This is a genomic window from Hymenobacter translucens, from assembly GCF_020685205.1.
GTDB lineage: Bacteria > Bacteroidota > Bacteroidia > Cytophagales > Hymenobacteraceae > Hymenobacter > Hymenobacter translucens.
The window spans coordinates 229086-285538 of record NZ_JAJERB010000005.1; the positions used below are offsets into that span (position 1 = coordinate 229086).

General features: G+C 60.2%; 51 protein-coding genes and 1 tRNA gene (1 of these 52 only partly in view). 19 read left to right on the forward strand and 33 right to left on the reverse strand.

What is annotated here, in order from left to right; translation table 11 throughout:
- From LJY25_RS13070 to LJY25_RS13095, 6 genes are all read right to left on the reverse strand, one after another.
- Positions 1-1235 carry the beginning of an RCC1 domain-containing protein gene (locus LJY25_RS13070; protein ID WP_227608793.1) on the reverse strand. The gene continues 1237 nt to the left of window position 1, outside the view, so only the first 1235 of its 2472 coding nucleotides appear in the window; it begins with the start codon at positions 1233-1235; the stop codon falls past the left edge of the window.
- A gap of 360 nt (positions 1236-1595) precedes the next feature.
- Positions 1596-2051 (reverse strand): hypothetical protein, encoded by a 456-nt coding sequence (locus tag LJY25_RS13075; RefSeq protein WP_227608794.1) that lies wholly within the window; start codon positions 2049-2051, stop codon positions 1596-1598.
- Positions 2052-2066: 15 nt separating this feature from the next.
- Positions 2067-3263, reverse strand: coding sequence for a hypothetical protein (locus LJY25_RS13080; RefSeq protein ID WP_227608795.1), 1197 nt, complete (start codon positions 3261-3263; stop codon positions 2067-2069).
- Positions 3264-3405: 142 nt separating this feature from the next.
- Positions 3406-5880 (reverse strand): RCC1 domain-containing protein, encoded by a 2475-nt coding sequence (locus LJY25_RS13085; protein ID WP_227608796.1) that lies wholly within the window; start codon positions 5878-5880, stop codon positions 3406-3408.
- 193 nt (positions 5881-6073) lie between these two features.
- Positions 6074-6493 carry a hypothetical protein gene (locus tag LJY25_RS13090; protein WP_227608797.1) on the reverse strand — a complete coding sequence of 140 codons (420 nt, stop codon included), beginning with the start codon at positions 6491-6493 and terminating at the stop codon, positions 6074-6076.
- Between the two features lie 75 nt (positions 6494-6568).
- Positions 6569-7213: a hypothetical protein gene (locus LJY25_RS13095; protein ID WP_227608798.1), complete on the reverse strand. Its 645-nt coding sequence runs from the start codon at positions 7211-7213 to the stop codon at positions 6569-6571.
- Positions 7214-7273: 60 nt separating this feature from the next.
- Between LJY25_RS13095 and LJY25_RS13100 the strand changes: the two genes are divergently transcribed.
- Both LJY25_RS13100 and LJY25_RS13105 read left to right on the forward strand, forming a co-directional pair.
- The gene (locus LJY25_RS13100) at positions 7274-7501 is read left to right on the forward strand and encodes a hypothetical protein (RefSeq protein ID WP_227608799.1); all 228 of its coding nucleotides are present in this window, start codon (positions 7274-7276) and stop codon (positions 7499-7501) included.
- 168 nt (positions 7502-7669) lie between these two features.
- Positions 7670-8632 (forward strand): hypothetical protein, encoded by a 963-nt coding sequence (locus LJY25_RS13105; protein WP_227608800.1) that lies wholly within the window; start codon positions 7670-7672, stop codon positions 8630-8632.
- A gap of 97 nt (positions 8633-8729) precedes the next feature.
- On the opposite strand, the gene LJY25_RS13110 is transcribed toward LJY25_RS13105, so the two are convergent.
- Entirely contained in the window at positions 8730-9398 is a 669-nt protein-coding gene (locus tag LJY25_RS13110) for a hypothetical protein (protein WP_227608801.1), read from the reverse strand.
- Positions 9399-9740: 342 nt separating this feature from the next.
- Here LJY25_RS13110 and LJY25_RS13115 point away from each other — a divergent pair, with 342 nt between their 5' ends.
- A complete protein-coding gene (locus LJY25_RS13115) occupies positions 9741-10124 on the forward strand; it encodes a DUF805 domain-containing protein (protein ID WP_227608802.1) in 384 nt (127 codons plus the stop codon).
- A gap of 85 nt (positions 10125-10209) precedes the next feature.
- Here the strand turns inward: LJY25_RS13115 and lpdA are convergent, their stop codons facing one another.
- Both lpdA and LJY25_RS13125 read right to left on the reverse strand, forming a co-directional pair.
- Positions 10210-11616 (reverse strand): dihydrolipoyl dehydrogenase, encoded by a 1407-nt coding sequence (gene lpdA / locus LJY25_RS13120; protein WP_227608803.1) that lies wholly within the window; start codon positions 11614-11616, stop codon positions 10210-10212.
- A gap of 590 nt (positions 11617-12206) precedes the next feature.
- On the reverse strand, positions 12207-12995 hold the full coding sequence (locus LJY25_RS13125) for an SDR family oxidoreductase (protein ID WP_227608804.1): 789 nt from the start codon (positions 12993-12995) through the stop codon (positions 12207-12209).
- A 140-nt stretch (positions 12996-13135) separates the two neighbouring features.
- Between LJY25_RS13125 and LJY25_RS13130 the strand changes: the two genes are divergently transcribed.
- Positions 13136-14086 (forward strand): EamA family transporter, encoded by a 951-nt coding sequence (locus LJY25_RS13130; RefSeq protein ID WP_227608805.1) that lies wholly within the window; start codon positions 13136-13138, stop codon positions 14084-14086.
- 1 nt (position 14087) lies between these two features.
- Here LJY25_RS13130 and LJY25_RS13135 read toward each other — a convergent pair whose 3' ends face one another.
- Positions 14088-14585: a DUF4126 family protein gene (locus tag LJY25_RS13135; protein ID WP_227608806.1), complete on the reverse strand. Its 498-nt coding sequence runs from the start codon at positions 14583-14585 to the stop codon at positions 14088-14090.
- Positions 14586-14735: 150 nt separating this feature from the next.
- Here LJY25_RS13135 and LJY25_RS13140 point away from each other — a divergent pair, with 150 nt between their 5' ends.
- Positions 14736-15113 carry a group III truncated hemoglobin gene (locus LJY25_RS13140; protein WP_227608807.1) on the forward strand — a complete coding sequence of 126 codons (378 nt, stop codon included), beginning with the start codon at positions 14736-14738 and terminating at the stop codon, positions 15111-15113.
- Positions 15114-15183: 70 nt separating this feature from the next.
- Here the strand turns inward: LJY25_RS13140 and odhB are convergent, their stop codons facing one another.
- Both odhB and LJY25_RS13150 read right to left on the reverse strand, forming a co-directional pair.
- A complete protein-coding gene (gene odhB, locus LJY25_RS13145) occupies positions 15184-16869 on the reverse strand; it encodes a 2-oxoglutarate dehydrogenase complex dihydrolipoyllysine-residue succinyltransferase (RefSeq protein WP_227608808.1) in 1686 nt (561 codons plus the stop codon).
- An 84-nt stretch (positions 16870-16953) separates the two neighbouring features.
- The gene (locus tag LJY25_RS13150) at positions 16954-19869 is read right to left on the reverse strand and encodes a 2-oxoglutarate dehydrogenase E1 component (RefSeq protein WP_227608809.1); all 2916 of its coding nucleotides are present in this window, start codon (positions 19867-19869) and stop codon (positions 16954-16956) included.
- Positions 19870-20446: 577 nt separating this feature from the next.
- Between LJY25_RS13150 and LJY25_RS13155 the strand changes: the two genes are divergently transcribed.
- Positions 20447-20845, forward strand: a complete 399-nt coding sequence (locus LJY25_RS13155; RefSeq protein WP_227608810.1) for an RlpA-like double-psi beta-barrel domain-containing protein — start codon at positions 20447-20449, stop codon at positions 20843-20845.
- Between the two features lie 17 nt (positions 20846-20862).
- On the opposite strand, the gene LJY25_RS13160 is transcribed toward LJY25_RS13155, so the two are convergent.
- Positions 20863-21861: a hypothetical protein gene (locus tag LJY25_RS13160; protein WP_227608811.1), complete on the reverse strand. Its 999-nt coding sequence runs from the start codon at positions 21859-21861 to the stop codon at positions 20863-20865.
- Between the two features lie 147 nt (positions 21862-22008).
- Positions 22009-22416 carry a hypothetical protein gene (locus tag LJY25_RS13165; protein WP_227608812.1) on the reverse strand — a complete coding sequence of 136 codons (408 nt, stop codon included), beginning with the start codon at positions 22414-22416 and terminating at the stop codon, positions 22009-22011.
- Positions 22417-22743: 327 nt separating this feature from the next.
- Between LJY25_RS13165 and LJY25_RS13170 the strand changes: the two genes are divergently transcribed.
- Complete coding sequence (locus tag LJY25_RS13170; RefSeq protein ID WP_227608813.1) at positions 22744-23013, forward strand: hypothetical protein; 270 nt, start codon at positions 22744-22746, stop codon at positions 23011-23013.
- Between the two features lie 48 nt (positions 23014-23061).
- On the opposite strand, the gene LJY25_RS13175 is transcribed toward LJY25_RS13170, so the two are convergent.
- Positions 23062-24603: a hypothetical protein gene (locus tag LJY25_RS13175; protein WP_227608814.1), complete on the reverse strand. Its 1542-nt coding sequence runs from the start codon at positions 24601-24603 to the stop codon at positions 23062-23064.
- Between the two features lie 197 nt (positions 24604-24800).
- On the opposite strand from LJY25_RS13175, the gene LJY25_RS13180 reads away from it, so the two are divergent.
- The 3 genes from LJY25_RS13180 (at position 24801) to LJY25_RS13190 (ending at position 27384) form a co-directional block, all read left to right on the forward strand.
- A complete protein-coding gene (locus LJY25_RS13180; RefSeq protein ID WP_227608815.1) occupies positions 24801-25625 on the forward strand; it encodes a hypothetical protein in 825 nt (274 codons plus the stop codon).
- Positions 25626-25656: 31 nt separating this feature from the next.
- Positions 25657-26268, forward strand: coding sequence for a hypothetical protein (locus LJY25_RS13185; protein WP_227608816.1), 612 nt, complete (start codon positions 25657-25659; stop codon positions 26266-26268).
- A gap of 285 nt (positions 26269-26553) precedes the next feature.
- Positions 26554-27384 (forward strand): DUF1206 domain-containing protein, encoded by an 831-nt coding sequence (locus tag LJY25_RS13190; protein WP_227608817.1) that lies wholly within the window; start codon positions 26554-26556, stop codon positions 27382-27384.
- On the opposite strand, the gene LJY25_RS13195 is transcribed toward LJY25_RS13190, so the two are convergent.
- Positions 27385-28611, reverse strand: coding sequence for an NAD(P)-dependent oxidoreductase (locus tag LJY25_RS13195; protein WP_227608818.1), 1227 nt, complete (start codon positions 28609-28611; stop codon positions 27385-27387).
- A gap of 205 nt (positions 28612-28816) precedes the next feature.
- Here LJY25_RS13195 and gcvP point away from each other — a divergent pair, with 205 nt between their 5' ends.
- Complete coding sequence (gene gcvP, locus LJY25_RS13200; protein ID WP_227608819.1) at positions 28817-31747, forward strand: aminomethyl-transferring glycine dehydrogenase; 2931 nt, start codon at positions 28817-28819, stop codon at positions 31745-31747.
- 98 nt (positions 31748-31845) lie between these two features.
- Here the strand turns inward: gcvP and LJY25_RS13205 are convergent, their stop codons facing one another.
- Complete coding sequence (locus tag LJY25_RS13205) at positions 31846-32109, reverse strand: hypothetical protein (RefSeq protein ID WP_227608820.1); 264 nt, start codon at positions 32107-32109, stop codon at positions 31846-31848.
- 242 nt (positions 32110-32351) lie between these two features.
- Here LJY25_RS13205 and LJY25_RS13210 point away from each other — a divergent pair, with 242 nt between their 5' ends.
- A complete protein-coding gene (locus tag LJY25_RS13210) occupies positions 32352-32951 on the forward strand; it encodes a DUF4136 domain-containing protein (RefSeq protein WP_227608821.1) in 600 nt (199 codons plus the stop codon).
- A gap of 132 nt (positions 32952-33083) precedes the next feature.
- Here LJY25_RS13210 and lipA read toward each other — a convergent pair whose 3' ends face one another.
- Together lipA and LJY25_RS13220 are read right to left on the reverse strand one after the other, a co-directional pair.
- Positions 33084-33977: a lipoyl synthase gene (gene lipA, locus LJY25_RS13215; RefSeq protein WP_227608902.1), complete on the reverse strand. Its 894-nt coding sequence runs from the start codon at positions 33975-33977 to the stop codon at positions 33084-33086.
- A gap of 115 nt (positions 33978-34092) precedes the next feature.
- Positions 34093-34848: a hypothetical protein gene (locus tag LJY25_RS13220; RefSeq protein ID WP_227608822.1), complete on the reverse strand. Its 756-nt coding sequence runs from the start codon at positions 34846-34848 to the stop codon at positions 34093-34095.
- A gap of 141 nt (positions 34849-34989) precedes the next feature.
- Here LJY25_RS13220 and LJY25_RS13225 point away from each other — a divergent pair, with 141 nt between their 5' ends.
- Positions 34990-35394 (forward strand): OsmC family protein, encoded by a 405-nt coding sequence (locus LJY25_RS13225; RefSeq protein ID WP_227608823.1) that lies wholly within the window; start codon positions 34990-34992, stop codon positions 35392-35394.
- A gap of 73 nt (positions 35395-35467) precedes the next feature.
- Here LJY25_RS13225 and ytxJ read toward each other — a convergent pair whose 3' ends face one another.
- From ytxJ to LJY25_RS13245, 4 genes are all read right to left on the reverse strand, one after another.
- Complete coding sequence (gene ytxJ, locus LJY25_RS13230; RefSeq protein WP_227608824.1) at positions 35468-35815, reverse strand: bacillithiol system redox-active protein YtxJ; 348 nt, start codon at positions 35813-35815, stop codon at positions 35468-35470.
- A 9-nt stretch (positions 35816-35824) separates the two neighbouring features.
- A complete protein-coding gene (locus LJY25_RS13235) occupies positions 35825-36166 on the reverse strand; it encodes a hypothetical protein (protein WP_227608825.1) in 342 nt (113 codons plus the stop codon).
- Between the two features lie 173 nt (positions 36167-36339).
- Positions 36340-36663: a hypothetical protein gene (locus LJY25_RS13240; protein ID WP_227608826.1), complete on the reverse strand. Its 324-nt coding sequence runs from the start codon at positions 36661-36663 to the stop codon at positions 36340-36342.
- Positions 36664-36791: 128 nt separating this feature from the next.
- Entirely contained in the window at positions 36792-38780 is a 1989-nt protein-coding gene (locus LJY25_RS13245; RefSeq protein ID WP_227608903.1) for an alpha-ketoacid dehydrogenase subunit alpha/beta, read from the reverse strand.
- A gap of 237 nt (positions 38781-39017) precedes the next feature.
- Between LJY25_RS13245 and LJY25_RS13250 the strand changes: the two genes are divergently transcribed.
- Positions 39018-40298: a M16 family metallopeptidase gene (locus LJY25_RS13250; protein ID WP_227608827.1), complete on the forward strand. Its 1281-nt coding sequence runs from the start codon at positions 39018-39020 to the stop codon at positions 40296-40298.
- Between the two features lie 105 nt (positions 40299-40403).
- Here the strand turns inward: LJY25_RS13250 and LJY25_RS13255 are convergent, their stop codons facing one another.
- The 3 genes from LJY25_RS13255 to LJY25_RS13265 form a co-directional block, all read right to left on the reverse strand.
- Complete coding sequence (locus tag LJY25_RS13255) at positions 40404-41015, reverse strand: hypothetical protein (protein WP_227608828.1); 612 nt, start codon at positions 41013-41015, stop codon at positions 40404-40406.
- A 136-nt stretch (positions 41016-41151) separates the two neighbouring features.
- Positions 41152-41496: a hypothetical protein gene (locus LJY25_RS13260; protein WP_227608829.1), complete on the reverse strand. Its 345-nt coding sequence runs from the start codon at positions 41494-41496 to the stop codon at positions 41152-41154.
- 226 nt (positions 41497-41722) lie between these two features.
- On the reverse strand, positions 41723-42259 hold the full coding sequence (locus LJY25_RS13265; RefSeq protein WP_227608830.1) for a hypothetical protein: 537 nt from the start codon (positions 42257-42259) through the stop codon (positions 41723-41725).
- Between the two features lie 189 nt (positions 42260-42448).
- On the opposite strand from LJY25_RS13265, the gene pheS reads away from it, so the two are divergent.
- From pheS to LJY25_RS13290, 5 genes are all read left to right on the forward strand, one after another.
- The gene (gene pheS / locus LJY25_RS13270) at positions 42449-43492 is read left to right on the forward strand and encodes a phenylalanine--tRNA ligase subunit alpha (RefSeq protein ID WP_227608831.1); all 1044 of its coding nucleotides are present in this window, start codon (positions 42449-42451) and stop codon (positions 43490-43492) included.
- Between the two features lie 96 nt (positions 43493-43588).
- Positions 43589-44470 carry a 3-hydroxyacyl-CoA dehydrogenase NAD-binding domain-containing protein gene (locus LJY25_RS13275; RefSeq protein ID WP_227608832.1) on the forward strand — a complete coding sequence of 294 codons (882 nt, stop codon included), beginning with the start codon at positions 43589-43591 and terminating at the stop codon, positions 44468-44470.
- The gene (locus LJY25_RS13280; RefSeq protein ID WP_227608833.1) at positions 44457-44906 is read left to right on the forward strand and encodes a hypothetical protein; all 450 of its coding nucleotides are present in this window, start codon (positions 44457-44459) and stop codon (positions 44904-44906) included. The genes LJY25_RS13275 and LJY25_RS13280 overlap by 14 nt, the downstream gene beginning before the upstream one ends.
- Positions 44907-45000: 94 nt before the next feature.
- Positions 45001-45074 (forward strand) — tRNA-Asn (locus LJY25_RS13285).
- Positions 45075-45227: 153 nt separating this feature from the next.
- A complete protein-coding gene (locus tag LJY25_RS13290) occupies positions 45228-46544 on the forward strand; it encodes a tyrosine-type recombinase/integrase (RefSeq protein WP_227608834.1) in 1317 nt (438 codons plus the stop codon).
- A gap of 78 nt (positions 46545-46622) precedes the next feature.
- On the opposite strand, the gene LJY25_RS13295 is transcribed toward LJY25_RS13290, so the two are convergent.
- The 7 genes from LJY25_RS13295 to LJY25_RS13325 all read right to left on the reverse strand — a co-directional run bounded on the left by LJY25_RS13295 (position 46623) and on the right by LJY25_RS13325 (position 56115).
- Positions 46623-46991 (reverse strand): helix-turn-helix domain-containing protein, encoded by a 369-nt coding sequence (locus LJY25_RS13295; RefSeq protein WP_227608835.1) that lies wholly within the window; start codon positions 46989-46991, stop codon positions 46623-46625.
- Positions 46992-47492: 501 nt separating this feature from the next.
- The gene (locus tag LJY25_RS13300) at positions 47493-48557 is read right to left on the reverse strand and encodes an HNH endonuclease (RefSeq protein ID WP_227608836.1); all 1065 of its coding nucleotides are present in this window, start codon (positions 48555-48557) and stop codon (positions 47493-47495) included.
- A 111-nt stretch (positions 48558-48668) separates the two neighbouring features.
- Positions 48669-50132 (reverse strand): class I SAM-dependent DNA methyltransferase, encoded by a 1464-nt coding sequence (locus LJY25_RS13305; protein WP_227608837.1) that lies wholly within the window; start codon positions 50130-50132, stop codon positions 48669-48671.
- A gap of 9 nt (positions 50133-50141) precedes the next feature.
- Positions 50142-51146 carry a hypothetical protein gene (locus tag LJY25_RS13310; RefSeq protein ID WP_227608838.1) on the reverse strand — a complete coding sequence of 335 codons (1005 nt, stop codon included), beginning with the start codon at positions 51144-51146 and terminating at the stop codon, positions 50142-50144.
- Positions 51147-51188: 42 nt separating this feature from the next.
- Positions 51189-51701 (reverse strand): hypothetical protein, encoded by a 513-nt coding sequence (locus LJY25_RS13315; RefSeq protein WP_227608839.1) that lies wholly within the window; start codon positions 51699-51701, stop codon positions 51189-51191.
- 11 nt (positions 51702-51712) lie between these two features.
- On the reverse strand, positions 51713-53254 hold the full coding sequence (locus LJY25_RS13320) for a restriction endonuclease subunit S (RefSeq protein WP_227608840.1): 1542 nt from the start codon (positions 53252-53254) through the stop codon (positions 51713-51715).
- Positions 53255-53271: 17 nt separating this feature from the next.
- Positions 53272-56115, reverse strand: coding sequence for a type I restriction endonuclease subunit R (locus tag LJY25_RS13325; RefSeq protein ID WP_227608841.1), 2844 nt, complete (start codon positions 56113-56115; stop codon positions 53272-53274).
- Positions 56116-56453 lie beyond the last annotated feature (338 nt).

Below are 56453 nucleotides of genomic sequence, written 5' to 3' on the forward strand. Positions count from 1 at the left end.
GACCAGAGGCTGCCGTCGGTCCGGATGGCCATCGTATGAAAATTGCCAGCCGAAACCCGCTGCCAGTTGGTGGCGGTACCGACCTGCTCGGGAACGGGACGGATATCTGTAGGCACCGTGGGAATGCCGATCTGCCCGAGGGTATTAGTGCCCCAGGCCCATAATGCGCCGTCGGTGCGCAGGGCCAGCGTATGGTTAGCCCCGGCCGCAATGCTTTGCCAGGTCGTGAGCGTACCCACCTGTGCGGGGCTGGTGCGATTGGTCGTGGTTCCGTCGCCGAGCTGACCGGAAACGTTGCCACCCCAGGTCCACAGCGTACCATCGGTGCGCAGGGCCACCGTGTGGGTGCCGCCGATGGCTACGCTGCGCCAGGTAGTAGCCGTGCCAACTTGGGCGAAGGTGTTGCGGAAGGTAGTCGTGCCATCGCCCAGCTGTCCAAAGAAGTTGCTGCCAGCGGCCCAGAGCGTGCCATCCGTGCGAATGGCGAAGGTATGGTCGCCGAGTCCGGTAGCTACGCTGCGCCAGGTGGTAGCTGTACCGGCCTGCACCGGAAACAGACGGTTGGTATTGGTGCCATCACCGAGCTGACCGGCCGTATTGCGGCCCCAGGCCCACAGCGTACCATCGGTCCGGATGGCTACCGTGTGGAAGCTGCCGGCGCCGACGCTTTGCCAGTTGGTGGCCGTCCCGATTTGAACGGGGGTGCTTCGCATGGTCGTGGTACCATCGCCCAGCTGGCCTTCGTTGTTGCGGCCCCAGGCCCAGAGCGTACCATCGGCGCGGATGGCCACGGTGTGGTTGATGCCAGCCGCCACGCTGCGCCAGTTGGTAGCCGTCCCTACCTGCCCGGGAGCTGCGCGGTCAGTGGTGGTGCCGTCGCCGAGCTGGTTTTGAAAGTTGCCGCCCCAGGCCCAGAGGGTGCCGTCGGTCCGGATGGCCATCGTGTGGCTCCCCCCGGCGGCCACGCTCTGCCAGTTTCTGGCCGTTCCGGCCTGCGCGGGGGCCATGCGCATGGTCGTAGTGCCGTCACCTATTTGGCCAGAGGTGTTGTTACCCCAGGCCCAGAGCGTGCCGTCCGGGTGAATGGATGCCGTGTGGTTGGCGCCGCCTGCTATCTGCTGGGCCCGGGCGGGGCCGAAACCCAGCAGCAGGGACAGCAGCACCAGCAGGCGGGAGGGGAAGCCGGCGCCTGCAGCGGGCAGGCGTAGCCGGGAAAGTGAGTACGGGTGAGGCATAGGCTCGACGTTTGAAAAAATGAAGTATTCCGGGAAAAGGATGTTATATAACAAAGTTATCCCCGGCCATGAGCCCGCGCAATACCTGGAATCAGGTATAATTCACCCTAGTTGCGGTGGCTTTTCGATGAGTCCTTGCTTTTCCTATGCTTCGGAAACGCTACTGGCGCGAGCTAGTGGCTCGTGTCGTGCATAGGGGTTCGCGCCCATAGCACTGAGCCGGGCATCTCTGCATTCGGGAATACCGGAGTGCCGCCCGGACTGAAGGAGAGGCATAACCGCCCGGTCGATGCCGGGCACAAGCTAGAAGCCCGTGCCGGATTGAGCCGATCGAAGCGCCGGGCCGCCGGTACCTGGTAGCTACCTGGAAAAAGGCTCGTTCAACGACCGCTCAATGGCTTCCTGTCGCGACAGTCGGTGCCGGCGCTTAAGCCAGCTGCGCCCGGCCAGCACCACGGCCAGCCCCGCGACCAGCAGGTCCAGTATGAAAAAACCGGTCAGGGTGGGTGACCACCGGTTGGCATGCTCGGCCTCCCAGGCCCCCACGAAGACCGGGTTCAGCATGGCATCAAAGCACCAGTAGGTGCTCATGGCCCACAGGGTGGTAAGCAGGACGCCTATCACCCCCACCACCGTTGGGCTTCCGGACCTGGCGGCCAGCAGCACAGCCACGATGTACAGCGCCAGCGCGGCCAGCGCCCCACCGGCCCCGATCAGAAACATAAAGAAGAACCCTTCCTTGCCCTCCCCGGCATACGCCAGCCGGGGCAGCGCCAGTAAAAGGGTTAGCAGGCCGAAAGCAGAAGCTTTTTTCATCCCGGGCTCAGGGAGCTATTCGGTTTTCCAGAAGGGAATCGTCTGCCGCCGTGTGGAATCGACCCGGCTCGTGATAAGCAGGCGGTGGGGGCCCACGCGCAGCTTGCCGATGGGCAGCATGGCCGTAATGCCGAGCTGGTCGTTGGTCTGCTTACGGGTCGGGTACCAGTCGACCCGCTGGTACACGCTGTCGTCGATGCTGACAACCACCAGCTCGGACAGGTAGTCCGTGTCGGGGCGCTCGAGCAGGTCGCGGTCAAACTCCTTGCGGTACACCATGAACAGCTCCAGGAAGGGCTTGTCGATCAGCTTGGAAGGGATGGAGGCCCCGCGCAGGGGCTCCCCGTTCAGCTCGTCGCGGTAGGTGCCGTGCAGCATAAGCGGCCCGGGGGCCATCTGCCTGCGGTAGGTGCGCCGGTCGAAGGCATTGGGCAGGTGCAGGCTCTGGTAGAGCACGGCGTAGCTGTAAAGCAGGGCCACGGCCATAAAGGCCGCCAGCAGCCCCGCCATCCGCAGCCGTGGCACGTGGGAGGCGAACAGCCACAGCGCCGGCTGAATCACCACCCGCAGGCTAATCCGGTCGAAAAGCCAGAACACCGGGAACAGCACTTCCGCCAGCACCGGCACCCGGCGCAACGCCCCGAAGCCTACCAGGTCGAGCAGGTACAGCACCAGGATGCCCACCAGCACGTCGGTGTAGAGGTAGTACCAGCCGGGTGGCCGGATACTGATGAACAGGCCCGGCAGCATCAGCGTGACGCCCACAATCAGCATTAGTCCACCCAGCAGCAGGGTGCTGATGATGGCCAGGAACATCACCGTGGCGCACACCCGGTTGAAGCGGACGATCAGCAGGTGCAGGTAGGAGCCGGAAGGCGCGGCCGACCGGAAGGGCCGCCGCCACCGCACCCGCTCCGGCGCCGCGCCCCCGGGGTAGAGGTAGGTCACGCAGACCAGCGCCACCCACACGGCCCGCAGCACCAGGTGCAGCCCAAAGCTCAGGGTAAGCACCTGAATGCCCAGCACCCCGAGCAGCAGAAACAAGTCCATCCCCGGCAGCCAGGTCGTGATTTTCAGGGACTGCACCGCGTCGATGAAAAAGCCGGAGGCCTGAATCAGGGAGAAGATGGCGCCGCCGGAAATCAGCAGCTCCAGCTCCCAGGAGCTTTCCTGCAGCTCCTGAATCCATTTCGGGGTAGTTGTTTCCTGCATACCGGACCAAGATAGAGGGCGGGCGGGTTATGATCGGGCTTAGTCGGGAAAACCGGGTGGGGGTGGTCATCCCGCTAATAAAAAGAAAGAGCCGCCCCGCCAGCTGGCAAGACGGCTCTTCAGGAAGTTAGGTCAGGCCTGGCTACTCCACCAGCAGGCGGGCCGTACGAAGCGTTTGGCCGGGTTGGGCAGCCTGCAGCAGATACAGACCGGGCGCAAGGCCCAGCACCGACACCTTCGGGCCGGTGCTGGTGCGTACCGGGCGGCCCAGTGCGTCGAGTACGCGTACCGTGGCAGTGGCTCCCAGGCCGGGCAGCTCTACGTAGTCGTGGGCCGGGTTAGGGAAGGCCCGCAAAGCAGCCAGGGAAGCGCCGTTTCGGGCAGCCAGCGTGGGGCTGCTAAACTCCACGAGCATGGGTGTGGGCACTGCCGACGTCAGGCCATTGCCCAGCTGGCCCAGGTTGTTGCTGCCCCAGGCCCAGAGCGTGCCGTTGGTGCGCGTGGCCACCGTGAAGAACAGACCCGCCGCCACGCTTTGCCAGTTGGTATCGGTGCCCAGCTGCCCAGGACTGAGCCGGTCTACGGCGGTGCCGTTACCGATCTGGCCCAGGTGGTTGTGCCCCCAGAGCCAGAGCGTACCGTCGGTGCGGATGGCAGCGGTGTGCGACCGGCTCGCCGATAGGCTCTGCCAGCTGGTGGCCGCACCGATCTGAACCGGGGACAGGCGCATGGTAGTGGTACCGTCGCCGACCTGCCCGTACTCGTTGCTGCCCCAGGCCCAGAGCGTGCCATCGGTGCGAATGGCCACGCTGTGTCGGTCACCTGCGGCCACGCTTTGCCAGTTGGTATCCGTGCCGATCTGCAAGGGGACCGTGCTGAAGTCGTTGGTGCCATTGCCGAGCTGACCGTTGGCGTTGCCGCCCCAAACCCAGAGCGTACCGTCGGTGCGAACGGCTAGGGTGTGAAACAGTCCGGCCGAAACGCTGCGCCAGGTGCTGGTGCCCACCTGAGCCGGTGCAGTGCGGCGGATGAAGCTGCCATCGCCCAGCTGAGCCTGATCATTCTGCCCCCAGGTCCACAGGGTACCGTCGGTGCGGAGGGCGACGGTGTGATTGGAGCCAGCCGAGACGCTCTGCCAGCCAGCCGCCGTGCCCGCCTGCACGGGCGTATTCCGCTGGGTAGTGGTGCCGTCACCCAGCTGTCCATCAAAATTCCGGCCCCAGGCCCACAGGGTGCCATCGGTGCGGAGGGCGGCGTTGTGTAGTAAGCGGCCAGCCGAAATTGCTTGCCAGTTGGCCGGCCCGCTCACCAGGCCCGGCGCGTTGCGACTGGTGGTAGTACCGTCGCCCAGCTGAGCCTGGTTGTTCTGGCCCCAGCTCCAGAGGGTTCCGTCGGTACGGGTAGCCAGCGCATGAGTGGACCCGGCCCCGACCTGGCGCCAGGTGGTAGCGGTGCCAATCTGCTCGGGCACGTCCCGAGTATCCGTCGGCAGCGTCGGCACCCCGATCTGGCCGAGCGAATTGCTGCCCCAGGCCCACACCGTGCCGTCGGTGCGCAGGGCTACTGTATGGTTTAAGCCGGCGGCTATGCTACGCCAGGTGGCTACCGTCCCGACCTGCCCCGGCGTATTTCGCGGCGTAGTAGTGCCGTCGCCGAGCTGGCCAAACTCGTTGCGGCCCCAGGTCCAGAGCGTACCGTCCGGCCGCAGCGCTACGGTGTGAGTACCTCCGGCGGCAACCTCGGACCAGACGCCCCCGCCCACCACCTGGGTAAAGACGTTGCGGTTGCTGATGGTGCCGTCGCCCAGCTGGCCCTCGGCGTTGCGGCCCGCGGTCCAGAGCGTGCCGTCGGTGCGGAGGGCGGCGGAATGCTCATCGCCGGCCGACACGCTCTGCCAGTTGGTAGCCGTCCCGATCTGAGTCGGCTGAAGCTGGTTCCGGGAGGTGCCGTCGCCCAGCTGACCGGCCCTGTTGTCGCCCCAAACCCAAAGGGTGCCGTCGGTGCGAATAGCGAGGCTGTGGTTGGTGCCCGCGGCGATGCTGCGCCAGGTGGTAGCTGTCCCAATCTGAATCGGTACTTCGCTGCTACGAGCGGTATTGTTGCCCAGCTGGCCCTCGAAGCCCCGGCCCCAGGCCCACAAGGTGCCATCGGTGCGCAAGGCCAGGGTGTGGTTGAACCCACCAGCCACGCTGCGCCAGTTGGTGGCGGTGCCAATCTGGATCGGACTGCTTTTGTTGACGGTGGTGCCGTCGCCCAGCTGTCCAAGAGGATTGGCACCCCAGACCCAGAGCGTGCCGTCGGTGCGAACAGCCAGAGTGTAGGTTCTTCCGGTGGCTACGCTCTGCCAGGTAGTGGAGGCGGTGCCAACCCGGGCGGGAAAGTTACGGTTGACAATGGTGCCGTTGCCGAGCTGTCCGCCGGTATTGCTGCCCCACAGCCATAGGGTGCCGTCCGGCTGAATCCTTGCCGAGTAGCCTCCCCCGGCAGCCAGGTGCTGAGCGTGGGCCGGGCTCGGCCCGAGGTTTAGCAGCAGGACCAGCAGACCGAACAGACGGCCAACGAGGCCGGCTCGTGTTACGGACGAAGCCGGTGGGGAAATTGGGTAAAGGGTAGGCATAGGTGTGAGGCTTTCAGGGATGCGTGTCCTAAGTGGATAAATATTTAAATAAATGTAGGAACCGCTTTCAATAATCCAACCGGTGAAGCTGCTCAGCGAAAGATGCAACGGGCATCCAATCCTGTGTAATAAAAAAGAGCCGCCCCGCCAACTGGCGGAACGGCTCTTTTTTAATTATTGGCTGTGGGCTACCCTACGCGGTGAGGGTGGCGCGGTGGGCCACCACGTCGGCCTTGTCTTCCTCGATGGAGGTGGAGCGGCCTTGAGTTTCCTTGAGGATGCTCTGGCCCAGCACCGCTTTGGCCCCGCCTTCCTTGCGCATCAGGGCTTCCACCTCCCCCAGCCGGGCGTTTGACTTGCGCAGGTCGTCGGTGGTTTTTTCGTGCTCGTCGGTACCGGCGGTCAGGGTGAGCAGGTAGCCGGACAGGAACGTGATGCGCTGGTTCAGGCCGGTTTTTTCCTCGCTGAGGTCGGTGGCCCGCTCGGTGCCGATTTCCTTTTGGTAATCATAGTTCTGCTCCCGAATATCGAGGCGGTTGAGGCGCTTGTCGAGCTCTTTGGTCACTTCGTCGCACTCGGCGCGGGTGAGCAGTAAGGATACGTTAATGGGCATGACGATAGGGGTTAAATGGTTGAAGATGCGATAATATATAAAAACTGATTATTCAGATACAAGCACTGCAGTCAACTATTTTTTCGACGCCATACCAGCCGGGCTTTCACCGCCCTCGCCGGCCCCCAGCAGGCGGCTCAGCACCTCAGCTTCTTCGAGCAGCAGGCGGTGGCGCAACGCCAGGTGGGCCCGGGCCAGCGGGCCGGGGCGCGGGGGCAACGCCTGGGTGGTGGCTTCGAGCCCGGCCAGCCACGCTTCCTCACCGGCAGTATCGGCGGGCTGCCCGGTGGCGGGTGGCAAGGCCAGGGCGAGGCGCAACGCGGCCAGCCCCTGCCGGCGGCGCAGTAGAGCCGCGTCCTGCTCGACCAGGACTTCGAGCTGATAGGCCAGTCCGGCGGCCAGGTGCTGGCAGCGCCGCACTCGCCGGCGCAGCAGCTCAGCTTCGCGGGCCTCCTTGGTGGCCTGGGCCGCTCGGGGCGGCGGGGGCAACGTTTCGGGCTCCGACAGCACAGGCCCGCGCGGGGGCAGCAGGTCGGAGAGGCGGGCCAGGCGGGCTTCAGCGGCGGGAGAGAACTGCCGGCGGCCGGCTTCCACGGCTTCCACCTGCGCCTGGGTGAGTTCGAGCCAGCGGCCTAGCTCTCCTTGGGTAAGGGCAAAGTGCCGCCGGATGTCGGCCGAACGGCTGGGCGAGAAAGACGCGGGCGTGCGGAGAAGCTTCATTGCGGGTGAGCCTTGAGTCGGGTAGTTAGAAAAATAATTTCAACTACCCGACTTACGAGTATGGCAGTTGGCTATTTTTTTTCAAGTGCCCGACTCGCGTGTATCTCCCTGGCTTGGTCTGGTAGATTCCAGACGCAGCGCCGGAAGCTGCAGAAGCGGGCCCGCCAGGCCGCCGGCCTCAAGGAGTTCCTCGCCGACGTGGACATGGAGCAGATTGCCAAGCAGGTCGAAGTGCTGACCTCCGTGAAGAACGGCATCGCCCAGCACCGCGCCACGCTGTCGGCTTAAGCAGCCCCCGCAATAGCTCTAAGCCGCCCGCCGCTTGTAGTGGTGGGCGGCTTTTTTGCAGGGATAAATAGTTTCTGTAAAGCTCATGCGCAACGGTACCAACATTCAGGGTAAGATATAAAGACAGATGGTGCATCTTTACTCAACTTACCCTAAACCAGCCCTATTATGACCCTTAAAGAAGCAGTCCTGCAAAGCTTAGAAGAGCTGGGCAATCTTGTCACACATAATGATGTGTACAACCATGTGTCGCTTAAGAGCTATTATGACTTTGGGCAATCTAAAACTCCGTCATCTACTGTATCAGCCTTATTAGGTGATTTTATCCGCAATGGTGATTCCCGCGTTAAGCGAATAAGTACAGGAAAGGGTAATTTCAGCTATTACTTAACAAAAAACGAAGCTGTTATTTTTCCTGCAGCGGGTGCCGACACTCAGGCAACTCAAGTCATCCTTCAGAAAAAGTCATCTTATAAAGAGCGGAGCTTACATAAACTATTCAGTACCTATTTAAAAAGCATTAATATATCATCTAAAACAATTTATCATGAACAATCGGCAAACAGCAAGGACAGTAACCAAAAATGGATTCACCCCGACATGACAGGAGTTGAATTCACCAACCTACACACTAAAACCAGTCAAAGCTTCATAAAATCAACTAGCGTTGCAGATTCATTTAAGATAACGTCTTACGAGTTAAAACGAGAGATACTCAACGACTATGATTTAAAACAAGCATATTTTCAAGCTGTGTCAAATTCAAGCTGGGCTAATTTTGGCTATTTAGTAGCCTTTGAGATTAATGACAACCTAAGTGATGAGATAAGTAGGCTGAATCAGTCATTTGGTATTGGGGTGATAGAACTCAAGGCAAATCCTTATGAGAGCAAGGTCCTTCATCAATCCAGATTCAAGAATCTGGATTTCAAGACCATTGACAAACTCTGCCACATCAATCCGGACTTCAATAGTTTTATAGATAAAATCGACAAGATTCTAAAAGCCGACGATAGGTATATCAGATCTAGTGAGAAGGAACTGGAGGAATTTTGCGATAATTACTTTAAAACTGAAGCTGAAATTTCCGCATACTGCACCGAACAGAATATCCCTACCAGTGACAACTAGAACCCACCGTAGCAAAAATTACCCAGACCAGAACTGACACCAACGCAAAAGCGGCTGAAGCTCTCGTAGCTCCAGCCGCTTTTGCGTTGCTGCCGGGTTACTTTCCCACGCGCACCACCTTGCCGGGCTGATACCGGTAGCGGCCGGCGGGCAGCATGCTTTCCGGAACAGGTTTTATCGGTCCGTCCGCCGGGGCGCTGGGGTCGTTGGTGAAGGTCTGGGTGGCGGGGCCCACGCGGATGAGGCCCCGACGGATGCTGACCTGCTGCTCCCGCTTTTCGCTGCCCGCGGCGTCCTCGTCAAACACCGAGTCGTTTTCGCGCCCGTAGCTGACGTTTTCGTGCAGGGCCTCGGTCTTGAGTAAAAGCAGAGGCTCGGCTGTCACGTCGACGATGTTGGTGAGGCCATAGTCGAGGCTGCCGCCCCAGAAGCCGTTGTGCCCGCGCAGATTCAGGAGCAGCACCCGGCGCCCGGGCGCCAGGGAGGCAGTATCCACGGTGAAGTCCCCGCCCACGGTGCCGGACTCGCCCACGTCCTCGGGCCGGACTTCCAGCCAGCAGGTAGCCGCGGCATCGGGCTTATACAGGACGCGGGCGGGCTGGAACAGCTCCCGAAAGACCACGTAGCGCCCCGCCACCGTGTCGGCCCGGTAGGGATTCGACTGGATTTCGAGCTTCAGGTCCTGGTCGGGTACGCACCGAAACTTCATGGGCCGCACCCCCAGAAACGCCCGCAGCGAATCGGGAAAACGGAATTCACTAAACATGGAGACTGCCGATGCTGCTTTTGCGGGAGCAGGAGCCGGAGGCCCAGCGGCCGACGTGGGGGCGGCCGGTACGGGCGCCACTACCCGGCCCGCCGCCTTACGCTCCTGGGACGGGGTGTTGCAGGCCGCCAAAGCGCTTATTCCCAGAAGCAATACCCTACCAATAGCCAAGCGCATACAGGACCTGAAAAAGTGCTTAAAGCTAGCCGGCTCCCCCTATATTGCCGCCAGCTAGTGGCCGGATGTTCAGGCGCTACCTGATGGAGTTCAGAACCCATCCCAAAAACGGGGCGTTGCCGAAAAGCCTTACGAGTAGGAACCTTTTATCCTCTTTTTCAGCCTATGGATTACTTTTTACACGCCCTGCGCAACTATGCCAACTTCAATGGCCGGGCCCGCCGCAAGGAGTACTGGATGTTTACCCTGTTCAACATCGTATTCAGCATTGCCGTTGCAATAGCCGACCAGGTGCTTAACCTGGGCAGTGAATCCTTCGGCTATGGTATCCTGTCGATTATCTATAGCCTAGCGATGATCATTCCGGGCCTAGCCGTAGCCGTCCGCCGCCTGCACGATGTAAACAAGAGTGGCTGGTTTTTATTCATTGCACTCATCCCGATCATCGGCGGCATCTGGCTGCTGATCCTCTTCTGCACGGAAGGAACCCATGGGAGCAACCAGTACGGCGAAGACCCTAAACAGCAGCCCGACGTACTGGCCATCTAAAAAGGCATCCCTTAGTATCAATAAAAAAGAGGCTGCAGCTCCCGGGAGCTGCAGCCTCTTTTCGTTTCGGCCCCAGGGTCGGGCATTACATGTGAATCGCCCGGTTCTCGGTGGCGGCGAGACAGGCTTCCTTCATGGCTTCGGCGTAGGTGGGGTGGGCGTGGCTCATGCGGGCCACATCCTCGGCGGAGGCGCGGAACTCCATGGCCGTCACGGCCTCAGCAATCAGGTCGGCAATGCGCGGCCCGATCATGTGGACGCCCAGGATTTCGTCGGTTTCCTTGTCGGCCAGCACTTTCACGAAGCCGTCGAGGTCCATGGAGGCGCGGGCGCGGCCCGAGGCGCGGAAGGGGAAGTTGCCGGTCTTGTAGGCCTTGCCCATCTCCTTGAGCTGCTCCTCGGTGTAGCCCACGCCGGCCACTTCGGGCCAGGTGTACACCACCCCGGGAATCAGCAGGTAGTTGATGTGGGGCTTCTGGCCCACGATGGTCTCGGCCACGAACACGCCTTCTTCCTCGGCCTTGTGGGCCAGCATGGCGCCCCGGATCACGTCGCCGATGGCGTAGATGCCGGGCACGGAGGTTTGCAGGTGCTCGTCGACCTTGATGCGGCCCCGCTCCTCCAGCTCGATGCCGGCGGCTTCGAGGTTGAGGCCGGCGGTGTAGGGCACCCGGCCCACGGCTACCAGGCAGTAGTCGCCCTCAAACTTCACCTCCTCCCCTTTCGGGTTGGTGGCGGTTACGGTCACGGCGTCGCCCTCGCGGGTGGCGCCGGTTACCTTGTGGCTCAGGAAGAACTCGATGCCGATCTTACCCAGGATGCGCTTGAGCTCTTTGCCCAGGGCGCGGTCCATGGTGGGGATAAGCGAGTCCATGAACTCCACCACGCTCACCTTGGCGCCGAGGCGGGCGTACACCGAAGCCATTTCCAGCCCGATCACGCCGCCGCCAATCACGATCATGTGCTTGGGCACCTCGCGGATGTTGAGGGCCTCGGTGGAGGTGATGATGCGCTGCTTGTCCTGCTGAATGAAGGGCAGCACCGTGGGCTTGGAGCCAGTGGCGATGATGACGTTTTTGGTCTCGATCTGCTGCTCTTCCCCGCCCTCAGCGGGCGTGATTTTGATGTGGTTTTTGTCGACGAACGAGCCCACGCCGCGCAGCACCTCGATCTTGTTCTTCTTCATGAGGAACTGGATACCGTCGGTGTTTGCCTTCACCACCCCGTTTTTGCGGTCGATGAGCTGGTTCATGTTGATCTGCAGGTCGCTGAGCTCAATGCCGTGCTCCTTGAAGGTATGGGCGGCGTTGTGGTAGTGCTCGGTGGAGTCGAGCAGGGCCTTGCTTGGGATGCAGCCCACGTTGAGGCAGGTGCCGCCCAGGGTGGGGTACTTCTCGATGAGGGCCGTCTTGAGGCCGAGCTGGGCGCAGCGGATAGCCGCCACGTAGCCGCCGGGGCCACTGCCGATGACGGTAACGTCGTATTGGTTCATGCTGAAAGTCGGGTTGGTAAGCGGTACGGGCAAAGGTAAGTTAGAAATGAAGGAGTTGGGAGTTGCTGCGCAGGAGTCAGGAGCCGGGAGTTAGAAGCTAGGAGTTAAGAGCGAGGAGGTGTTTGGTGTTTGGTATATGGTTCGGCAGATGCAAGGCGGTCCAGCTCCCCTCCTTGAATAAGGAGGGGTGGCCGAAGGCCGGGGTGGTAAAGTCGTTGATGATGTTGGATTGCTACAGGCATCAGACTGTCAGCTTTAAGCTTTCCAGATGTCATCCTGAGCTTGCGAAGGACCTTAGCACCGCAGAACGACTAGTGACCGAACGATAGTTGTAACAACGGCTCGTTCTAACCTGATAAGGTCCTTCGCTCTGCTCAGGATGACAATGCTATAGCTTTTGCTATGGACAATAGGCTGAGCTGTTGTTCTGGATAAACAACGCCGTCAACCACCCCGGCCTGCGGCCACCCCTCCTTATTCAAGGAGGGGAGCTGACCGCCTTGCGCCCGTAATTTCAACCATCGAATCCTCTCCTCCTTCCAAGTCCTGACTCCTGCGTAGCAGCTCCTGACTCCTAGCTCCTCCCTTCCCTACCGCACCTTTGCCTTGTTCAGCATTTTCCGGAACACGCCGGGGGCGAGGCGCTTGAGGTAGACACCCAGGGTTTCCTTGCCGCCGATGTAGGCCTCGTCCTTTCCGCGGGCAATGAGTAGCAGGGCGCGGCGGGCAAATTCAGTGGGGTCCAGGCCGTTGGCCGTGGCGTCGTCCATCGTGCCCAGCGCGCTGCCGTTCCCGGTCAGGGCATTGACCGAGACGCCGGTGCGGATAAAGCCGGGGCAGAGGATGGTGACGCCCACCCCGGTACCGGTCAGCTCGGCCCGGAGCGAGTCGAAAAAGCCGTGCAGGGCGTGCTTGCTGGCCGCGTAGGCCGAGCGGTAGGGCGTGCCGAACTTGCCTACCAGGGAGCTGATAACCACGATCCGGCCGGTGCGCTGGTTGATCAGGCGGGGCAGCACGGCCTTGGTCAGGGCCACGGTGCCGAAGTAGTTAACCTCCATCAGCCGCCGGTCCACGTCGAGCGAGGTTTCCAAAGCCAGGGAGCGTTGACTGACGCCGCCGTTGTTGACGAGCACGTCGAGGCGGCCGTAGTGAGCCAGCACCTGCTCAACCTTGGCGGGCAGGGAGGCCGCATCGGCCAGGTCGAGGGGCACGACCAGCACGGGCGCCGGGCTGCAGGCCAGCTGCACGCGCCGCAGCTCCGCCTCGTTGCGGGCCGACAACACCAGCTGGGCGCCCTGCCGGGCCATCGACTTGGCCAGTGCCTCCCCAATCCCCGACGAGGCACCCGTAATCCAGACAACCTGATTTAAAAAACCCATGGCCGAATATAGTCCGAAGTGGATAAAGGAATTCAGCGAAGTAAAATGCCGGGTTGGTTACGGCCGGGCAGACCGGTAGGTTTGCGCCGCCGTAAAAGGCCCGCCGACGGCCCGTGCTGCCGGCGGTTTCCGTCCTGCTCATGTCCGCTTCCACTACTGCCCCTCCTTCCCGCCTGCTGATCGGCCTTGCCCTGCTGGCGCTCTACCTGATCTGGGGCTCCACCTACCTGGCGACCAAGATGGCCCTCACCGCCTGGCCGCCCTTTCTGCTGTCGGCCACGCGCTACCTGCTGGCCGGCGGGGTACAGTACGGGCTGATGCGGCTGAGCGGGGCGGCGGCTCCCACCCGGCAGGACTGGCTGCGGGCCGCCGTAGTGGGCATTTGTCTGCCGCTGTTCGGCAACGGGGGCACTACCTTTTCCCAGCAGTACATTCCTTCGGGTATGGCCGCGCTGCTGGTGGCCACGGTGCCGATGTTTCTGGCCCTGCTGGGCTGGGCCGCCGGCATCTCGCCCCGCCCGACGGTCAAGGTAGTCGTAGGTCTGACGCTGGGGCTGGTGGGCATGTACCTGCTGGCCAGCACCCGCACCACCGGCGCCGTACTGATTCCGGACAATCCGGCCCTGGGCATCGGGGCCGTGCTGCTGGCGGCGTTTATGTGGTCGGTGGGCTCCCTGTATTCCAAGAAGAAGCCCATCGGCGGCTCCCCGTTCCTGGGCGTGGGCATGCAGATGCTGTGCGGGGGCTTCTTCCTGCTGATTGCCGGGCTGCTCCACGGCGAGGGGCCCCGCATGCACGTAGAAGGGATCAGCACCAAAGCCTGGCTCGCCTTTGCCTACCTGGTCACGTTCGGCTCCCTGCTGGCCTTTACCGCCTACATCTGGCTGATCAAGGTAACCGAGCCCGCCCTGGCCGGCACCTACGCCTTCGTGAACCCGGTCGTGGCCGTGATTCTGGGCTGGGCCTTCGGGGGCGAAGCCCTCAATGCCCAGATGGCCGGCGGCGCCGCCCTGATTGTGGTGGCCGTGATGCTGGTCGTGCTGGGCGGGCGTACCAAGCCCACCGCGGTGGCTACGCCGGTGAGCGAGTAGGCTACTGCCGGGGCTTGTAGCCGTGCAGTATGGCGTTGCCCAGCCCAACCACCACGGCGTCTTCCAGGAAGCCGGCCGTGGGCTCCTGCAGACTGGTTTTCTCGTTTACGGCCCGGCGCAGGTAGTAAGCCCCGAACGTGCCGGCTACGGCCGCCGCGCCCCCCAGCAGCGCACCCGATACCAGCTTGCGGTAGCCCAGCTTGTACAGCACCGCCCCGACTACCGCCCCCGACAGCGCCCGGCCGGCAATGCTGATGGGCTCGGTGCGGTCAGGCATCTGAGGCAGCTTGTCGCCTACCATTTCCGCCGCGGCCAGCAGCTTCAGGCCCCGGCCCCCGCCTTTTTGCTGGAGCAGGCTAAACGAGGAATGGGCCAGCCGGCTCGATGGGTGGCGCCGCAGGGCACTGCTCAACAGGGCCGGAGCCGACATGCTGCGCATCCCGGCAATGAGGCCAAGACCAACGGTGCGCCAGAATACAGAAGAGCGGGAAGAAGCCATATGCTGAAAAGAAAGTGGTTGGACAGCACTACAACGCAAAAGGGACCTGGCGGGATAGAAAAAATGTAGGCAACCCGGCCGCCGACCCGGCCCCAACTGCCTCGTATCTTTACTGGCGTACCCCGCTGCCTGTCCATGACCTCGCCCGCCATGCCCGATATTGAAACCGAAGCCGACATCCGCCTGCTGGTCGACTCGTTTTACGACGCCGTAAACCAGGACGAACTGCTGAGCGCCGTGTTCAACGGCTTTGCCCACGTCGACTGGGCGCGGCACCTGCCAGTCATGTACGACTTCTGGAGCAGCGTGCTGCTGGGCACCAGCCGCTACAAGGGCCGCCCGTTTGCCAAACACATTCCCCTGCCCGTGGGCGCGGCCCACTTTCAGCGCTGGCTGCAGCTGTTCTTCCAGACCGTGGACGCGCACTTCCGCGGACCCAAAGCCGAAGACACCAAGGCCCGGGCCCTGAGCATTGCCTCCATGTTTGAGCACCGGCTTACTCAGCGCAGCCCTTTGTCGCTGCTGTAGCCTGAACCAATGCTGAAAGAGGCGGCCCGGGATACGGGCCGCCTCTTTCAGCATTGGTGTTGACAAAGGACTACACGCCCAGCAGCAGACGGGTCGGGTCTTCGAGCAGCTCCTTTACGCGCACCAGGAACGACACCGACTCGCGGCCGTCGATGATGCGGTGGTCGTAGCTCAGGGCCAGGTACATCATGGGCCGGATTACCACCTGTCCGTTTTCGGCAATGGGACGCTGCACGATGTTGTGCATCCCCAGAATGGCCGACTGCGGGGCGTTGATGATCGGGGTGCTCATCATCGAGCCGAAGATGCCGCCGTTGGTGATGGTGAACGTGCCGCCGGTCATCTGCTCGATGGTGAGCTTGTTGTCGCGCGCCAGCATGGCCAGGCGCACCACTTCCTTCTCAATACCGTCGAAGCTCAGCTTCTCGGCGTTGCGGATTACCGGCACCACCAGGCCCTTGGGCGCTGATACGGCAATGCTGATGTCGCAGAAGTCGTTGAACACGATGTCGGTACCATCGATCTGGGCATTCACCGAGGGCCACTCCTGCAGGGCTACGCACACGGCCTTGGTGAAGAAGGACATAAAGCCCAGGTTCACGCCGTTCTTTTCCTTGAACTTGTCCTTGAACTTGGTGCGCAGGTCCATGATGGGCTGCATGTTCACCTCGTTGAAGGTGGTGAGCATGGCCGTCTCGTTTTTCACCGACACCAGTCGGCGGGCTACGGTCTTGCGCAGGTTGCTCATCCGCTCCCGGCGCTGGTTACGGTCGCCCGCCGCCGGCTGCGGAGCTGCAGCGGGAGCCGAAGGTGCCGGCGCAGCGGCGGCCGGGGCGGCCGGGGGAGCCGGAGCAGTGGGTTTGGCCTGGGCGTTCTGGGCATCTTCCTTGGTAATGCGGCCGTCGCGGCCCGAGCCCTGCACGTCGGCGGGATTGATGCCTTTCTCCCCGAGGATCTTGCCGGCGGCCGGGGAAGGCGTGCCGGTGGCGTATGAGGCGTTGGCCGCCTGCGGGGCGCTGGCCAGCGGGGCAGCGGCCGGAGCCGCTGCGGCTGCGGGAGCCGCCGGGGCCGAAGCCGCGCCGCTGCCGCCTTCGATGCGGGCAATGGTGGCACCGATGCCGATGGTTTCGCCTTCCTTCACCGCGTGGCGCAGGGTGCCGGCACCTTCGGCGGGCAGCTCAAACGTGGCTTTGTCGGATTCCAGCTCGGCAATGACTTCGTCGCGCTGCACCTGGGCGCCGTCGGGCTTCAGCCACTTGGCTACCGTTACTTCCGTGATGGACTCGCCCACGGCCGGAATCTTCATTTCCACCGTCGCGCCGCCACTTTGCCCGCCTGCAGCAGGAGCTGAAGCAGCCGGGGCAGCGGCAGTCGGCGTGTCGGCCGAGCCGGACTGGGAGCCGCCGTAGCCGCTTTGGTTGCTGGCCTGGGGGTTCTGCTCACCCTGGGTTACCGGGTCAGCGGCCGGAGCGGCGGAGGCAGCCGCACTAGGGGCAGCCGAAGCAGCCGGAGCCGCTGCTCCGTCGCCGTCGATGTCGGCAATGGTGGTTCCAATACCGATGGTTTCGCCCTCCGCTACGCGGATGCGCAGGGTGCCTTCAGCTTCGGCGGGCAGCTCAAACGTGGCTTTGTCGGACTCCAGCTCGGCAATAACCTCGTCGCGCTTTACGGCCTCGCCGTCTTTCTTGAGCCACTTGGCAATGGTTACTTCGGTGATGGACTCGCCAACGGCAGGTATTTTGATTTCCAGGGCCATAAAGGTGGTTGGGCGGAAAAAGAATGAGTTTTAAGGTTTCAGCAAGGGCTGCCGGGGCCGGCCCGGCACAGGGGCAGCGGCCGGTTAGTCCGTTGCCTTGGCAGAGGCTACCGTGGCCTCGATGTTGTTGTCGGCTACGGCCTCCTTGGGCTTGTCGAAGGCGCGGCCGATCAGCTCCTTCTGCTCCTTGATGTGAATTTTGTTGTAGCCGGTAGCCGGCGAAGCGGAAGGCTTACGGGCAATAACCTCCTCCAGCTCGCGGCGCATGTACCGCAGCATGAAGTTCCAGTAGCCCATGTTCTCCGGCTCTTCCTGCACCCAGTACAGCTTGGCTTTGGGGTACTTGGCGAGCTCGGCGTCGAGTTGCTTTTTGGGGAAGGGGTGCAGCTGCTCGAGGCGCACGATGGCCACGTCGGTGCGGCCCGACGTGCGCTGCTCTTCCAGCAGGTCGAAGTACACCTTGCCCGAGCACAACAGCACGCGCTTCACTTTCTTGGCCTCGGCATACGCGTCGCCGATAACCTCGCGGAACGAGCCGCCGGTGAACTCCTCGATGGGCGACACGCACAGCGGGTGGCGCAGCATTGACTTGGGCGACATTACCACCAGGGGCTTGCGGAAGCTCCAGGTGAGCTGCCGGCGCAGGGCGTGGAAGAAGTTGGCCGGCGTGGTCATGTTGGCCACCACGATGTTGTTCTCGGCCGCCAGCTGCAGGAACCGCTCGGGGCGGGCGTTGGAGTGCTCGGGGCCCTGGCCTTCGTAGCCGTGGGGCAACAGCATCACCACGCCGTTCATCCGCTGCCACTTGCTTTCCGAGCTCACGATGAACTGGTCAATCATGGTCTGCGCGCCGTTGGCAAAGTCGCCGAACTGGGCTTCCCACACGACCAGGGCCGTCGGGTTGGCCATAGCGTAGCCGAATTCAAAGCCCAGCACGCCATACTCGCTCAGCAGGGAGTTGTAGATGCTCAGCTTTTCCTGCCCTTCGCCAATGTGGTTGAGCGAGTTGTAGGGGGCGGAGGTTTCGGCGTCGTGAAGCACCGCGTGGCGGTGCGAGAACGTACCGCGTTGCACGTCCTGCCCGCTGACGCGCACAATGTGCTTTTCGCTGAGCAGGGAACCGTAGGCCAGTAGCTCGCCGGCAGCCCAGTTCAGTACCCGGGTATTATCGTACTGCTTGGTATAGTCGCGCATCCAGCCTTCGGGAATGCGGACCCAGGTGCCGTAGTTCTCAAAGAACATGTTGCGGCGCTCCTTGAGCAGGTTGTCAATCTGCTTGAGTGGGCGGAAGCCTTCCGGCAGCGTAGTCAGCGCCTTGCCCACCTGCTGCACCACCTCTTCGCTGATGCCGGTAGCCGGCGACTGGTCGAAGTCTTCGGGCTTGGCCCGGCGCAGGCTGCGCCACTCATTTTCGAGCGACTGGTAGTTGTAGGGCAGGGGCTTCTGCTTTACCATGTCGAGGCGGGCCTGCAGGGTGTCGCGGAATTCCTTGTCCATCTGGGCCGCCAGCTCCGCGTCCACGTCGCCACGCTGCACCAGCATGGCGTTGTATACCTCGCGGGGGTTCTGGTGCTTGCTGATCAGGTTGTAGAGCGTGGGCTGGGTGAATTTAGGCTCGTCCGACTCGTTGTGGCCGTGGCGGCGGTAGCACACCATGTCAATGAAGATATCGGCATGGAACTGCTGGCGGTACTCGGTGGCGAGGCGCACAGCAAATACCACGGCCTCAGGGTCGTCGCCGTTCACGTGCAGCACCGGCGCATCGATGATCTTGGCCAGATCGGTGCTGTAGATCGAGGAACGGGCGTCTTCGAAGTCGGTGGTAAAGCCCACTTGGTTGTTGATAACGAAGTGAATCGTGCCGCCGGTCTTGTAGCCTTCCAGCTGCGACATCTGCGTGACCTCGTAGCCGATGCCCTGCCCGGCTACGGCGGCGTCGCCGTGGATCAGGATGGGCAGGATCTGGTGGTAGTCGCCGCCGTACTGGTGCTCGATCTTGGCCCGCACGAAGCCTTCTACCACGGGGTTCACCGCTTCGAGGTGGGAAGGGTTAGGCGCCAGCTTCAGGTTCACTTTCTGCCCGCCCTCGGTTTCCACTTCCGATGAGTAGCCCATGTGGTACTTAACGTCCCCGTCGCCCATGGTCAGGTCGGGAACGGCCGTACCCTCGAACTCCGAGAAAATCTGCTCATAGGTTTTGCCCATGATATTGGCCAGCACGTTCAGGCGGCCGCGGTGGGCCATCCCGATCATCACTTCCTTCACCCCCAGCTCCGACGACTTGTTGATGATAGCGTCGAGGGCCGGAATGGTGGTTTCCCCGCCTTCGAGCGAGAAGCGCTTCTGGCCCAGAAACTTGGTGTGCAGGAAGTTCTCGAACACTACCGCCTCATTCAGCTTGCTGAGGATGCGCTTCTTGTATTCGATGCCGGGGTTGAAGCTGAGCGAGTCCTTCTCCACTTTCTCCCGAAACCAGTCGAGCACCTGCGGGTCGCGAATGTACATGTACTCGAAGCCGATGGTGCGGGTGTAGATCTTCTCCAGCGCCGCCACGATGTCGCGCAGCTTGGCATTGCTGCCCAGGCCCAGCACCTCACCGTTCTTGAAAACGGTGTCAAGGTCCGACTCAGACAGGCCGAAGTCGGACAGGGAAAGGCGGGCCTTACGGTCCTTGCGGGGGCGCACCGGGTTGGTATTGGCTACGAGGTGGCCCCGGCTGCGGTAGGCGTGGATCAGGTTGCGAACCTGCGTTTCCTTGTCTGCCGATACCGTATCAACGGCTCGCACGGCGCCGGCATCGTTGGTACTGGCTGATTTGGTAAGTACGCCCTCGCCGGCGGGCTGTCCCGCTCCGTCTTCCGGGTACTGCTGGGAAAAGTCAAAGCCCTCGAAAAACTTGCGCCAGCCAAAGTCGACCGACTCCGGGTCGCTCTTATAAGACTGGTAGAGTTGCTCGATGTAGTCGCCGTGGGCGTTGGCGATATAAGTGTAAGCGTCCATGCGGTGGGAGCTAAGGTAGTCGGCTGCAAAAGTAGACAACCTGAGTATAAGGCAAAAACACGTATTCGACTACACAAATAAATCTGTTAGTCAGCGTGTTGTTCAACTCTATTGATTCGTTTGCAGCAGCTTGAGTTGTTCAATCTATTCAAAATCCGGTAAGAAGCCTGCTGACACCAAATGAGAATGCCTCACTTACTACTGGAGCTAGCCTGGTTAGAGCTTTCTGCTTACGCCCTGAGCGCAATCTGGTTTACACCGCCGGGCACGGCCGAAGCCAGGAACTGAAATGCAGGTAACGTTGGCCGGAGTAATGTGGGAATAAATGGCGCTGAGAGAGCAACAGAGGGCATTGGTAAGCTCAACAGCAACTTTTCACCGCCCATTGGAGTTAATCCCTTCTTGCCCATCCACAAAGGGGGTAGCCCTATTCTCTTCAGGTGACAAGGAAGAGCCCACGAACCCTAACGAAATGTCTATTGCACTACTTCTTCTGACCCTTCTTTTTCCTCCCCAGACTCCCACCACACGGTTACCGGCCCTCTCATTTACGGAGCTCGTACCCCGGGCGGTAACCGTGGTGCCACCTGCTCCGGTCGTCGCCCAGCTACCCAAGAAGCTGCCCGGCTACACAGTTACCGCTACCGTCTACAGTGCCGATGAGCGGCAGACCGACGCTGAGCCCCTCATCACCGCCGACAACTCGCGGATTTCCCGTCACCACAGCAGCAAGCACCGCTGGATGGCCCTCTCGCGCGACATGCTGAAGCGCTGGGGTGGCAAGTTCGAGTACGGCGACTCCGTCATGGTCACCGGCATCTCCCCCACCCTCGATGGCACCTACGTCATCCACGATACCATGAACCGCCGCATGCACCGCACCATCGACCTGCTGGTGGGCCGGCACGAGGACATCTATGGCAAATGGGACAAGGTGCGCATCAGCAAGCTGCCGCCCGTGTGGCGTGCCAGCTAGCGCATCTCATCAACTCCCTATAATACCGTCAGCACCTGCGGCTGGCCGGCTTCATCGTACAGATAGCTCATCGGCTGCTGCGGGTCGCGCATGATATCCGCGTAGGGAATCTCCCAGCGCTTCCACATTTCCTGCAGCGACTGTCCATAGGCTCCATTTTCCCACGGGTTGAAGATAGCACTGGTGATATCGTCAATCAATGTGTCGTAGACCAGCTCCGTATCCCCGGGCTTCACGGGTCGGGGGAAATAGTCGGGTACTACGTTGAATAAGTAGGCCGCGTAGTACACCCGGGCCTTGAACTCGGCAATCTGAATCGGGTGCAGGGGCCGCCGGGCATCCTGGTACACCTTGCTCATGGCCTGCCCGATAATACCGTTGTCGGCGAGGCAGCCCAGCAGCACGATTCCGTCCAGCTTGATGCTGAACGCCATGGTGGTCAGGTCATCGTCGTACTCAAAGGGCACCGTGTCCTGGCTGGGGTCAGCCTCCAGCACGAAAATGGAAGCCGGGCTGAAGTCCTCAAATACGATGGGCACCCGCAGCGCCTGAAACGTCTGGAAAAACGCCTGAAAACGCCGCAGCATCTGGGCATTTTCGGCCAACGGGTAAAGCGGCTTTGCCAGCGGATCGAGTTCGGTGAGCAGCTCGGTGACCAGAATGCCGTAGAACATCTTACCCAGCCACAGGAAAACCGTTTTCTCGTCCAGAGCTTTCAGGGCCGCCGGGCCGGCTTCCGTGGCAGCTTCTACCCGGGCCTCGAGGGGCTCGACGTGGCGGGTCCGGCACTGGGTACAGCAGGAAATCCGTAGCTCCGAAAACGTGCGCACGCTCTGGTCGAGCAGCTTGATTTGCCGGTCGTGGAGCTGGTAGCGGCTCATCAGCCAGTCGGCAAAGACGGGCACCGTATCCGCAGGCGGCGTTGTGGCCGTGCCGCACAGAAAGCAGCGGGTAAAGCCAAACTGCATTCCCTCGAAGGGGTAATACGGAGTCAGATCAGGAAGCAAAGCAGGCATAGTGACGGGCAACTCAGGTGCGAAAGGCCGCAAAAGTACGGCTCCTGCCCCGGTTGTTCAGCCCAAAGCCGACCTTAAGCAACGGAGTCCACAAAAAAGCCCCCGCTGCCAAACAGTGGGGGCTTTCCTATAAGAGCAGCGTACCGGCTACCGGGACAGCGAGGATCCTAGTTTGATAAGCAGCTTGCCCAGCTGAGTAAGGGCCGGCGTGTAGGCATTGCTGGCTTCGTCGGCCACCTTCACCGTTTCGGCACCGAGCGTAGCCAGGGTTTCGGCAATGGCATGACCTTCCGGCTTCTCTTCCGCCAGCTGCTCGCGCAGCGTCACCAGCTCCTGGATAATCTTGGCCAGCCCGGGCCGCTCACTGGCCCGCAGCACTTCTTCCCAGCGGGTTATCTCGGTTAGTCCGTGCTTGCTTTCCTTGGCCTTGGTAGGCACGCCGTTCTTGAGCAGCTCCTGCGTGTCAGCTATAAGGGCATTGTTCTGCTCCTCAGTTACATCAAGGGGAATGGTGGGAACGACGGGCGTGTGGGGAGTGGGCGTGGTAGAGTCCATGAGAGTAAAGCAAAAACGGTAGCAACTGCTTCGTATACTCCCTACTCATTTGAAAAGTTGAGCGAACCACCTGAACCTGCCCACCGAAGGCTGACGGCTCATGCCACTTCGTAAAAGCAGTCCGGACTGTCGGCAGGAGGCTATCTACCCGGGCACACCGACAAAATTTTCAAAAGAAATGGCATAACCACACTTCGTTGCGTATAAGGCTCTGCAACAAATCCTGGCAGCGAGATTTAACCCCGCTGCCTGAACAACCTTCCGGGTTACCTTTAGCCTTCAAGCGTATAAAGCCCGGAACCAACCAAAACAAAACCCCTTTTCGCTATGAAAACTTCCTTCAAATCCCTGCTCGTTCTCGCCGCTTTCGGCGCTTTCGCCACCACCTCCTGCGGTGATGCCAACAACTCCGCCGAGAATGCGGCTGACAATGCCGGCACCTCGATGGAAAACACGGCTGACAACGCCGGTGCTGCCGCCAGCAACGCTGCCGACAACGTAGAGGCCGACATGGCCCGCGAACCCGGTGACACGGCCGTAGTGGTAAACAAAGAATCCGACAAGCTGGTGGAAGAAGTTCCTGCCAAGCAGGAGTAGTCTGCCAAGCAATAAAAAAAGGCCGGCCCCGAACAGGGCCGGCCTTTTTTATGCCCGGTTTTCAAGTACCGCCACCTCCCCGGCAACTTCCAGCAGCACGTCGTAGTAGGGCCGCTTCAGCATGCGGGCCCGCAGCCAGGCGTAGAAGCTCAGCGCCTGCAGGTCTTCGCGCTCCAGGGGCAGAAAATGCGGCATCTGGCTCACGAAATTCACAAAGGCGGGCTTGAACACCACGTCGGGGTCGTCGATTACCTGTCGGACCAGCTGCAGGTAGCTGAGTACGTAGCGGTAAGGTCCGCCATCGCCAAACCGCTCACGAAAGCTTCGCTCAATAGCCCGCAGGCGGTTCAGCGCCAGATCCGGGTTGCCCATCTCCAGCTGCACGAGCATCTCGCCCATATTCTTGTTGAGCACCCACTCCACGCCCATCTTCTGCTCGCACCAGTGGTCGGAGCGGCCGATGCCGATCAGTACCTGGTTGGTCTTGCTGAACTTGCCTTCGGTGAAGTAGTGAAAGCCCAGGCCCAGGCGGGCCGTCAGCTCGTCGCGGGGGCTCAGCGTTACTTCCTTGCCCTGCAACAGCTCTTCCAGCAGCTGAATGCTTTCGGAGTTGCGCCGCATAAAGGCCTTGTTGGCGGCTAGCAGGAAGATGTACTTGGGGTAGAAGTCGGCGTAGTGAGTGCGGGAGCCGCTGAGCAGCGTCAGCCGCAGCTGCTCAAGGTAGCGCGACGACTCTACGAACTTGCGGTTGCGGTACAGCACGTGCGCAATCATGTAGAGCAGCCCGAGCTGGTAGTAGCGGTGCGCCGCCGTAAAGCCGTGCCGCGTCTCCATCAGGTGGTAGCGCCGCAGAATAAACGGCTCGAACGACACGAAGTCGCGGCGGGCCAGCACAGCGCTGCGGGCAATGGCCATGAGGCGGTACAGCAACGACGGGCGGCGGGCAAAGGCTTCCTGCAGGTCATACTCGCGCAGCACGTCCTGCATGATGGTGTCAAAAGCCGCGTCGCGGCCCTGGGTGCGCGCCGCCTGCAGGCGCTGCTGAATCAGGCTGTTGGCAATGGTAGCCCGCTCTTCCTCGTCGGCGGCTTTCTTGTTAAGGTTGCGGCGCTTGATGATGTCGAGCAGGTCGTCGGCGTACTCGTTATTGGCGTGCTCGATCTGCAGGTTATACACCGTGTTCAGCAGCTCGTACTGCTCGTTGGTGCGGGCCAGCTTCTCGGCTTTGCGCAGCGTTACCCACGCCAGGCGGGGCACGCCCGCATCGAACAGGTACTGGGCCAGTGACAATTGCCCACGCACCGCCGCCGCCGCCGTGTCGTCTTCCTGCAGCTGTTTCTGCAGCAGGAAATCGGTAAGGTGGCGCATCAGCCGCTTGCGCAGGGCATAGTAGGCTACCGCATTGGGCTCCTCGGGGTAAAGCTGGTCCAGCAGCTCAGCCGTTGTGTATTCCTTTTTGTGCAGCAGCAGCTCGCAAAGGCGGCTGTCCATGCGGCCTTTGGGCTTTTTGCGCTGCCGCTGCAGAAAACGGCCAAACTCCTTACGGTCATCCGGGGTGAAGGTGGCTAGCGTGGTGCGCAGATCATCCATAAAGCAAACAAGGCGGTAAAAGCCGCTAATACCGAAACTTTGAAAGTCTAATTAATGCAAGTATAATCAATTGCTTATCAATAGAGTATGCTGCGTTTTTAAAATGATATAAAGTCAGAAAAATCAAACAGTTCGTAACCGGTTCGGCGGGGGGGGCCTTCATCTTTCGGCAGGTATTCACCTTAACCCTCCGCACCATGACCCGACTGCTACTCACCCTGTTAACCGTTGTGCTGCTTGCTGCCACCGCCCAGGCCCAGGACCTGCTCACCAAGCAAAACGGCGAGGAAGTCCAGGTCAAAGTCCTCGAAATCACGCCGACGGAAATCAAGTACAAGCGCACCGACAATCCCGACGGGCCGCTTATCATCGTGCGTCGGTCGGAGGTGTTTATGATTCGATACGCCAACGGGGCCAAGGACCTGTTCAACGGCGCGCCCAGCCTGCCCGCTACTGCCCCGACCACAACCCCAGCGGCTCCGGCCCCAACCACTTCGGCCGTCGTGGCTCCTACTTACCCAGGTACCCCGGCAGCCACCGCCGTGCTCCCAGCGCCCCCTACCGGCCCGCTGGTGCCCGGCGACGAAGTCCGCACGTTTGAGGACATTCATCTGAGCGGCCCCCGTCTGGGGTTTACTGTGCTGTCGGGCGGAGCCGCCGACAAAGCCAAGGAGTCGCTCAACGTGAACCCCTTCCTGACGCAGTTCGGCTGGCAGTTTGAAACGCGCATCTTCCGGCTTCCCAATGGCACGTCGGGCCTGTTCGAAGTGATTCCGCTCATTGGCGGGCTGGAGCAAGGCAAGTTTCTGCCCAGCGTAAGCGGGCTGATCGGAATCCGGGCCGCCAAGGGCCTGGAGCTGGGCGTGGGTCCGAACCTGTCGCTGGCCGGCACCAGCATTGCGTTTGCGCTGGGCACTTCCTTCCAGTATGCCGGCGTCAACTTCCCGGTCAACCTGGCCTTCGTGCCCGGTAACGGCGGGGCACGGGTCAGCATGGTATTCGGGTTCAACTCCCGGCATTAGTCAGCAGTCTGTTCAACTTTTCTGCTGCTGTATGCCTACGCGCTCCTTCTACCTGCTGCTCCTTCTGGTATGGCCTGTTCTCTCTCAAGCTCAGGACGTGATTCTTTGTACCAATGGCAATGAGATAAAAGCCAAAGTGCTGGTCATTACGCCCGACCGGGTTGCCTACCTCAGCCGGGAGCCCGCCGCCACGCCCGACACTCTGAGCCTGGCCGCCGCGGACGTTTTTCTGATCCGCTATGCCAATGGGACCCGGGAAGTGCTGCGCAACCCGGCCTTGCCGGAACCCACTGCCGACCCGGCCCTGGACTCGCAGATCATGTATAAGCGCGGGGAGGCGGATGCACAGCTTCTGTTCAGGCCCAAGGGGGCGTTTCTGGGCACCTGCGCCGCCACGGTGGTGGGGCCCATGGTGGGGCTGGGCGTAGGCGCAGCCATCGTGCTCACCAAGCCCCAGCCGGACAACATCCTGGTCCCGGACCGGACCCTGCTGGTAAACCCGAATTACATGGCTGGCTATGCCCACCAAGCCCAAAAGAAAAAGCTGGCGAAAGCGAAGGCCGGGTTTGGAGTGGGCATCGGAGCTACGACGTTGCTTTTACTTGCTCTGGTTGCCAACGGGGTAGTTACGATTGGGCCCTAGCCCGACAGCCTCACATCCTCCGAAGTTCAGCCGTGAAAGCGGGCTCCTTTTAAACCAAATTATTGATACGCAGAGCACTGGAAATTAAAAGATTTGGCTACCACCAGGCAAGCGCTGAACAGGTCAGGAGCGGCATGACAACCTGCGTTGACCGCACCTTCTAGCTTTTATCAGCTACGACTACCGGGACCTTTCCATTCAGGGGAAGGCCCTTGGTGCTGCCAGCGGGCTCAACCATTGCGCCGCGTTTCTGCGTAGGGAAGGGAACGTTCCTTTTCTTTTCCTATGACCACGACCGACACTCTGCTCTCTGCCGTTCCCACATCCCCATCGAGTGGCATCAAAACAATGGCCCGCCTGGGCTTTGCTGCCATCGGCATCGTGTATCTGCTGATGGGCGTATTGGCGCTGCTGGCCGCCGCGGGCCAGAGCGAGGGCGCCCGCACCGATAAGGAAGAGGCCGTGCATCACCTGCAGGACCTGCCCGGTGGCAGCATCCTGCTTGGGCTCATTGCCTTTGGCCTGCTGGGCTACATCATCTGGCGCTTCACTCAGGCCATCCGCGACACGGAAGGCAAGGGCTCCGGCGCCAAAGGCGTGGGCCTGCGGCTCTGGTACATCGGCAGTGGCCTGTTCTACAGCGGCCTGGCTTTGTACGCTGCCCGCCTAGCCCTGAACGGGCAGGCCAGCCAGGGTGGCAACACGTCCCAGAGCCTGACCGCCAAAGTCCTGGGCTGGCCGAATGGCGACTGGCTGATTATTCTGTTGGGGCTTATTATTATCGGCAGCGGGCTGTACCAGATCTACCGGGCCTACGCCGGCAAGTTCCAGAAGGACGTCAACGCAACCAGCCTTTCCCCGGGGCAGCAGCGGCTGGTGTACCGGGCCGGGCAGGTCGGCTTTACCGCCCGGGGCATTGTGCTCGGTATTATCGGCTACTTCTTCGTGCAGGCCGGCCAACAGTCCCGCGCCGGCGCCGTGGGCAGCACGCACGAGGCCTTTGACCTGCTTGCCTCGATGGGGTCCTTCGTGCTGGGCATCGTAGCGGCCGGCCTTATTGCCTACGGCTTGTTTATGCTGGTGCAGGCCCGTTACCCCGTACTGCGTGGTATCTGATTAAGCCGATACTGCCTCAGCCACGTAGTCAGCCAGGTACTCATAGCGGGGCATCAGCTGCCCGCTGCGGGCAATGGTAGCCCGCTCAATCACCGCGTCGTCATCGCCGCTGAGCAGGTGCGGAAACACGTTGTCGAGCAGCTGGCGGCCGAAGTCCCGGGAGGCGTTGCGGGGCAGTTCGCAGGGCAGGTTATCCACTGCCATGATGGTGATGTTGTTGGTCCGTGAATACGGCGCTTCCAGCTCCCCGGTCTGCGGGTTATAGTCGAATACCGGGTCCGAGATGCTGCTGCTGCGCTTGGTGCAGGGAATAGAGCCGTCTACATCGCATGTGACGTCGGCAATGGTGTCGATGCGGAAGTCAGGACGGCGGGTATCGGCTTCGGAGAACAGCTGCGGGGCGCTGGGGTGCCAGTAGGCGCAGGCAATGAGCAGGTCGGTAACGGGCAGAAACTTTCCGAAAGTGGACTGATAAAGGTGGGGGTTGCGGTGAAAATCAGGCGTATCCCAGACGCGGCCGTCGCGGCGGGCGTTGTAGTCGGAGGAGCCGAGCTGGGCATAAACCGGTTCGGTAAAGGTAAGGTAGAGGTAGTCGTAGACGCTCACCTTGCGGATGCCCATGCGGTTAAGCACTTCCAGCGCCCCCTGGGCCACGCGCCCCGAGCCCGTCACGGCAATCTTGATGGGCGGCAGGGCCCGCACCTTAAAGTACTCCTCCTGCATGTCGTCCATGTCGACGCACTGCCAGGCGGGCTTCAGCTCGTAGAGGCCATGCTTGCGCCCGTAGGTGAGTAGCCCGTTGTAGGCCCCCACGATGCCGGCATAGCGCCCGAAGGCGACGATCCGCTCGCCCTGCTCGTTGGTGAGCAGCTCATAGTCGACCAGGGTAATATTCTTGGCCAGCACCTGCCGGAGCAGCTCCCGGTTGGCGGGCTGCTTTTTCACGGTATGGGAGAAGAACAGGTAAGTCTTGTTCGGAATCAGCTGGTTGACCGGCACCTCCTTCACGCCCATCAGAATGTCGCAGTCCGACAGATCGGGACGCACGTCGATGCCCAGGTCGCGGTATTCCTGGTCGGCGTAGCTGCGAATCTCACTGCTTTGCACCACCACTTCCAGTCCGTCGAAGGTTGCCTGCGCTTCCACGCACTTTTTGGGCGTCAGGGGCACGCGCCGGTCGGGAGGAGTTTTTCCTTCGCGGATGATGCCAATTTTAACTTTTTTCATCGGAGTGGGGTTTGGGGTAGGCGGGCCGAAGTAAGACAAAACTACGGCTTCTGCGGCCAATGCCGCATCGGCTTTTCACCTTACCTTTGCTCTACGCGCACAGCGCGTTAAGTCCATTTTTCCGGGATTCATCCCATTCTGGTGCCCTGGCAGCCGGCCCTGGCCTTTTCATTACCCTGCACTTTCTCATTCTCACCCTTCTTCTATGCTTTTGAAAACCAAGCCAGCCGATGTTTTCGTGGACCGTCACAACGGCCCTGATGCCCAAGCCGTAGCCGAGATGCTGCGCGTAGTTGGCGTCGATTCCATCGAGCAGCTGATTGACGAAACCGTGCCGGCGGCCATCCGCCTCAAGCGGGAGCTGAACCTGCCGGCGGCCCTCACCGAGCGGGCCTTCCTGGCCAAGTTCAAGCAGATTGCCGGTCAGAACAAGATCTTTAAAAACTACATCGGCCTGGGCTACCACGACACGTCCCTGCCGGCCGTGATTCAGCGCAACATCCTGGAAAACCCGGGGTGGTACACCGCCTACACGCCCTATCAGGCCGAAATTGCCCAGGGCCGCCTCGAAGCCCTGATCAACTACCAGACCATGGTCATTGACCTGACGGGCCTGGAAATTGCCAATGCCTCCCTGCTCGACGAAGGAACGGCCGCCGCCGAGGTGCTGAACATGTTCCACTCCCAGAGCAAGAAGAAGAACGCTACCCGGTTCTTCGTTTCGGAGCAGGTGCTTCCCCAGACCATCGACGTGCTCCGCACCCGGGCTACCCCGCTGGGCATTGAGCTGGTCGTGGGTGACCACCGCCAGGCCGACCTCACCGACGAGGCCCTGTTCGGTGCCATGCTGCAGTACCCCGCCGCCGACGGCGCCGTGTACGACTACACCGACTTCATCAGCAAGGCCCACGACAACGGCCTGTTCGTCAGCGTGGCCGCCGACCTGATGGCCCTGACTTTGCTCACTCCTCCCGGTGAGATGGGTGCCGACGCCTGCGTGGGCAACTCTCAGCGCTTTGGCGTACCGATGGGCTACGGCGGCCCCCACGCCGGCTTCCTGGCTACCAAGGATGCCTTTAAGCGCGTCATCCCCGGCCGCATCATCGGGCAGAGCATCGACGCAACCGGCAATAAGGCCTACCGCATGGCTTTGCAGACCCGGGAGCAGCACATCCGCCGTGAAAAAGCTACCTCCAATATCTGCACCGCCCAGGTACTGCTGAGCGTGCTGGCCGGCATGTTTGCCGTCTACCACGGTCCGGAGCGCCTGCGTCAGTTTGCCGCCAACATCCATGCCCATGCCCAGCTGCTGGAAGCCGAGCTGAACGCTTTGGGCCTCGACCAGCGTAACGAGTTCTACTTCGACACGCTGGACATCAAGCTGGAAAGCCCCGAGCTGCAGGCTGCCATTAAACAGGAAGCCGAAGCCGCCGGCATCAACTTCCGGTACTTCGAGGAGCACGGTTCGGCCCGCGTAGGCATCTCCCTGCACCAGAACACCGACGTTGAGGACGTGGCCGACATCGTGGCCGTGTTTGCCAAGGTGCTGGGTAAGAATGCTAAAGCGGAGCTGACGCTGCCTGGGGAAGTAACGGTAAACTGGGCCGAGAGCCTGATTCGCCAGAGTGAGTACCTCACCCACCCGATCTTCAACAGCCACCATGCTGAGCACGAGATTCTGCGCTACATGAAGCACCTTGAGAACAAGGACGTGTCGCTGGCGCACTCCATGATTCCGCTGGGCTCGTGCACAATGAAGCTCAACGCCACCGCCGAGATGATTCCGGTGACCTGGCCGGAAATCGGCTCCCTCCACCCCTTCGCCCCGCGTGAGCAGGCCAAGGGCTACACCCAGATCTTCAACGACCTGGAAAGCTGGCTGTGCGAGGTGACCGGCTTCGCGGCCGTGAGCCTGCAGCCCAACTCGGGCGCCCAGGGCGAATACGCCGGTCTGCTGGTTATCCGCGCCTACCACGAAGGCCGGGGCCACGGCCACCGCAACATTGCCCTGATTCCGGCTTCGGCCCACGGCACTAATCCCGCCTCGGCCGTTATGGCCGGCATGCAGGTGGTAGTCGTGAAAAGCACTGAGGATGGCAACATCGATGTAGCCGACCTGAAAGCCAAAGCCGAGCAGCACGCCGATAACCTCTCGTGCCTGATGGTGACGTACCCGAGCACGCACGGCGTGTACGAGGAAACCATCATCGATATCTGCAACACCATCCACCAGCACGGTGGCCGGGTGTACATGGATGGCGCCAACATGAACGCCCAGGTGGGCCTGACCTCGCCGGCTACCATCGGGGCCGACGTGTGCCACCTGAACCTGCACAAAACTTTCTGCATCCCCCACGGCGGCGGTGGCCCCGGCGTTGGTCCCATCGGCGTGGTTGCCGATCTGGCTCCTTACCTGCCCGGCCATGCGGTGGTGGAAGTAGGCCACGAGAAAGCCATTGGTGCCGTTTCGGCGGCTCCCTGGGGCTCGGCCAGCATTCTGCCTATCTCTTACGCCTACATCTCGATGATGGGCGGTGAGGGGCTGAAGCGCGCCACGCAGATTGCCATTCTGAACGCCAACTACATCAAGGCCCGCCTCGAGGAGCACTACCCCGTGCTGTACTCGGGCAAGAACGGCCGCTGCGCCCACGAGATGATCCTGGATTGCCGGCAGTTCAAGAAGGCCGGTATCGAGGTGGAGGACTTGGCCAAGCGCCTGATGGACTATGGCTACCATGCACCCACCGTGTCGTTCCCGGTAGCGGGTACGCTGATGGTGGAGCCGACCGAATCGGAAAGCAAAGAGGAGCTGGACCGCTTCTGCGAGGCTATGATTTCGATTCGGGAGGAAGTGCGGGCCGTGGAAGAAGGCCGCGCCGACGCCAAGAACAACGTGCTCAAGCATGCGCCCCACACGGCAGCCGTGGTGATGAGCGAAACCTGGGACCGGCCCTACACCCGGGAGCAGGCTGTTTATCCGAGTGCGTTTGCCCGCGCCGCCAAGTTCTGGCCCTCGGTATCGCGCATCGACTCGGCCTTTGGTGATCGGAACCTGATCTGCGCCTGCACCCCGATTGAGGCTTACGCCGATGAGCCGGAGCACGAGGTAAAAGTAGACGCTGCGCCCTCGCACTAACCTGCGCGGAATGCCGCAACAAAAAAGCCCGGAACCTACGGTTCCGGGCTTTTTTATGGGGTTACTGCACTAGCAGCGCAACCCCTCAGGGCATCAGATCAACGGTCCGGAAAGCAGGTCCGGTACATGTACCCATTCATCACCTTTCCATCCCTGGTTACCCGGGCCTTCACGAAGTAGGCATCTACGGTGTCCATGACCTGGACTTCGCTGCCGGCGGCAACGGTGGTCAGCTGCGGCGAGGTTTTCGTCATTCCGTCGTAGAGAATGCACTCCACAATGGCATTGTGGGCCACGGGGCCACGGTCAGCTTTGGAGGTACGGCCTTCATTGGCGGCGCTGCAGGAAGCAAGAAGGGTCAAGCTGCAGAGAGAGAGGAAAAGTCGGTTCATAGCACGGGTTTAGGCTCCTGAAGATAGCGGAGTTTTCAGGTGAAAATGAATAGATCATAAAAAATCCTGCCTGACCGGCGCTGAAGCTATTCGCCGGGAACGTTGCCGGAGCCTGCTCTGTTTACTAAACAGAGCTAAAAAAGGGGGTCTCAGCCTTCCCAGGCAAATTTACCGACCCCTCAGGCTCCTCACTAACCTATCGAATAATCGCCATGAACGTAATCACCCGCTTTCTTGCCCGACCGGTTGCTATGGCAGCCGTTGGTCTTTCCCTGTTGCTGGGCGTTACCAGTTGCGCTTCTTCCGCCCGGGTGGGCGTAACCTCGGATTTCGACCATTCCGTCAACTTCCGCAACTACAAAACCTGGGCCTGGTACCCGCAGCAGCCCACCGATACGGAAGGTGGTCCGGCCAAAGGCTACGACTCCTTTCTCGACAAGCGCCTGCGCACGGCAGTAGAGTCGGAGATGGTGAAGAAAGGCCTGACCCGCGTGGAGAAAAACCCGGATGTGTATGTTGCCTACAACGCCAAAGTTGAAGACAAACAGCGCATCGACCCGTACTACAACTCGCCCTTCGCTTACCGCTACGCCTACTATGGGATGGGCCGCACAATGTCGCCCGTTACCGACTACAAAGCCGGCTCGGTTATCATCGACATCATTGATGCCAAGCGCAAAGAACTCGCCTGGCGCGGCTACGGACAGGCCCAGGTAGACCAGCAGACTATTTCCGAGCCGGAAGTCTTCCACATTGTGGGCGGCATTCTGAGCACCTATCCTCCGCAGGATAACACCGCTGACCGCCGCTAAACTGCCGTCAGCTCTCAATCGACAAAAAGCCTCTCCCAGCCAGGAGGGGCTTTTTTCATGCCCCGGGTAACGCAGAACCGCCCCGCGGCTCGGAAGCCACGGGGCGGTTCTTTTGGCGTTTTTGGCGGCAACCTAGATGGGCACGTTCACGTGCCGCTCGGCGTGGTAGGAGCTGCGTACCAGCGGGCCGCTTTCCACGTACTTCAGGCCGCGGGCCAGGCCCTCTTCCCGGTAGTGGGCAAACAGGTCGGGGTGAATAAACTCGGCTACTTCGAGGTGGCGCTTGGTAGGCTGCAGGTACTGGCCCAGGGTCAGGATGTCGAGCCCGTTTACGACGAGGTCGTCCATGGCCTTATACACTTCCTCCGGCTTTTCGCCCAGCCCCAGCATAATGCCCGATTTGGTGCGCTTGCCGGCATCCTTGGTGCGACGGATCTGCTCCAGGCTACGGTCGTACTTGGCCTGGGGACGAACCAGGCGGTACAGGCTGCCCACGGTTTCCACATTGTGCGACACCACTTCCTGCCCGCCGGCAATCATGGTATCCAACGCAGCCCAGTTCGCCTTCACGTCCGGAATCAGGGTCTCAATGGTAGTAGCGGGGGAAAGCTGCTTGATGCGCACCACCGTTTCGTGCCAGATGCTGGCGCCCCGGTCTTTGAGTTCGTCGCGGTTTACGGAGGTAATGACGGCGTGCTTGACGCCCATCAGCTGAATGGCTTCGGCCACCCGGCGGGGCTCATCGGTATCGTATTCGGTGGGGCGGCCGGTGGCCACGGCGCAGAACGAGCAGGAGCGCGTGCACACGTTGCCCAGAATCATAAAGGTAGCCGTACCGGCTCCCCAGCACTCGCCCATGTTCGGACAGTTGCCGCTCTCGCAGATTGTGTGGAGCTTATGCTCATCCACCAGGCGGCGTACGCTGGCGTACTCCGGGCCCACCGGGAGCTTTACCCGCAGCCAGTCGGGCTTGCGGGGACGCGCCGGAGCCGCAGCTTCGGGCTGAATTACAGGCAACATCAGCAGATCATCCATGCTGCAAAAATAGTCGTTAGTTGTCAGTTGGCAGTTGTTCGTTGGTGCTTAAACCGCTTCGGCGAACAAATGCTTTCCGCTTTCAACCACGCTGTGCCTGTCTGTACTAGTTCCGGTGCCCCAGGTAGATGGTGAGGTAAACCGAAGGAAAGAAATTCGTGCTCAGGCGGGAGTCGGGCTCCAGCCGGTCGCGCAGAATGGTGAGGCGCTTGGTATAGGCCTCGAACAGAAAACCGGTTTCGACCCCGGCCACGGCCTCGCGGTAACGTCCGTACTCAAAGCTCAGCGCCCCGCGCAGGTGGGCACCGATGTTGGGCTTGGTTTCGGAGATACCCGAAAACACCGGCGAGCGGTCAAGTACCTTTTCAAGCTTGGTGTGCGTGTCCGGGTTGTACTGCTCGGAGCGGATATCCTCCGGCGACAACGCATGGCCTCCGCTGTCGCGCAGGGTATAATCGTAGGTGATATAGTAAGGCATGAGCAGCCCGATGGAAGGGCCGGCGCCAACGAGGCCGTTCACCTGTACTCCGGAGTCGGGGGCTTTTCGGAAGATGACGCGCTGCAGGCCCACCGACGGGCGAAGCACGAACAGGTAGTTGGTCTTTCCCATTACAACCGAGCCTCCGCTGTTGGTTACGAAGTGCTGCTCCTTGGGGTGCTTTACTTCCACGCCTTCCACGCCCCAGAAGCGGGACCACTGCTCATTGAGTACGCGGGTTGAGCGCACGGAAACGCCACCGATCAGGCCACCCTGGGTGTTGAAGTTAACCCCGTAAGTAAACTCCTTGCCAAACGTAGGCGAGTCGCTGCCGCTGGCCGACTGTGCCTGCGCAGACGGGGCTGCGGCTAAGCCACTTACCAAAAAAAGGCCGAATATGGATAATTTGCGCACAGCCTGCGAAAAAGCTAAAGTAGAGAAAGAAACCAGGGTTGGTGCGGGCTGAAAGACCGCCCAGCCTAAAGTACGTAAATTTACCACCATTGTCTTGCCATCCTTCTGATTATGACCACTGCTACCGCCCGTTACAACGGCCAACTCCGCACCGAAGCCACGCACACAGCCTCTGGTGCCCAGATACTCTCCGACGCCCCCGTCGATAACCACGGCCGGGGCGAGGCCTTCTCCCCCACCGACCTGGTCAGCACTGCCCTGGGCACCTGTATGATGACCATTATGGGCATTGCCGCCGCCCGGCTGGGGCTGGAGTTGACCGGCACTACGTTCGACGTAACCAAGCACATGGCGGCCGAGCCCCGGCGCATCGCCCAGATTGACCTGCAGTTCCGACTGCCGGCCACCCTCAGCGCCAAAGAGCGCACGATCCTGGAAAATGCTGCCCGCACCTGTCCGGTAGCCTTAAGCCTGAACCCCGAAATCCGGCAGGAGGTTCAGTTCCGGTACGAGTAGCAGGAAGGGAAAATGAGGCGCAGTTAGTCGGGATGTGCCGATAGGGGCATCCCGACTAACTGCGCCTCATTTACTATTTTACCAGTCCTTTCACCTCGCTTAGGCGGATGCCCATGTGGGAGGCATCGTAGCGGCACTCTCCGTCCTGGATCAGCAGCAGCTGGGGCGACTCGTGCCGGACCCCGAACCGCTCGGCAATTTCGCCGGAGATGGGACGGTAGCGGAGCAGGTCGAGGTAATATAGCTTGGCTTCGGCAGGCAAATCAGCCTCCGGCCATTGCCGCTCCAGCTTGCTCTTGGCCGCCGCGCTGATCGAGCAGGACGTGCTGTGCTTGAAAATCAACACCGGATGCTCGTGCGATTCCTGCACAAGGGCATCCAACTGTTCTACTTGGGTAAGAGGCTGCCAGGGGGTGGACATAGACTGAGATTATTCCTTAGGGACTTTGGTTTCCTTTTTCTTGGTCCGGACGCGGGCGGCCCCATAGGTCGGGTCGCTTACCCGCGGGGTGCCGGTATTGTCAAACTGGTAGGTTTCGCGGCCGTCTTCCACGTGGGCCTCCTGCCCGCCGTCGCCCCGCTTGAGGTCGATCCGGCTGACGTCGAGGTGGGACTCTTTGTAATCGGCTTTGTGCTTGGCATCGTACTCCCTGGCGTCGCGCAGGGCTTTGCGGGTTTCCGCCCGTATCTGGGCAGGACTCAGGTGCTGGATCTGGGCCATGGAGGCCGTGGCAATCAACAGCAGGAGAAGGGTAGTAAGTACTTGGCGCATAGGCAGACAGTTAAACAGCTTGTATGGACAGGGTACGTACGCGCCGAAAGGTGCCCGGCGCCGGCTTCAATTAACCTTGTACGTAAAACTCCGATTCGGGGCCGGAGTTTAAGCCCGCATTGTCAGAGGCCGCCGGAAACGCCCCCTAAACCGGTGAAATAAGCTTGACAGAATCAAAAGGGCAGCGGAATTCCGAGAAACGAGCGGTATCCCACCTTTTTTTTCAGTCGTCGCCGCTCGTACTTTTCTTTTTTAAGCAGGCCGTTCTTGTCGTAGCTGTTGCGCTGCACCTTCAACTCGGTTTTCTCGTTGCTCGTCACCGTGCCGTCAGCGTTTTCGTCGCCTTTGGGTTTGAGCACACCGCGCTTCACCTTGGGCTGAGACGGCCCCTGAGGCGTAGGCAGCCGGTACGGGTGGCAGGATACGGACAGCAGCAGCCCACTCAGCAGCAGCAACCCAACCGAGCGCACCACCCAATGCCAGAAAGATGAGTTCATAAAAAACGGGATAAGCCCAAAGCAGGTCCGGGAAGATACGAAGGCCCAGCTACGGAATAAGAAATCAGCCCCCTAAGCCGCTTCGCCGCTCCTGAACCGACTAGTAGGTCGCTAGCAGCAGTCAGCTCTTAGTACGCCAGCATCTTCTCAACCTGCTGCCGCAGACGCTGCTGGGGCAGGAAGGCTTTTTCAAGCGGGGGCGCAAACGGAATGGCCGTGTCAAGCGAGGCCACACGCTGCACCGGACCGTCGAGGTACTCGAAACAGTGCTCGGCAATCCAGGCCGCAATTTCGCCCCCAATGCCGCCCGTAAGCGTGTCCTCGTGGAGCAGAATCACGCGGCCGGTTTTCTGCACGGTATCCCGCACCGCCTCCTGGTCCCAGGGCAACAGGGTGCGCAGATCCAGAATGTCGGCATTCAGGTCCAGCTCCCGGGCCAGGTCCTGAGCCCAGTGCACACCCATGCCGTAGGTGATGATGCTCAGTTCCTCGCCTTCGCGCACCAGGGCAGCCTTGCCGATGGGCACCGTGTAGTACGCGTCGGGCACCGGGCCGCTGATGGAGCGGTAAAGCATCTTGTGCTCGAAGTAGATAACCGGATTAGGGTCCTCGATGGCCGCGGCGAGCAGGCCCTTGGCATCGTGCGGGTTGCTCGGATACACCACCTTCAGGCCGGGCGTGTGCACAAACCAGGCCTCGTTGCTCTGGGAGTGGAACGGCCCGGCGGCTGACCCGGCGCCGGTAGGCATGCGCACCACCACATCGGCATTCTGGCCCCAGCGGTAGTGGCTTTTTGCCAGGTTGTTGATGATCTGGTTGAAGCCGCAGGTCACAAAATCGGCGAACTGCATTTCCACCATGGCTTTCTTCTGCCGGATGGAAAGGCCCAGCCCGGTGCCCACAATGGCCGACTCGCACAGCGGCGTATTGCGCACCCGGCCCTTGCCGAACTGGGCCACGAAGCCTTCCGTCACCTTAAAGACGCCGCCGTACTCGGCGATGTCCTGGCCCATCAGCACTAGCTCGGGAAAGCGCTCCATACTCTGGCGCAGACCGTCGGAAATGGCGTCGACGTAGCGTTTTTCAGTTGTCGGTTGTTCGTTGTCCGTTGTCAGGTGCAGCGACGCGTCGGGCTGGAAGGGGCGGTACATGTCGGCAATTTCCTCTTCCACGTTGGCAGTGGGCATCGGCGTTTCGTCGGCAATGCGCAGGCCTTCCTCAATTTCGCGCTTGATGGTTTCGCGGAACCGGCTGCGGCCCTCCTCGTCAAGGATGCCTTCGGCCATCAGCCACTTCTCGTAGTTTTCGACCGGATCCTTCTGGGCCCATTCCTCAAACAGCTCCTGGGGCACGTACTTGGTACCGGAGGCTTCCTCGTGGCCCCGCATCCGGAACGTGAGGGCCTCGATGAGCACCGGGCGGGGGTTCTGGCGCATATCCTCGGCCAGGCGACGCACCGTGTCGTACACTTCCAGCACGTTGTTGCCGTCCACCTGCGCGGTTTCCATGCCGTAGGCCGGGCCCTTGTCGATAAAGAAGCGGTGGCGGAACTGCTCGTTGCTGGGCGTGGAAAGGCCGTAGCCATTGTTTTCGATCATGAAGATGACCGGCAGCTGCCACACGGCGGCCACGTTCAGGGCCTCGTGGAAGTCGCCCTCCGAGGCGCCGCCATCCCCACTGTAGGTTAGCGTGACGCGGGGTGCCTGGTCCAGCAGGTCGGCCAGGGCAATGCCGTCGGCTACGGCCAGCTGGGGACCCAGGTGACTGATCATGCCCACGATGTGGTGCTCGTTGGTGCCGAAGTGGAAGCTCCGGTCCCGGCCCTTGGTAAAGCCGGTGGTCTTGCCCTGCCACTGCGTGAAGAGGCGGTCGAGCGGAATATTGCGGCCGGTAAACACGCCCAGGTTGCGGTGCAGCGGCAGAATGTACTCGTCGGAGTTGAGCGCCAGGGTGCTGCCCACCGAAATGGCTTCCTGCCCGATGCCCGAGAACCACTTGCTGACTTTACCCTGGCGAAGCAGAATCAGCATTTTCTCCTCAATCATGCGGGGCTTCAGCAGCCCCTGGTACAAGTGCAGCAGGACGTCCTGGGAGTAGTCTTTCCGGTCGAAGTTCATAAAGGGAAGCGGGTGGGTAGATGGCAGGGCCAAAAGTACGGGTTTGGGTTGGAAGGAAACGACAGTTAAAGCAAGCAGCCGCCCGCGGCGCGTATAGCGCATGGCAAGGCGCTCTGCCGGCTTGCTTTCCCCGCTGCCCTCCCGAATGCCGGGGCGGTGAAACCTCGGCCCCGTAGCGCCGGTTATACTCTATCTTGGGGCCTCGCCCGGCTTTTCCTGCTACTGTCTTCCCCCTGCATGATTCATTTCGAAGAATTTACTCTCGCCAACGGTCTGCGCTGCATCGTGCACGAAGACCACACCACGCCCATTGCGGTCCTCAACGTGATGTACAACGTGGGCTCCCGCGACGAAGACCCCGGCCACACCGGTTTTGCCCACCTGTTCGAGCACCTGATGTTCTCGGGCTCGGTCAACATTCCGAACTACGACGAGCCCCTGCAGATGGTGGGCGGCGAAAACAATGCCTTTACGTCCGCCGACATCACCAACTATTACCTTACCCTGCCGGCCCCGAACCTGGAAACCGGCTTCTGGCTGGAGTCAGACCGGATGCTGGGCCTGGCTTTTTCGGAAAACGGTCTGGAAGTGCAGCGCAAGGTGGTCGTTGAGGAGTTCAAGCAGAACTACCTCAACCAGCCCTACGGCGACGTCTGGCTGAAGCTGCGCCCCCTGGCCTACCAAGTGCACCCGTACCAGTGGCCCACCATCGGCAAGGAAATCAGTCACATCGAAAATGCCGTCATGGACGATGTGCGGGGCTTTTTCAACAAGCATTACTCCCCTGCCAACGCCATCCTGGTCGTGGCCGGAGCCGTGACGGTAGCCGAAGCGCGGCGCCTGGCCGAGAAGTGGTTTGAGCCGATTCCCGCCGGGGTCCGCTACGAGCGGCGACTGCCGGCTGAGCCCCGGCAAACCGCGCCGCGCAAGCTCGAAGTCACCGCCGATGTGCCGCTCAGTGCCTTCTACCAGGTGTACCACATTCCAAGCCGCGCCGACGAGTCATATTACGCCGTGGACCTGCTGGCTGACATTCTGGGCCGGGGCAAGTCGTCGCGCCTGTACCAGCGCCTAGTCAAGGAGCGGCCCCTCTTCAACTCGGTTTCTGCTTCCTGCACCGGCTCCCTGGAGCCGGGACTGCTGGTGGTCAGCGGAAAGCTTAACGCCGATGTGACGCTGGAGGAAGCCGATGCTGCTGTGGCCGACGTGCTGGCCGAGCTGCGAGAAAGTCTTATTCCCGGGCAGGAGCTGGAAAAAGTAAAAAACCAGGCCGAAGCCGGTATCGTGTTTGGCGAAATCGAGCTGCTAAACCGGGCCATGAACCTAGCCTATAGCAAGCTGATCGGCAACGCCAACCTCGTGAACGAAGAAAGTGCCCGGGTACAGGCCGTTACCCCTGGTGCCGTGCTGGCCGCCGCCCAGGAAGTCCTCCGCCCCGAAAACAGCAGCACGCTTTACTATCGGGCCCTGACGCCGAGCCCCGCTCAGGCCTCGGTGCTGGCGGAAGCAGAAGAATAGATCGGGCTGCACGCAGCCAAGAAAAAGGCCCGCACTGAACAACAGTGCGGGCCTTTTTCTTATTTCCACACCCGGCTGTACCGGGTTGAGCGGAGCATACTTTGCTTACCAGCCGCTGCTGCCGGAATCACCCCAGCCGTTGTTAGCAGCTTTCTTCTTGGCGGGTGCGGCGGCTTTCTTAGGCGCGGCCGGAGCAGTAGTGCCGCTGGCGGCAGCTGCTTTCTTCGTGCCGGTAGCCGTTGCGCCACCGGCGCTTTTGGTTGCCGTAGCATTAAACGAACCAGCGGCGGCCGGAGCTGCTGCGGGCTGCGTTACGGCAGGCTCAGCAACCGGGGGAGCCATCGGAGCGGCGGCAGTGGGCTCGGTGTAGCTAACTACGCGACGTACGTAGGGAGCCTTGGGGCGGCCGCGGTAGTCAGTGGTAGGACGCTTGGTGGGAGCAGCCGAGAAGCCGGGAGCAATGGAGAAGCTCATGGCCTGGGGCGCTTCAGGAGCCGGGCCAGCCGCCATGGGGGCCGGAGCGGGAGACGCCTCAGCCGTTGCGGGCTCAGCTACCGCTTCTTCTACCGCGGGTGCTGCTTCCGCAGCTGGCGTAGAGGTTTTTTTAACCGCGGTCTTCTTAGCCGGGGATTTTTTGGCCGAGGACTTCTGGGCCATCGCAGCCGGGCCAGCCAACAAGGCAGCCAACACCAGGCAGGAGAAAGTGAACCGTTTCATATCAGGAGGCTTAACGTCAGTGGAAAGGCAATATTGCTCCGAGCTTTCATACGTTTTTTCATGCGTGAAAGTGCCTCGCTGCGTGCAAAGTTTATGTAGAACGCTTTGCTAATACCGCTACCGGAGCGCAAGTTAACTATCTGCGGTGGGTTTTCAGCTTTCTCATGCGGACTTTCGTCGGCGCTTTTTTTCGGGGCTTTGCTACTGCCGGGGTGCTGGCGGCCAGGGAAGTGGCACTGCTGGTCCGGGCTGGGGCAGGCTTCTTTTTCAGGGGCCGGCCCATGTAGTCGGTGGTAGGAGGGCTGGGCATGTTGAGGCGCAGCCCCGGGGCGAGCTTCAGGGTTTCCTCATTGCGCCGGCCCGACCGGTCGTAGCGGCTATAGGCCCCGGCCCGGTTGCGGACTTTGCGCTGGGCTTCGGCAGTTGAAATTCCCAGGCAAAGCAGGAACAGAATCAGGTAAAGGTGGCGGGGCTTCAGCATCTGAGGAAAGATTAAGGTGAATGATAACTCTCTTGTACTCAACGCGGCTATACGCAGCAGCGCACCGCGCGGCGCAACCTGGACATAATTCGAAGAGCGGATGCAGCGCCGGGCCTGGTCCGGGCTCATAAACAAAAATCCGGCCGGACCTACGCCCAGCCGGATTTCCGGATCTATTATCAATAAGGATCAGCCGGATCCGGCTGCCTCGCCCCAAAACGGGTGGTTACTCGCTGGCGGTGGCTACCGACGCCACGGGCATCGACTGGTTTACCTGGCTGCCCAGGGTGGACTCCCCTTTGCTTGCCTTGCGGAGCGGACGCCCCTGGTAATCGGTGCTGGCAGCCCGGTAGGGGGCCGTGTTCATGCCGGGAGCAGCCATTACGCCCGAAGAGCGCATCATCGGATCTTCCGCTTCGGGCGTGCTGACCGCAGCAACCGTGGCCGTCGTGTTCTTGGCAGCCTTTTTCTTGAGCGGGCGACCCCACCAGTCGGTGCTGGGCTTATGGTGCACGCTCAGGCTCATGCCGGGCGCGCTCATCCAGCCGGTGTTGTAGCTGGGCTTCTGTTCGGCGGCTACGGCCGTTTCCCAACCCGAGAGCGTAGCAGGAGCGGCCTGCTCAGGCTGAGCCTGGGCAGCGGGTGCTTCGATAGGCCAGCCGTCGGCGTCGCGCAGGACGGGAGCCTTTTTGGATTGGGCCTGGGAGAAAGAAGAGGTCAGCAGAGCAGCGGCCAGGAATGCGGGGAAAAGGAAGCGGTTCATGAGAAAGATTTTTTCAGCGTAGAAGAAAAAGTCGGGGGCCTGACTGGATACAGAAAAGGCGTCCCCTTTCTTCCTAATGGCGCATATTGGGGGTTATTACTACAACCGTACCAAGTTTTTTAAACCCGCTTTCTCCACCTTCCGGCGCGGCTTTATTCCTGATGCCGGGACCCTTACCTTTGCGCCACTATGCACGAGAACATTACGCGGCTGCGGGCCGAGATTGAAGCGTACGATATCAGCACGGCCGAGCAACTCGACCAGTTCCGCCTGGCTTACACCGGCCGCAAGGGGCAGCTGGCCGATTTGTTTGACCAGCTCAAGTCCGTACCCCAGGATGAGCGCCGGGCCGTGGGCCAGGAGCTGAACCAGCTCAAGCAGCTGGCCCTGGCCCGGTTCACCCAGCGCCAGGAAGAGCTGGAATCGGCTGCCAACAACGCCCCCGCCGACCCGTTCTTCGACTACACCCTGCCGACCGTGCCCCAGGCCCTGGGCACCCGGCATCCGCTGTCACTGGTTCGGGAAGAGATGGTGCGCATTTTTGGCCGCATCGGCTTCAACGTGGCGGAGGGTCCGGAAATCGAGGATGACTGGCACAACTTCACCGCCCTCAACTTCCCCGACAACCACCCGGCCCGGGATATGCAGGACACCTTCTTCGTGACCCGCGACCCGGCCAACCCCACCAGCGACTTTCTCTTGCGCACCCACACCAGCACGGTACAGGTGCGGGTGATGGAAAACCAACCCCCGCCCATTCGTAGCATCATGCCCGGGCGGGTGTTCCGCAACGAAGCTATTTCGGCCCGGGCCCACATGATGTTTCACCAGGTGGAAGGCATCTTCATCGACGAGGGCGTAAGCTTTGCCGACCTGAAGCAGACCGTCTATTACTTCGTGCAGGAAATGTTCGGGGCCGACATTCAGATCCGCTTCCGTCCTTCCTTCTTTCCCTTCACCGAGCCCAGCGCCGAAATCGACATCACCTGTCTGATCTGCAAGGGCGCGGGCTGCAACATCTGCAAGCAGTCCGGCTGGGTTGAAATCGGGGGCTGCGGCATGGTGGACCCCAACGTGCTCACGCAATGCGGCATCGATGCCGAGCGTTACACTGGTTACGCCTGGGGTATGGGCATCGAGCGGATTGCCATGCTCAAGTACCAGATCAAGGACCTGCGCCTGTTCACCGAAAACGACCTCCGCTTCCTGCGGCAGTTTGAGGGAGTGGGTTAATGAAGTGCTAATGTGGGTTGAACGTACTGATGCTCTGACGCTAGGCTTTTCTCCACTCTGTATCTGTTTCCACGTTTTTCCCGGCCCGCCCTTATTATGGACAATCAGCACATCAGCACATCAGCCCTTCAGTCTATCAAGTCTATTGCGGTAGTCGGAGCCGGCACGATGGGGCTTGGCATTGCCCAGATTTGCGTGCAGCACGGCTTCCCGACGGTGCTGTTCGACATCAACCCCGCCATGCTGACCAAGGCCGAGCAGGCCATTGCTGCGGGCCTGGGCAAGCTGGTGGAAAAAGGTAAGCTGACGCCGGAGAATCGGGAGGCCGCCCTGCAGCGCCTGCGTACCACCGCTGACCTGTCGACCGTACAGGCTGACCTCATTGTGGAAGCCGTGGTGGAAAAGCTGACCGTGAAGCACCAGCTGTTTCAGGAGCTGGCCGCGCTGAACCCGCCGACCACGATTCTGGCGTCCAATACCTCGTCGCTGCCCATTACCCGGCTGGCGGCCCCGGTTCCCCATCCGGAGCGCGTGGTGGGCATGCACTTCTTTAACCCGGCTCCGCTGATGGCACTGGTCGAGGTTATCAGCGGTGCCGCTACCTCCCCCGCCGTGGCCGACGCCGTGCACGCCCTGGCCGAGCAGCTGGGCAAGAAGCCGGTCCGGGCGGCTGATGCGCCGGGCTTTATCGTGAACCGGGTGGCCCGCCACTACTATGTGGAAAGCCTGAAGCTGGTAGAAGAGCAGGTGGCGCCGTTTACCGTGGTGGATGAGCTGCTGGAAGCCAGCGGCTTTCGGATGGGCCCTTTCCGGCTGATGGACCTGATTGGGGTCGACACCAACTTTTCGGTGACCAGCGCCATGTTTGAGGCGTTTCACTACGACCCAAAGTTTCGGCCCAGCCGTATTCAGCAGCAGAAAGTGGATGCCGGCCACCACGGCCGCAAAACCGGGAAAGGATTCTATGACTACGCCTAACTACCTGCGCGGCTTTGCGGCGGCCCTGCTCCTGCTTGGCAGTGCCCACCTGCTGGCCGGCTGCGGCCCCGACTCCGGCGCCGGAGACCCGCTGATTCCTTACGTCTCCTTCAACGAGCAGATAAACCTGTCGAACCAGCAGTACAGTGCCCTGCGCGCCGACAATGGCGCAGCCTATACCAACGGCGGCGTGAAGGGTCTGATTATCGTGCGGCAGAACAGCTCCAGCTACCTCGCCTTCGAGCGAAACTGCCCTTACCAGCCCTACGACGCCTGCGCCCGGGTCCGGATTGATCCGTCGCGCCTGTTCCTGGCCGATACGTGCTGCCGCTCCCAGTTTAGCCTGCTGGGCCAGCCCCAGGGCGGTCCGGCCTTCCGTCCGCTTCGCCAATACGCCACAAACCTGTCGGGCAACATTCTGACCATCACGAACTAGCTGGTTTCAGGAAAAGAAATTTCAGCCAGACCTTGCATATCGTTGCTCACCTACTTAATATTGCACCCGCAACGGCCTAAAAGCCGCCATAACCGCTTCCTTAGCTCAGCCGGTTAGAGCATCTGACTGTTAATCAGAGGGTCCCTGGTTCGAGCCCAGGAGGGAGCGCTTCATTACCGCAATACCCGCCGAAAACCGGCGGGTATTCGTGTTTTAGGCCCATCTGGCCTTGCTTCGTCCACCAGCCAGACCGATATTGCAGGTTATAGCGGTACCAAAACCGGTACGGAGACCGGTACGTGTACTGCTAGTAGTCTGAGGATGAAGAGCCCTACCGTTTACCGACGCAAGATCCGCGTTCACTTCTACCCCATCCATTCCCAAGCCGATCAACAAGGGTGGTGTGCCCTACGAATAACGGCTCGCTGGCATGGCGAAACCCTTCACCTGCGTACCGGTGAACGGATACTACCCCAAAAATTGGGCAAGAAAGGAGCCTTGGTGCCGCTTTGGGATGAAGCATCTGACCGCGTTTCAAATCAGCACCCGCAGTACCTTAAGCTGAACGGCCGCTTAAACGAGTGGGAGGAGGACGTGACTTCAGCCTTCCACGACCTTTGGGATGCAGCACCCTTCGAGAAGGTAACCAAGGAGGCGTTGTACAGCCACCTCTTCCCAGAAGTCGAAACGAAGCCGAACTTGTCGCAGCAGTCTTGGCGGGAGTTGTTGGAGGAATGGAAAGAGAAGAACCGACACCTAGCCGCTGACTCGCTACGCAAGTACGACCAGATGGCCACCATGATGGAAGCGTGGCGGCCTGGCCTACGTCCCAGCCAGTTTACCGAGGACGTAGCTAGAGACTACCTAAACCACTTGCTGGACCAAGAGCTTAGCGATGCTGCCATCAAGGTGCATTTCACCGGCATCCGGAAGTGTTTGGAGCGTCTCGGCCGCCCGACCGATGCTTCGTGGCTGCAGTACTCGGCCAAGAACGCCCCTCAGCTGGACTTGGAGGCTGAAGAGCTGCGCCGCTTGATTCGTTACCGCCCTACCGCCACCCACTTAGCCGAGGAACGTGACCGATGGCTATTCCAATGCTTCAGCGGCAGGCGTTATGAAGACTTGGAGAAGTTCGAGCACACGCGCCAGCGTACCACCCTGACACTTGAAGATGGGCGGCAGGTACCGGCTCTGCTCCATGTGCAGGGCAAGACTGGCCTCGATGCCGCGGTGCCCCTACCCCCTATTGCCGTACGCATTGGCGAACGGTGGAGCTGGCAGTTCCCACGACGACGTGAACAGGAGCGAAACGAGTGGATCAAGCAGGTAGCAAAAGAGGCCGGCTTGAACCGGGAATGGGATGACCGCCTTATCAGTGGCGGCAAGGTCAAGCACAACTGGCGTCCAATGCATCAGGTGATCAGCAGCCATACGGCTCGTCATACTGCCGCAACATTGCTCAAGCAGGCTTCGCAGAACAACAAGGCTTTGGCGAAGCTGGTGCTGGGGCATGCGGATGAGGACGTGACTGACCGCTACGCTAAAGACAAGGCCCGCTTGTTAGCTCCAGCGGTCCTGGATGCCTGGGCGACTGTACTAGGTGAATGGTATGACAAAGCACCCGTAGACGCAGTTTAGAGCTTCATAGAGAGCAGAACGCCCAACGGGCCGGTAGAGAAGTTCTAGCCGGCCCGTTGGGCGTTCTGTGGGCGTTAATCAAGCTGCTTTCCTGGTAGCCCTTCGTCGCGCAGGTCGTTTGGGAACCAATGGAATAACCTGCTGCAGCGCATCTATCTGGTTACGCCTCTGCCAGGCAGTAATATCACTTAGCAGAAAGCGCTTCCCTTTGAAGCTATCGTGAGTAACCACGTAAGGCAAGCGCCGTGGATGTCCGGCTTCTAAACGCGTGTAATCGTGTACTGTTTGTACGTCTACATTCAAGAGATGAGCAACCTGCTCCGCGGTATACTGCGGGTCGGGTTGCGGTTGATTTTTCATGCATTCATCAATACTCGCCTGTATAGCGGCTTGTATTTGGGGCATGATGAGTTCGACAGGGACGGAAATGGAGAGTCCGTTGATCATGGCAATAGGAACTTAAAATGATGACCCTAAGTGGGCCATCAAAGAGCTTGACTTTGTTAAAGTCCTATTGCCTTCGAGCTGACGATGCCTTAATGGTCATGTCCGCACCGAAAAGTGGATAGCTACTACTAGTACTACAAAGCTACTTCCTTTGCGAGTGTATCACAAAGGGGTAGCGTGTAGTTTTCTTTATATACCCAAGCTGCTTACCTGTCAGGCAGGCCTTGATTTAAGCGGTACGCATCCTTTATAATCTACTCGGCTTTCAACTCCTCGGCAATTCTACTGAACTGGCCTAGGACGTCATGGGCAGGTATTGAGGCTCTATCTTCCGGGCTTTCGTCCTTAAGCCAGAAGTTGTCGAGGCTCGCCTTTTTGCGAACCAGCAGCTCGGTGTAGGTGAAGGCCTTGAACCGCTTGGCTTTGACCTGCCAAACATCTTACTAAGTGTAGGGTACGCGGGTCAAAGCGGCTTTAACACTCTTAATCCTAGCTCTGAGCCTATTTTTGCTTTCGTGCCGCTGAGGAGCGAAAAGGGGAAATAGGCAACGCCTCCTGACGATACTCTTCGAGCGAGCGTTCCGGCCTTACCGATGATACAACAACGAAATTGGCCAAGGTCCAATCTTTTTTTGGAGTGGCTGTATTTAGAAAGAAGGTGGTGTTAACGTAATGGACTAGGCTGTCGATGCTATGAGCAGTTATCGGATTCAGTATGTCCAATACGGTTGGATCCGTTGGCTCGTCTGGAAGTTGGTACGTAATGGATTGTAATCGACAGCAGCAGTTTGCGGTCTGAAACAAGCTACCGTTAGTATGCTTATGTGCAAGTAATGGTTCATCCAAAACCATTCTTAAGGTATAGTCTGCGCTAGGCAAATCAACTGCAGAGTGGTTGCCTCGACGGTAGGACAAAATGAACGTTAATTGTGTGCCGGCTGGCACGATCTCATAACAGCTTCTGCCAGGCTTGGCAATAAGTATTGCCCGTTCCTCAATGTGTCGTATTAAGTCGGCATGCCCATAATCACGACTCATAGGTTCGAGCGTTGTAGCGGTTTTGTGGCGATGGCAATTGCTGCATAAGATTTGATAAGTTTCCCGGTCATGCTTACGGCCATGAATGTGGTCGATATCCAACGTAAAAACATTTGGCATACTGCAGTTTTCGCAACAGAAGCGCGCCTTTTGCATCTGACGTAGGGCTGCTTCACCATACAAGTAGCGCCCACCATTGTTAGTACGATTTTTCAGCTTTCGGAACATATACATCTCCGCTGTATCCAAGTAGATGGCTAGAATTTTCAGCTCACTCTCCCGAATCTCACGGTTCCCGTCTAGAGGCGAATTTTTATTGCCTTTAGGGAGATACATAAAAAAGAGAGCTTTTCGTACGATGTCACCAACCTGCTTGGCAGTCATTCCATGCGCTGCATTAATAGGCATAACTGCCACTCGCTCTTCAATAAGCTCGCTATCGTCCCAATATTGTTGTGGCATGACGCACTGTGGATCAGATAACTGAAAGCTGCTAAACCGCAACTCTTGTGCGTATTCATCAATCATCGTCTAAAGGTCAAACAGTAAGTGTGCGGACTAAGTAGTTTAAATTCTAACGAAAGGGCACCCAGTTAGCTGGTCACCAGCCATCTGGGTGCCCATCACCACTTATTTAGGTTATTCTTCCACTCCCAGTTCCTCGGCAATGCTGCTGAATTGAGCCAGGGCAGCTTGCAGGTTCTCCAGGATCTCCTGAGCCAGGACGTCAGGAGCAGGTAGTGAAGCACTATCTTCCAGGGTCTCGTCCTTGAGCCAGAAGATGTCGAGGTTCACCTTGTCGCGGGCTAGCAGCTCATCATAGGTGAAAGACTTGAATCGCTCAGTTTCCTGACGCCTGCCGATGTCGCCGGGCTTACCATAGCACTGCACGAAGTCATCGAGGTGGGTGCGGCTGAGCGGGTTGGTCTTGAGGGTGAAGTGCTGGTTGGTGCGCAGGTCATACACCCACAACTTGCTGGTACGAGCCGTTTCGCCACCGGTCTTCTTGGTAAAGAACAACACGTTGGCCTTTACCCCCTGGGCGTAGAAGATACCGGTGGGTAAACGCAGCAGGGTGTGCACGTCGCAATCCTTAAGCAGCTTGCGGCGGATGGTTTCGCCAGCACCGCCCTCGAAGAGCACGTTGTCGGGTAGCACCACGGCCCCGGTACCATTTACCTTGAGGATGGTGTAGATGTGCTGAAGGAAGTTGAGCTGCTTGTTGCTCGTGGTAGCGACGAAGTCGGTACGCTCGTAGCTGAGCGAGTCCTTGGAGGTCTGGCCTTCCTCGTTCATCACCGTAATGCTGCTCTTCTTGCCGAAGGGCGGGTTGGCCAAAATGATGTCGAACCGCTCGCCGGAGTCGGAAGCCAGGGAGTCCTGGTTGCGGACGGGGCTTTCGAGACCGCCCACGCCGTGCAGATAAAGGTTCATGGCGGCCAGGCGTACAACGGAGTCCACGATGTCGAACCCATAGAAGGTGCCGTGGCGCAGGGCGCGCTTCTGGTCCCTATCCATTTCGCCCTCGTAGTGGTGCACGAGATAGTCGCGGGCCACGAGCAGGAAGCCGGCCGTGCCGCAGGCAGGGTCGCAGATGGTCTGCCCGGGGCGGGGCGCAACCACATCCACCATAGCCTGAATGAGAGGGCGGGGAGTGAAATATTGGCCCGCGCCGCCTTTCACGTCCTCGGCGTTTTTCTGCAGCAGGCCCTCGTAAATCTCGCCCTTCACGTCGAATGACATCCCCGACCAGTTTTCCTTGTCGATAAGGGCAATAAGGTGACGCAGACGGGCGGGGTTCTGAATCTTGTTCTGGGCCTTCTTGAAGATGACGCCCAGCATACCTGGCTCCTTGCCCAGGTCGGTGAGCAGGTGGCGGTACTGCACCTCCAGCGCGTCGCCTTCGAGGTGGCGCAGAGAAGCCCAGTCCTTATCGGCTGGTACGGTGGGGGCGTTGGCGGACCCGGCCTGCTCGTCAGCCATCTTGAGGAAGAGCAGGAAGGTAATTTGCTCGACGTAGTCGCCGTAGCCCACTCCATCGTCGCGCAGCACGGTAGCGTAGTTCCAGACGCGCTGGACGAGTTGGGAAGCTTGTATGTTCATGAGAAGAGTTTATTTCAGCTTGGACCAGGACTGCTGACGGAGTGTTTCCGCTAAGTCCTCAATGGAAGTTGCTCCCAAGTGGCGAACCGAGAAGTATTCCCTACTGCTGCGCATGCCGCCATGGGTGTCTTTGTAAAAGTGCGTGTCGGCTAGCGGTCCGAGTACAAATACGCGGGCGTCCCAATCAGTGTCACCAGGGTAAGCATCAGTGAAACGTTGACGAGCTTCTTCGATCAGGGTATCCTTATCGGTGCCGTCGTTAATCCACAATACTTTAGTTGAGTCGTCGGCATATAGATCAACAACGCCCCGGATTACCCCGATGTGGCGCACAGCTTTGTCGCGATACATACCAAGGTATTCGCAGCGGCTATGGCTGTAGGCGCCGCCCGTGGCCGGGCATATATAGACCTGTGCCTGTACCAACCGGCCAGCAAACTGGGAGCAGTTCGACACGTCGAGCCAGCCGCGCCAGTGCGGCAGCAGGCCCATCTCGTTGAAGTACTGTTCCAAGTCATCAACCATGGCGCTTAGCGTGGGCGTCAGGCTGGACTGGCGTACAGCATTTAGGAAGGTTTCGAAGGAAGCGACTGCAAACTGGATCTGGTTGCCGAAATCAGTGTCACACTGCTGACGAAAGGCGTCAAACTGCGCCTTGGGGTCTTCCTCGAACCGACCTAAGGCCAGCATGACGCGGGTGCCGCTCTGCTGTTGCAGGGCCTGCATGTGGCGTTTGAGCTGGTCAAAATCGAAGTTAGCGTGGTGCTTAGTTTCGATGTAGATAGTAAAGCCCGACTGATGGATTACCCCATCGGGGACGGAATTGCCTTGTACCTCTTGCTGGCGAAACTGTACGCCCACTGGCAGCACGGCCCCGTCGCATAAGATGCTCAGAGCTTCAGCCAGCAGCTTGGGGTGCTCTTCGTAGAGCATGCGGAGTACCAGCTGGCAGTAATTCGTTGTGCGGTTCTCAGGCTGACTGTATCCGGAGAACAAGCTGATTTCTTTTCCCATTGAGGTAGAGGTGTTAGATAAGCAAGAGGTAATAGAAGAGCTTTAAAGGATGTTGGCCTGCACTTCCTCACAGGTCAACACGGCTTCCCAGTGCAAGCCCATCAGCTTGTCGGCCAAGTCTTCGGCGGACCGGGGCTGCAGACTCCCGACATCGAAATACAGCTTGCGGTGTAGCATGCCGCCGACAGTAGGCTTGTAGAACAAGGTGGGGTAGAGAGGGCCCAGGACAAACACCTTTTGCTTGACCTTCACCTTCGGGAACATCTTTTCCAGCCGCTCCCGAGCCTGGGCTTCCAGTGCCTGGTTGGTAAGGCCATTGGCTCGCTCGTTGTTGCAATGCACGTAGGCGAAGCCGCTTTGGGGATCTATGTTCACGATGCCGTGGAGCCGCGCTACGGCCCGGGCGGCCCCTTTCCAATACAGGGCGAAATACTCGTGATTAAGAAACGAGCTGTTGCCGCTGCCCGAGGGACACGCATACGCCAGGGCATTGACCTGACGGGCATGGAAGATGCTGCAGTTAGCCACCGTAAGGCGGTTTGGAAGAAAGTGCATGCGCGGGCGGGCTACAGCTCCATGGATAGCTGCTCATCGGCAGTCTTGGCCTTGCGCCCGCGCTTGCCCTTGGCTGGGGCAGCGGCTGTCTCCGCTTGCAAGCGGGCCAGCAACTCGGCGGCAGGCTCATCGGTAGCATCCTGGGGCACGAGCCGGCCGGTAAAGGCGCGGTGCATGATGCTCTGGCGCAGCCGCTCGGCGCGGGTCAGCTCGGCTTTTAGCGTGAGTTCAAGATTGTCGAGGACGGAAAGGCGACGTTCTGCTTCAGCTACTATTTCTGCCTGCTCAGCAAGTGATGGGACTGGTAAAGGCATTATTGCCATTGCTTGAGTATTGAAGTGGATAAGAGCCACCCCTACCTTCTGGGCATTTACTCTCCCTTTAGCAACAGAATTCATGTAGTAGGCACAAAACTCAGGCAGTATACGAGGCTGCTTAACAATAACTAAGTCAGAGCAATTCGCAATTGGTAGCGTATCGGGAATGACGCATGTAGTTCCAACACTACCAGAGCGTACTACAGCTAAGTCCCCTGGGGCTAAGGTTGATTTGCTTATTAAGTCATGAAACTTCTGAGAGACGTACTTTAAGCCATCAGAGCTATATCTATTCTCACGAACGTTTTGAGAGCGAAGGAAAGGAATGCCTTCTTCGATGTATTCATTTTTCATTGAGCCAACGAAGCCTACGGTGACCCGGTCACTTATTTCCTCAAATGTTGTCCACGCCCACCCCTCTGGCAACTCCGGCAGCTCGGACGTATCAGGCGCGGCGGGCTGCTCGTACTTCTGCTTCCAGGCGTCATTGAGCGGAAGCTGACCGCCGCGCTTGGCCAGTTGGACGGCTTCCCATCGTGCCCGGCGCTCCTCGCGGATGCGCTCCAACAAGGCCGCGCCCGATTCGGTGGGCTCAGGGTGGGCGGCGCGCCAGGCGCGGGTCAGCTCGCCCGTCACGGCCGCGTGCAGCACCGATTGGCGGTAGCGTTTCAGCTGGGCCTGGGTCTGACGAAGGGTAGCCACGCCTGCATCCAGGCGGCTGAACAACTCCTCCAGTTTCGCCACGATGCGGCGCTGCTCGGTTAAAGGTGCTAGAGGGAAAGGCAACCGACTAAAGTTCTTCCCCGACAACTCAAGAAAAGTAGTCCCACTTGCATAGCTTTCAGCCAGCCGCTTACTTGCCTTTAAATAATAGTATACATACTCGGAATTTACTAACTCAGCAGTAGGCGTAATATTCTTAAAGCCTTGGTTGGTGCTTATATCATTTGCTGCTATAACCACATAGCCAACAGGAGCACGGGACGAAAACAACACACTTCCGGCTGGAATGATTGTAGCGGAACAGCTATTCACGCCCTTTGTACTCAACGACCTAGCACCCTCAGAAATATACTTTTCAGTATAGCCAGATAGGTCAGCAGGCGTCACCCAAGCTATGTCAGTACCAAAGTTGTTTGGGTCAGTACTTTGGGGTGTGCCACCTGACGTCACTCTTCCAATATCTTCTATTGTGGTCCAAGCCCACGAATCCGGCAACTCTTGATTTTCCTGCATTCTATTGATTCAGCCGCTTAGGCGGCAAGTACGTCGTTTAACTCTTTCACCACCGGGAGCAGCTCGTCACCGAACAGGACGCGGGCGCGGCCAAAACCGCCGTGGTCCCCGAAGGGGGCGTAGTCGAAGTCCTCAGCTTCCACGGTAAGGGAGGTAGTAATATGGTCCTTCATCATGTTGAGCCACTGCTGCTGGGGCTCCGAGAACAGGCGGCCCGCCAACTGCTGCTGGTGCAGCCACTGCCGGTAGCGCTGCTCCACGGTCAGGGCATAGGGCTCCAGCACGTCGGTGCGCTCCAGGGCAAACTGCACCAGGTTGATGAGGTTGGTGAGCAGGCTTTTACTGCCGGTAGGGGCGGCACTGCTGCGCACCCGGGCCTTGTCGAGGCGCTCGTAGGCGTCCCAGAGGTGGGCGGGAGTCAGGTCGGGGCTTTCCAGCTTAAGGGCGTCGGCCAGGTCGCGAAGCTGGCGATGGGTCAGCTCACGGCGGCGCCAGGGCTGGTTGTGCAACACCTCTAAGGCCAGGATTTCAGTGTGGTGCTCCTTGATAAAGGCGCGAAACTTATCTACCTGCTGGCGGGCCAGGTTCTCGGCGGCCTGGGCAGGCGAAAACCGCTCCCCGAACTCCGAGGTGCGGACCTCATCCACGCTGAGGTGGTCGATGATGAGGTCTTTCTGGGCATGGAGCTTTTCGAGTACCGCGCGTAGCTCGGGGTTGTCGAAGGGGGCCACAGCGGCCAGGGTGAGCTGGTGCTCGGCCTGGCGGAAGTAAGCCTCGGCGGGCTCCGTCGGAATTTCTTCTCCCTCCGGCCCTAGCGTAAACGTGGGTTCCCCAGCTGCTGCGGCCAACTCAATAGCCGCGTCCTCCACCTTCACCGGGTCCACGGCGTCGTAGAGGCGGCCGGCCAGGTCCTGCACGGTAGCTCCGGCGGCGTGGGTGCCGATGATGGTCTGCTCGGCGGGGCTTAGCTGCTGGTGCAGGCGGGCCAGGCGGGTGGCCAGAGCCTTGAGGTGGTCGGGTTCGGTGCTGCCCAGGCTCACGGCCTTAAGCAGGTCCTTAAAGCTAAGGCCCTTAATGCGCTCGGAGGTGGCGGGGTCCTTCTTATCGGAGTGGGTCACGCCCACAGCATCCACCAGCACGAAGCGGGTTTTAGCGGGGGCATCCTCGGTCACGATCTGTAGGTCGGAGGTGCTGATCACGCGGGTGCCGCGGCCTTTCATCTGGTCGAAGTAGACCCGGCTGCGCACGTCGCGCAAGAACAGAAGGCACTCCAGGGGCCGGATGTCGGTACCGGTCGAAATCATGTCCACCGTCACGGCCACCCGGGGCTCGAAGGAGTTGCGGAAGCGCTTGATGAGGTCGTCGGCCTTCTCGCCGGTAGTACCGTAGGTAATCTTCTTGCAGAACTCGTTGCCCTTGCCGAACTCCTCGCGCACGATGTCCACGATAAGGTCGGCGTGGGCGTCGGTCTTGGCGAAGATGAGCGTCTTGGGCACGATGTGGCGGCCGGGAAAGAGCTGGGTGAACAGCACGTCGCGGAACTCGCGGATGACGGTACGCACCTGGTCGGGGGCCGTCACGGAGCGGTCGAGTTGTGTGGCGGCGTAGGGCAGGTCGTCGTCGAGGGCTTCCCAGCGCTTCTTGCGCGTAAGGCGCTCCACGTGCTGCACAGGCAGCCCCTTTTCCACCACCGAGCCCTGCTGGGAGATGCGCGTACCAATGAGGTAGATATCGGAGCCCACGTTGACTCCGTCCACCACGGCGCGCTCGTGGGTGTATTCCATCACCAGGTTGCGGTTGAAGAAGCCGAAGGTCTGCTTGGCGGGCGTAGCCGTGAGGCCGATCAAGTGGGCATCAAAATACTCCAGCACCTGCTGCCACACGTTGTAGATGGATCGGTGGCACTCGTCAATGACCACGAAGTCGTAGGTCTCGGGCGGCAGGGCCGCATTGTAGGCCACCTCCTTGGGCCGCACGGCCGTCAGCGCCGCTTCAGCCTCAAACCCCGATTCCTCCTCGTTGCCGGCCTCAAACTCGGCTTCGCCCCGCAGCATGGAGTACAGTCGCTGAATGGTAGTGATGGTGACCTTGCTGACCGAGCTGAGGCTATTGGAGGTCAGGTTCTGCACGTTGTAGAGGTCCGTGAACTTACGGCCATCGTCAGGCGTCACGTACTGCTGAAACTCGGTGAGGGTCTGCCGGCCCAGGTTGCCGCGGTCAACCAGGAACAGGATGCGCTTAGCCCCGGCAAACTTGATGAGGCGGTAGACGAACGATACGGCCGTGAAGGTCTTCCCCGAGCCGGTGGCCATCTGAATCAGAGCCCGGGGCCGGTCATGCTTAAAAGACTCTTCCAGGTTGCGGATGGCTTCCACCTGGCAGTCGCGCAGGCCATGAGTGGCCAGGGCGGGCAGACTCTGAAGGCGGTGACGCAGGGTGTCGTCGCCATCGGCCAGCCAGCCCTGGAGGGTTTTGGGCTGGTGGAAGCTGAACACGTTGCGGGAGCGAGGCTGCGGGTCGCGCCAGTCACAGAAGCGCACCTCGTCGCCATTGGCCTCGTAGCCGAAGGGGAGCTGGTCGGCGGCCCGCTGCACAAACTTGGTGGTGCTGGTCAGGTAGCGGGCAGTCTGCTCGGCCACGACTCCCAGCAAGCTACCCTCCGCCTTGGCCTCAATGACGCCGACCAGCTTGCGGTCTACGAACAGGGCGTAGTCGGCCGGGCCGGTACTAGTCTGGAACTCGCGCACAGCCACGCCAAGGCCGGCACTCATGTTTACTTTGGCGGCGTCCTGGATAAGCCACCCAGCCTCTTCTAGCTGTTGATCGATTAGCTGACGAGCCTTCTGTTCGGGGGTTAGCATACAAATGCGACGAGGATATGTAGCGTGTAGATAATTTGTGGGCAGGTAATATAAGAGTCCTCAGCACAAAAAATCTACTCAACCATTAGCCGACGTCAAATAGGCTCGGCTTTCCCAGCCATTGTGAACGGGCTCATGGCCCGGTTAGTATTGTCAAGCCTTACCGCGAAACCATTAGGGGTGGGTGCAATTCGACCTTGGTGATAGAGATGAGAAGAATGTTCTGGATAAACGCCTCTAGTGGAAACCTAGCAGGTATCGTGCAGATAGGCTCCTCAATTCGACCAAAAGGCGACAGTAACCCTTCCTCGAAGGAGCCTAACACTAGGCCGTTTTAC

Bases quoted from the DNA above. Each gene is read 5' to 3' on its own strand.
- LJY25_RS13295 (WP_227608835.1), bottom strand. From the start codon at position 46,991: ATGATCAACGGACTCTCCATTTCCGTCCCTGTCGAACTCATCATGCCC.
- LJY25_RS13160 (WP_227608811.1), bottom strand. From the start codon at position 21,861: ATGCCTGCTTTGCTTCCTGATCTGACTCCGTATTACCCCTTCGAGGGA.
- LJY25_RS13180 (WP_227608815.1), top strand. From the start codon at position 24,801: ATGACCCGACTGCTACTCACCCTGTTAACCGTTGTGCTGCTTGCTGCC.
- LJY25_RS13250 (WP_227608827.1), top strand. From the start codon at position 39,018: ATGATTCATTTCGAAGAATTTACTCTCGCCAACGGTCTGCGCTGCATC.
- LJY25_RS13095 (WP_227608798.1), bottom strand. From the start codon at position 7,213: ATGAAGCTTCTCCGCACGCCCGCGTCTTTCTCGCCCAGCCGTTCGGCC.
- LJY25_RS13310 (WP_227608838.1), bottom strand. From the start codon at position 51,146: ATGGGAAAAGAAATCAGCTTGTTCTCCGGATACAGTCAGCCTGAGAAC.
- gcvP (WP_227608819.1), top strand. From the start codon at position 28,817: ATGCTTTTGAAAACCAAGCCAGCCGATGTTTTCGTGGACCGTCACAAC.
- LJY25_RS13325 (WP_227608841.1), bottom strand. From the start codon at position 56,115: ATGCTAACCCCCGAACAGAAGGCTCGTCAGCTAATCGATCAACAGCTA.
- LJY25_RS13240 (WP_227608826.1), bottom strand. From the start codon at position 36,663: ATGAACTCATCTTTCTGGCATTGGGTGGTGCGCTCGGTTGGGTTGCTG.
- LJY25_RS13075 (WP_227608794.1), bottom strand. From the start codon at position 2,051: ATGAAAAAAGCTTCTGCTTTCGGCCTGCTAACCCTTTTACTGGCGCTG.
- LJY25_RS13170 (WP_227608813.1), top strand. From the start codon at position 22,744: ATGAAAACTTCCTTCAAATCCCTGCTCGTTCTCGCCGCTTTCGGCGCT.
- LJY25_RS13255 (WP_227608828.1), bottom strand. From the start codon at position 41,015: ATGAAACGGTTCACTTTCTCCTGCCTGGTGTTGGCTGCCTTGTTGGCT.
- LJY25_RS13150 (WP_227608809.1), bottom strand. From the start codon at position 19,869: ATGGACGCTTACACTTATATCGCCAACGCCCACGGCGACTACATCGAG.
- LJY25_RS13165 (WP_227608812.1), bottom strand. From the start codon at position 22,416: ATGGACTCTACCACGCCCACTCCCCACACGCCCGTCGTTCCCACCATT.
- LJY25_RS13110 (WP_227608801.1), bottom strand. From the start codon at position 9,398: ATGTTTAGTGAATTCCGTTTTCCCGATTCGCTGCGGGCGTTTCTGGGG.
- LJY25_RS13135 (WP_227608806.1), bottom strand. From the start codon at position 14,585: ATGGCTTCTTCCCGCTCTTCTGTATTCTGGCGCACCGTTGGTCTTGGC.
- LJY25_RS13185 (WP_227608816.1), top strand. From the start codon at position 25,657: ATGCCTACGCGCTCCTTCTACCTGCTGCTCCTTCTGGTATGGCCTGTT.
- LJY25_RS13265 (WP_227608830.1), bottom strand. From the start codon at position 42,259: ATGAACCGCTTCCTTTTCCCCGCATTCCTGGCCGCTGCTCTGCTGACC.
- LJY25_RS13260 (WP_227608829.1), bottom strand. From the start codon at position 41,496: ATGCTGAAGCCCCGCCACCTTTACCTGATTCTGTTCCTGCTTTGCCTG.
- LJY25_RS13130 (WP_227608805.1), top strand. From the start codon at position 13,136: ATGTCCGCTTCCACTACTGCCCCTCCTTCCCGCCTGCTGATCGGCCTT.
- odhB (WP_227608808.1), bottom strand. From the start codon at position 16,869: ATGGCCCTGGAAATCAAAATACCTGCCGTTGGCGAGTCCATCACCGAA.
- LJY25_RS13305 (WP_227608837.1), bottom strand. From the start codon at position 50,132: ATGAACATACAAGCTTCCCAACTCGTCCAGCGCGTCTGGAACTACGCT.
- LJY25_RS13280 (WP_227608833.1), top strand. From the start codon at position 44,457: ATGACTACGCCTAACTACCTGCGCGGCTTTGCGGCGGCCCTGCTCCTG.
- LJY25_RS13140 (WP_227608807.1), top strand. From the start codon at position 14,736: ATGCCCGATATTGAAACCGAAGCCGACATCCGCCTGCTGGTCGACTCG.
- lpdA (WP_227608803.1), bottom strand. From the start codon at position 11,616: ATGAACCAATACGACGTTACCGTCATCGGCAGTGGCCCCGGCGGCTAC.
- LJY25_RS13195 (WP_227608818.1), bottom strand. From the start codon at position 28,611: ATGAAAAAAGTTAAAATTGGCATCATCCGCGAAGGAAAAACTCCTCCC.
- LJY25_RS13085 (WP_227608796.1), bottom strand. From the start codon at position 5,880: ATGCCTACCCTTTACCCAATTTCCCCACCGGCTTCGTCCGTAACACGA.
- LJY25_RS13210 (WP_227608821.1), top strand. From the start codon at position 32,352: ATGAACGTAATCACCCGCTTTCTTGCCCGACCGGTTGCTATGGCAGCC.
- LJY25_RS13315 (WP_227608839.1), bottom strand. From the start codon at position 51,701: ATGCACTTTCTTCCAAACCGCCTTACGGTGGCTAACTGCAGCATCTTC.
- LJY25_RS13300 (WP_227608836.1), bottom strand. From the start codon at position 48,557: ATGATTGATGAATACGCACAAGAGTTGCGGTTTAGCAGCTTTCAGTTA.
- LJY25_RS13290 (WP_227608834.1), top strand. From the start codon at position 45,228: ATGAAGAGCCCTACCGTTTACCGACGCAAGATCCGCGTTCACTTCTAC.
- LJY25_RS13115 (WP_227608802.1), top strand. From the start codon at position 9,741: ATGGATTACTTTTTACACGCCCTGCGCAACTATGCCAACTTCAATGGC.
- LJY25_RS13100 (WP_227608799.1), top strand. From the start codon at position 7,274: ATGGCAGTTGGCTATTTTTTTTCAAGTGCCCGACTCGCGTGTATCTCC.
- LJY25_RS13225 (WP_227608823.1), top strand. From the start codon at position 34,990: ATGACCACTGCTACCGCCCGTTACAACGGCCAACTCCGCACCGAAGCC.
- LJY25_RS13175 (WP_227608814.1), bottom strand. From the start codon at position 24,603: ATGGATGATCTGCGCACCACGCTAGCCACCTTCACCCCGGATGACCGT.
- LJY25_RS13080 (WP_227608795.1), bottom strand. From the start codon at position 3,263: ATGCAGGAAACAACTACCCCGAAATGGATTCAGGAGCTGCAGGAAAGC.
- LJY25_RS13245 (WP_227608903.1), bottom strand. From the start codon at position 38,780: ATGAACTTCGACCGGAAAGACTACTCCCAGGACGTCCTGCTGCACTTG.
- LJY25_RS13235 (WP_227608825.1), bottom strand. From the start codon at position 36,166: ATGCGCCAAGTACTTACTACCCTTCTCCTGCTGTTGATTGCCACGGCC.
- LJY25_RS13320 (WP_227608840.1), bottom strand. From the start codon at position 53,254: ATGCAGGAAAATCAAGAGTTGCCGGATTCGTGGGCTTGGACCACAATA.
- ytxJ (WP_227608824.1), bottom strand. From the start codon at position 35,815: ATGTCCACCCCCTGGCAGCCTCTTACCCAAGTAGAACAGTTGGATGCC.
- LJY25_RS13125 (WP_227608804.1), bottom strand. From the start codon at position 12,995: ATGGGTTTTTTAAATCAGGTTGTCTGGATTACGGGTGCCTCGTCGGGG.
- LJY25_RS13275 (WP_227608832.1), top strand. From the start codon at position 43,589: ATGGACAATCAGCACATCAGCACATCAGCCCTTCAGTCTATCAAGTCT.
- LJY25_RS13105 (WP_227608800.1), top strand. From the start codon at position 7,670: ATGACCCTTAAAGAAGCAGTCCTGCAAAGCTTAGAAGAGCTGGGCAAT.
- LJY25_RS13090 (WP_227608797.1), bottom strand. From the start codon at position 6,493: ATGCCCATTAACGTATCCTTACTGCTCACCCGCGCCGAGTGCGACGAA.
- pheS (WP_227608831.1), top strand. From the start codon at position 42,449: ATGCACGAGAACATTACGCGGCTGCGGGCCGAGATTGAAGCGTACGAT.
- LJY25_RS13190 (WP_227608817.1), top strand. From the start codon at position 26,554: ATGACCACGACCGACACTCTGCTCTCTGCCGTTCCCACATCCCCATCG.